This window comes from Mesobacillus persicus, from assembly GCF_900109925.1.
Lineage (GTDB): Bacteria > Bacillota > Bacilli > Bacillales > Cytobacillaceae > Mesobacillus_B > Mesobacillus_B persicus.
In genome coordinates, this window is sequence record NZ_FOBW01000001.1 from 461373 (window position 1) to 505961 (window position 44589).

Annotated in this window: 48 protein-coding genes, 5 tRNA genes, 2 other RNA genes and 1 pseudogene (1 of these 56 cut by a window edge); 12 read left to right on the forward strand and 44 right to left on the reverse strand. The window is 39.7% G+C overall.

The genetic code is table 11. The annotated features are described in order from the left end of the window. Together BMX30_RS02275 and BMX30_RS02280 are read right to left on the reverse strand one after the other, a co-directional pair. Positions 1-1595 carry the beginning of an AfsR/SARP family transcriptional regulator gene (locus tag BMX30_RS02275; RefSeq protein ID WP_090740749.1) on the reverse strand. It extends 1630 nt beyond the left edge of the window, so only the first 1595 of its 3225 coding nucleotides appear in the window; it begins with the start codon at positions 1593-1595; its stop codon lies beyond the left edge, outside the window. 239 nt (positions 1596-1834) lie between these two features. Then, on the reverse strand, positions 1835-2233 hold the full coding sequence (locus BMX30_RS02280) for an HPr family phosphocarrier protein (RefSeq protein ID WP_090740751.1): 399 nt from the start codon (positions 2231-2233) through the stop codon (positions 1835-1837). Positions 2234-2612: 379 nt separating this feature from the next. Here BMX30_RS02280 and BMX30_RS02285 point away from each other — a divergent pair, with 379 nt between their 5' ends. The 3 genes from BMX30_RS02285 to BMX30_RS02295 all read left to right on the forward strand — a co-directional run bounded on the left by BMX30_RS02285 (position 2613) and on the right by BMX30_RS02295 (position 6932). Then, the gene (locus tag BMX30_RS02285) at positions 2613-3740 is read left to right on the forward strand and encodes an iron-containing alcohol dehydrogenase (protein WP_090740901.1); all 1128 of its coding nucleotides are present in this window, start codon (positions 2613-2615) and stop codon (positions 3738-3740) included. An 11-nt stretch (positions 3741-3751) separates the two neighbouring features. Beyond that, positions 3752-5395, forward strand: coding sequence for a GAF domain-containing sensor histidine kinase (locus BMX30_RS02290; protein ID WP_090740752.1), 1644 nt, complete (start codon positions 3752-3754; stop codon positions 5393-5395). A 67-nt stretch (positions 5396-5462) separates the two neighbouring features. Then, complete coding sequence (locus tag BMX30_RS02295; RefSeq protein ID WP_090740754.1) at positions 5463-6932, forward strand: sigma-54-dependent transcriptional regulator; 1470 nt, start codon at positions 5463-5465, stop codon at positions 6930-6932. 60 nt (positions 6933-6992) lie between these two features. Here the strand turns inward: BMX30_RS02295 and adhP are convergent, their stop codons facing one another. The 5 genes from adhP to BMX30_RS02320 all read right to left on the reverse strand — a co-directional run bounded on the left by adhP (position 6993) and on the right by BMX30_RS02320 (position 11643). After that, complete coding sequence (gene adhP, locus BMX30_RS02300; protein WP_090740903.1) at positions 6993-8006, reverse strand: alcohol dehydrogenase AdhP; 1014 nt, start codon at positions 8004-8006, stop codon at positions 6993-6995. 396 nt (positions 8007-8402) lie between these two features. Continuing rightward, positions 8403-9098, reverse strand: a complete 696-nt coding sequence (locus tag BMX30_RS02305) for a Na-translocating system protein MpsC family protein (RefSeq protein ID WP_090740755.1) — start codon at positions 9096-9098, stop codon at positions 8403-8405. A 339-nt stretch (positions 9099-9437) separates the two neighbouring features. Beyond that, positions 9438-9962, reverse strand: a complete 525-nt coding sequence (locus BMX30_RS02310; RefSeq protein WP_090740757.1) for a DUF3231 family protein — start codon at positions 9960-9962, stop codon at positions 9438-9440. 203 nt (positions 9963-10165) lie between these two features. Further along, the gene (locus BMX30_RS02315) at positions 10166-10771 is read right to left on the reverse strand and encodes a fumarylacetoacetate hydrolase family protein (RefSeq protein ID WP_090740759.1); all 606 of its coding nucleotides are present in this window, start codon (positions 10769-10771) and stop codon (positions 10166-10168) included. A 26-nt stretch (positions 10772-10797) separates the two neighbouring features. Next, positions 10798-11643: an alpha/beta fold hydrolase gene (locus BMX30_RS02320; RefSeq protein ID WP_090740761.1), complete on the reverse strand. Its 846-nt coding sequence runs from the start codon at positions 11641-11643 to the stop codon at positions 10798-10800. Between the two features lie 239 nt (positions 11644-11882). Between BMX30_RS02320 and BMX30_RS02325 the strand changes: the two genes are divergently transcribed. Next, positions 11883-12467 carry an HAD-IA family hydrolase gene (locus BMX30_RS02325; RefSeq protein ID WP_090740763.1) on the forward strand — a complete coding sequence of 195 codons (585 nt, stop codon included), beginning with the start codon at positions 11883-11885 and terminating at the stop codon, positions 12465-12467. A gap of 70 nt (positions 12468-12537) precedes the next feature. Here BMX30_RS02325 and BMX30_RS02330 read toward each other — a convergent pair whose 3' ends face one another. The 5 genes from BMX30_RS02330 to BMX30_RS02350 all read right to left on the reverse strand — a co-directional run bounded on the left by BMX30_RS02330 (position 12538) and on the right by BMX30_RS02350 (position 16486). Next, the gene (locus BMX30_RS02330) at positions 12538-13188 is read right to left on the reverse strand and encodes a hypothetical protein (protein WP_090740765.1); all 651 of its coding nucleotides are present in this window, start codon (positions 13186-13188) and stop codon (positions 12538-12540) included. 38 nt (positions 13189-13226) lie between these two features. Next, entirely contained in the window at positions 13227-13442 is a 216-nt protein-coding gene (locus tag BMX30_RS02335; RefSeq protein WP_090740767.1) for a hypothetical protein, read from the reverse strand. Between the two features lie 40 nt (positions 13443-13482). After that, positions 13483-13695, reverse strand: coding sequence for a hypothetical protein (locus BMX30_RS02340; protein ID WP_090740768.1), 213 nt, complete (start codon positions 13693-13695; stop codon positions 13483-13485). 148 nt (positions 13696-13843) lie between these two features. Next, the gene (locus BMX30_RS02345) at positions 13844-15346 is read right to left on the reverse strand and encodes a malate:quinone oxidoreductase (RefSeq protein ID WP_090740770.1); all 1503 of its coding nucleotides are present in this window, start codon (positions 15344-15346) and stop codon (positions 13844-13846) included. Positions 15347-16003: 657 nt separating this feature from the next. Next, positions 16004-16486: a hypothetical protein gene (locus tag BMX30_RS02350; RefSeq protein ID WP_090740772.1), complete on the reverse strand. Its 483-nt coding sequence runs from the start codon at positions 16484-16486 to the stop codon at positions 16004-16006. A 183-nt stretch (positions 16487-16669) separates the two neighbouring features. On the opposite strand from BMX30_RS02350, the gene BMX30_RS02355 reads away from it, so the two are divergent. After that, complete coding sequence (locus BMX30_RS02355; protein WP_090740774.1) at positions 16670-17482, forward strand: carbonic anhydrase; 813 nt, start codon at positions 16670-16672, stop codon at positions 17480-17482. Between the two features lie 116 nt (positions 17483-17598). Here BMX30_RS02355 and BMX30_RS02360 read toward each other — a convergent pair whose 3' ends face one another. The 4 genes from BMX30_RS02360 to BMX30_RS02375 form a co-directional block, all read right to left on the reverse strand. Continuing rightward, positions 17599-18465 carry an alpha/beta hydrolase gene (locus BMX30_RS02360; RefSeq protein WP_090740777.1) on the reverse strand — a complete coding sequence of 289 codons (867 nt, stop codon included), beginning with the start codon at positions 18463-18465 and terminating at the stop codon, positions 17599-17601. Between the two features lie 283 nt (positions 18466-18748). Then, entirely contained in the window at positions 18749-18862 is a 114-nt protein-coding gene (locus tag BMX30_RS02365) for a biofilm-forming protein (RefSeq protein WP_139195373.1), read from the reverse strand. A 54-nt stretch (positions 18863-18916) separates the two neighbouring features. After that, positions 18917-19297 (reverse strand): hypothetical protein, encoded by a 381-nt coding sequence (locus tag BMX30_RS02370; RefSeq protein ID WP_090740781.1) that lies wholly within the window; start codon positions 19295-19297, stop codon positions 18917-18919. A 308-nt stretch (positions 19298-19605) separates the two neighbouring features. Beyond that, positions 19606-20466 carry a manganese catalase gene (locus tag BMX30_RS02375; RefSeq protein WP_090740783.1) on the reverse strand — a complete coding sequence of 287 codons (861 nt, stop codon included), beginning with the start codon at positions 20464-20466 and terminating at the stop codon, positions 19606-19608. Positions 20467-20701: 235 nt separating this feature from the next. Between BMX30_RS02375 and BMX30_RS02380 the strand changes: the two genes are divergently transcribed. Further along, on the forward strand, positions 20702-20920 hold the full coding sequence (locus tag BMX30_RS02380; RefSeq protein ID WP_090740785.1) for a hypothetical protein: 219 nt from the start codon (positions 20702-20704) through the stop codon (positions 20918-20920). Between the two features lie 159 nt (positions 20921-21079). Here BMX30_RS02380 and BMX30_RS02385 read toward each other — a convergent pair whose 3' ends face one another. From BMX30_RS02385 to BMX30_RS02410, 6 genes are all read right to left on the reverse strand, one after another. Further along, positions 21080-21709 (reverse strand): hypothetical protein, encoded by a 630-nt coding sequence (locus BMX30_RS02385; RefSeq protein WP_090740787.1) that lies wholly within the window; start codon positions 21707-21709, stop codon positions 21080-21082. Positions 21710-22236: 527 nt separating this feature from the next. After that, positions 22237-23175 carry a ribose-phosphate diphosphokinase gene (locus BMX30_RS02390; protein ID WP_280139923.1) on the reverse strand — a complete coding sequence of 313 codons (939 nt, stop codon included), beginning with the start codon at positions 23173-23175 and terminating at the stop codon, positions 22237-22239. Positions 23176-23389: 214 nt separating this feature from the next. Continuing rightward, the gene (locus BMX30_RS02395) at positions 23390-23629 is read right to left on the reverse strand and encodes a hypothetical protein (RefSeq protein ID WP_090740789.1); all 240 of its coding nucleotides are present in this window, start codon (positions 23627-23629) and stop codon (positions 23390-23392) included. 27 nt (positions 23630-23656) lie between these two features. Further along, the gene (locus BMX30_RS02400) at positions 23657-24091 is read right to left on the reverse strand and encodes a glycine/sarcosine/betaine reductase selenoprotein B family protein (protein WP_090740791.1); all 435 of its coding nucleotides are present in this window, start codon (positions 24089-24091) and stop codon (positions 23657-23659) included. A gap of 42 nt (positions 24092-24133) precedes the next feature. Then, positions 24134-24634: a redoxin domain-containing protein gene (locus BMX30_RS02405; protein WP_090740793.1), complete on the reverse strand. Its 501-nt coding sequence runs from the start codon at positions 24632-24634 to the stop codon at positions 24134-24136. A 513-nt stretch (positions 24635-25147) separates the two neighbouring features. Continuing rightward, entirely contained in the window at positions 25148-25405 is a 258-nt protein-coding gene (locus tag BMX30_RS02410) for a hypothetical protein (protein WP_090740795.1), read from the reverse strand. A 518-nt stretch (positions 25406-25923) separates the two neighbouring features. Between BMX30_RS02410 and BMX30_RS02415 the strand changes: the two genes are divergently transcribed. Then, the gene (locus tag BMX30_RS02415) at positions 25924-26223 is read left to right on the forward strand and encodes a hypothetical protein (RefSeq protein ID WP_090740797.1); all 300 of its coding nucleotides are present in this window, start codon (positions 25924-25926) and stop codon (positions 26221-26223) included. A 68-nt stretch (positions 26224-26291) separates the two neighbouring features. Here the strand turns inward: BMX30_RS02415 and BMX30_RS02420 are convergent. From BMX30_RS02420 to BMX30_RS02450, 7 genes are all read right to left on the reverse strand, one after another. Further along, positions 26292-26363, reverse strand: a tRNA-Gln gene (locus BMX30_RS02420). Between the two features lie 54 nt (positions 26364-26417). Further along, positions 26418-26506, reverse strand: a tRNA-Ser gene (locus tag BMX30_RS02425). 15 nt (positions 26507-26521) lie between these two features. After that, positions 26522-26597: transfer RNA gene (locus tag BMX30_RS02430), tRNA-Ala, on the reverse strand. 10 nt (positions 26598-26607) lie between these two features. Continuing rightward, a non-coding RNA gene (gene ssrS / locus BMX30_RS02435) (6S RNA) lies at positions 26608-26791 on the reverse strand. A gap of 44 nt (positions 26792-26835) precedes the next feature. After that, positions 26836-27200: a transfer-messenger RNA gene (gene ssrA / locus BMX30_RS02440) on the reverse strand. A 10-nt stretch (positions 27201-27210) separates the two neighbouring features. Further along, a tRNA-Ser gene (locus BMX30_RS02445) sits at positions 27211-27301 on the reverse strand. A 381-nt stretch (positions 27302-27682) separates the two neighbouring features. Further along, the gene (locus BMX30_RS02450) at positions 27683-28117 is read right to left on the reverse strand and encodes a GIY-YIG nuclease family protein (protein WP_244532485.1); all 435 of its coding nucleotides are present in this window, start codon (positions 28115-28117) and stop codon (positions 27683-27685) included. A gap of 198 nt (positions 28118-28315) precedes the next feature. Between BMX30_RS02450 and BMX30_RS24045 the strand changes: the two genes are divergently transcribed. Beyond that, a complete protein-coding gene (locus tag BMX30_RS24045; RefSeq protein WP_090740799.1) occupies positions 28316-28813 on the forward strand; it encodes a CBO0543 family protein in 498 nt (165 codons plus the stop codon). Here BMX30_RS24045 and BMX30_RS02460 read toward each other — a convergent pair. From BMX30_RS02460 to BMX30_RS02505, 11 genes and pseudogenes are all read right to left on the reverse strand, one after another. Further along, positions 28802-29905, reverse strand: coding sequence for a metallophosphoesterase (locus BMX30_RS02460; RefSeq protein WP_090740909.1), 1104 nt, complete (start codon positions 29903-29905; stop codon positions 28802-28804). The two genes, BMX30_RS24045 and BMX30_RS02460, sit on opposite strands and share 12 nt — an antisense overlap. A 178-nt stretch (positions 29906-30083) precedes the next feature. Continuing rightward, complete coding sequence (locus BMX30_RS23375) at positions 30084-30254, reverse strand: hypothetical protein (RefSeq protein WP_170843771.1); 171 nt, start codon at positions 30252-30254, stop codon at positions 30084-30086. Positions 30255-30384: 130 nt separating this feature from the next. Next, positions 30385-31119 (reverse strand): CPBP family intramembrane glutamic endopeptidase, encoded by a 735-nt coding sequence (locus tag BMX30_RS02465; protein ID WP_090740801.1) that lies wholly within the window; start codon positions 31117-31119, stop codon positions 30385-30387. 135 nt (positions 31120-31254) lie between these two features. Then, entirely contained in the window at positions 31255-31815 is a 561-nt protein-coding gene (locus BMX30_RS02470; protein WP_090740803.1) for a hypothetical protein, read from the reverse strand. 71 nt (positions 31816-31886) lie between these two features. Then, a tRNA-Gln gene (locus BMX30_RS02475) sits at positions 31887-31958 on the reverse strand. A gap of 233 nt (positions 31959-32191) precedes the next feature. Continuing rightward, a complete protein-coding gene (locus tag BMX30_RS02480; protein ID WP_090740804.1) occupies positions 32192-32947 on the reverse strand; it encodes an SDR family NAD(P)-dependent oxidoreductase in 756 nt (251 codons plus the stop codon). A gap of 512 nt (positions 32948-33459) precedes the next feature. After that, a complete protein-coding gene (locus tag BMX30_RS02485; RefSeq protein WP_090740806.1) occupies positions 33460-34020 on the reverse strand; it encodes a DUF4256 domain-containing protein in 561 nt (186 codons plus the stop codon). Between the two features lie 92 nt (positions 34021-34112). Then, a pseudogene (locus BMX30_RS23845) lies at positions 34113-34199 on the reverse strand (maltose acetyltransferase domain-containing protein); the annotation flags it as partial. 173 nt (positions 34200-34372) lie between these two features. Beyond that, positions 34373-34567 (reverse strand): hypothetical protein, encoded by a 195-nt coding sequence (locus BMX30_RS02495; protein WP_090740810.1) that lies wholly within the window; start codon positions 34565-34567, stop codon positions 34373-34375. Between the two features lie 70 nt (positions 34568-34637). After that, the gene (locus BMX30_RS23850) at positions 34638-34895 is read right to left on the reverse strand and encodes a hypothetical protein (RefSeq protein ID WP_090740812.1); all 258 of its coding nucleotides are present in this window, start codon (positions 34893-34895) and stop codon (positions 34638-34640) included. 585 nt (positions 34896-35480) lie between these two features. Further along, a complete protein-coding gene (locus BMX30_RS02505; protein ID WP_090740814.1) occupies positions 35481-36011 on the reverse strand; it encodes a GNAT family N-acetyltransferase in 531 nt (176 codons plus the stop codon). A 220-nt stretch (positions 36012-36231) separates the two neighbouring features. Here BMX30_RS02505 and BMX30_RS02510 point away from each other — a divergent pair, with 220 nt between their 5' ends. Beyond that, on the forward strand, positions 36232-37209 hold the full coding sequence (locus BMX30_RS02510; protein WP_090740816.1) for a 3'-5' exoribonuclease YhaM family protein: 978 nt from the start codon (positions 36232-36234) through the stop codon (positions 37207-37209). A gap of 129 nt (positions 37210-37338) precedes the next feature. Here the strand turns inward: BMX30_RS02510 and BMX30_RS02515 are convergent, their stop codons facing one another. Continuing rightward, complete coding sequence (locus BMX30_RS02515) at positions 37339-38412, reverse strand: hypothetical protein (RefSeq protein ID WP_090740818.1); 1074 nt, start codon at positions 38410-38412, stop codon at positions 37339-37341. A 305-nt stretch (positions 38413-38717) separates the two neighbouring features. On the opposite strand from BMX30_RS02515, the gene BMX30_RS02520 reads away from it, so the two are divergent. Then, a complete protein-coding gene (locus BMX30_RS02520) occupies positions 38718-40514 on the forward strand; it encodes a cation:proton antiporter (RefSeq protein ID WP_090740820.1) in 1797 nt (598 codons plus the stop codon). A gap of 128 nt (positions 40515-40642) precedes the next feature. Here the strand turns inward: BMX30_RS02520 and BMX30_RS02525 are convergent, their stop codons facing one another. Further along, entirely contained in the window at positions 40643-40843 is a 201-nt protein-coding gene (locus BMX30_RS02525; RefSeq protein WP_090740822.1) for a hypothetical protein, read from the reverse strand. A gap of 394 nt (positions 40844-41237) precedes the next feature. On the opposite strand from BMX30_RS02525, the gene BMX30_RS02530 reads away from it, so the two are divergent. Next, complete coding sequence (locus BMX30_RS02530; protein ID WP_090740824.1) at positions 41238-41654, forward strand: DUF1284 domain-containing protein; 417 nt, start codon at positions 41238-41240, stop codon at positions 41652-41654. Positions 41655-41918: 264 nt separating this feature from the next. Here the strand turns inward: BMX30_RS02530 and BMX30_RS02535 are convergent, their stop codons facing one another. Together BMX30_RS02535 and glnA are read right to left on the reverse strand one after the other, a co-directional pair. Beyond that, complete coding sequence (locus BMX30_RS02535) at positions 41919-42200, reverse strand: hypothetical protein (RefSeq protein WP_090740826.1); 282 nt, start codon at positions 42198-42200, stop codon at positions 41919-41921. Positions 42201-42459: 259 nt separating this feature from the next. Then, complete coding sequence (gene glnA, locus BMX30_RS02540) at positions 42460-43815, reverse strand: type I glutamate--ammonia ligase (RefSeq protein WP_090740828.1); 1356 nt, start codon at positions 43813-43815, stop codon at positions 42460-42462. A 205-nt stretch (positions 43816-44020) separates the two neighbouring features. Between glnA and BMX30_RS02545 the strand changes: the two genes are divergently transcribed. Then, positions 44021-44413, forward strand: coding sequence for a DUF3021 family protein (locus tag BMX30_RS02545; protein ID WP_090740830.1), 393 nt, complete (start codon positions 44021-44023; stop codon positions 44411-44413). Positions 44414-44589: the final 176 nt, after the last annotated feature.

Sequence of the window (44589 nt, forward strand, 5' to 3'; positions counted from 1 at the left end):
TGATGATTCATCACGGACTGGGCTTGATTCATCCATTTTTCAGCTTTCGACCCTTGCCCTAAGTTAATGAGATTTTCAGCTAGCAAGCGATAAAGCATTCCCCGGTCTTCTTCGGAATGGTAATCGCTATTTTCAAGGAATTCCATCGCTTGATTCAATAATCGTTCTGCATTTTCAGGTTGAATGGTATCTAAATAAATTTTCGCTTTTCCCTCTAACGATTTACTCTTTACGAAGGGGTTTCTTCTTTTATCCGCTTCTACGATGGCTCGGTCATAACAAACTTCCGCCTCATTATATAACGAACGGTAACGAAGAACTTCCCCTTGTAAAAGCCATAAGGTGTAAAACTCATCCTTAACCTGTTCAGGAATCGTCGTCAACCTTTCATAGAGACTTTCAAGCTTGCCGCTTTTCAGCATTGTCGGTCCATATTCATGTAATAGGGCTGCCGAAGCTTGGATCGATTGGATCTTTTGATAATGCGCGAGAGCTAGCTCAAACTGCTGTCTTTTTTCATAAAAGCGTGCACAGCTCTCGTGCAACATCGTATAACTTCGGGGTTGGTTCTTCTTTAATTGTTCCTCTAAAAACTCTTTAAACAAGGCGTGGTATCGATATTGTTGTTCGCCTATTTTTTGAACGAATAAATTATGGTCTGAAATTTGTTGAAGCATCCCCTCTGAATTAGCCATGCCTAAGACAGACTCGCAAATTTCCTTGTCCATCTCATCAAAAACGCTGGTTTGTTCTAGGAACTGCTGGACCATTGGAGGTTGTTGCTCAAAGACCTCTCGCGCTAAATAATGAAACAGGTGATCTAAGGTTTGGATCGAAATATGCGAAAAGGCTTCGAAATCTGTGTTCTCGTTTAGTTGTTGGGCAATCATCCCTAAAGCAATGACCCAGCCTTCCGTGATATTGAATACCGTTTCAAGCTGCTCTTCGTTCAGGTCGATACCATAATAGTCACATAAAAATAATTCAATTTCATCCTTTGTTAACACCAAATCCTCTTTTGTAATTTCAAGCAGTTGGTCGCTAACTTTCATTTTCGATAGCGAATTCCATCTTGGTCGACTTCTACTCGAAACGATGACATGAAAGTTGTCGGGAATATGTTCAATTAATTTCTCCATCCAACTGTTCACATTGTACGAATGTTCCACCTGATGATAATCGTCTAAAATCAAAATGATTTCTTCGTCAACTGCGACAACATCATTAATAAATAACGAACAAAGCGCATCCAAGGTATCTTCACGTAAATATGGATCCATCTGCTCCATATATTCGCTTAATTCCGCGCCAAAGTTCGGGATAACCGTCCGAATCGCTGAAACGATGTACGTTAGAAACGGGATCATGTCATCATCTGCAGCTGAGATCGAATACCAGCAACACGGTACCTGCTCATCACTAACATACAACGCTAAAGCTGTACTCTTCCCGTAACCAGCGCTTGAGTGGACAAGGGTAAGAGGATAGTCAGAAAACGCTTTCATTTTCTTGGTTAATTTAGCTCTTCTAATTGAATCTTCCTTAAATCTCGGAGCCATAAGCTTCGTTTTCATAACCTGAATTTGCTTTTTCATTCTTTCCTCCTTACCCCACTTCTCTTTCGGCTTGTAATATCCTTGGCTTTTACACTTAATATCCCCTTACAAGAGCCTATTTTCTTAATTTTCAATATTTTATCACAAAAAACCTAAAAAAGAACTCGAAATCAATCGAATCCTTTTTCAACAATATATTTGAGGTGGTGAAGCAAAGGGACGGTTCTCTTGCTTCCTTGACAACGAAGTGTCATGGAAGAAGAAGAACCGTCCCCATGTCAACTATTCTTCACAGTTAGGTAGGATTTGGCGATGTTATGGACGGTGGTGGTCCATCGGGATTGGGAGTCTTTTAGGGCGTGATTAACGTTTTCGATGCCTTCTTGATCCCATAGACTTAGGTTTGAGGTTGGTGGGAGTTGTTTTTCGATGAAGTTGGTGATTTGTTTAATGGTTTCTACGGCATCTTCGCCCTTTGCGATGATGGTAAACTTTTTTCCAGCCTTTGAGGGGATTAACAAACTCATTAGTCCTAAAATGCTTTTTGCATTAAAAATTTTCTTATTCTTCTCGATGAAGACCTCACTGGTAAATGTACTATTTAATTGCACAAATTCGACGGTTTTTTGAACAGTGAATCCACCTTCTGGGACACTAAAGATTCGTTTTTTCTCCATGTAAAAATTCCTCCTTCAATCTGTTTTAAACACCATAGTCATATACCAATACTGAAAAAAGAACGAGTTACGTCGATAAGAAGAAATATTGACAAAGTCTTAAAACCTAAATGACTCTTACCCCTTCTGAAAATGGAAAATTTTATAAAATTTGTATTGATTAATTGTAATTTATCACATGGTTTGCTAGCTGCATATCGTTGTGGCATGTATTGTTACATAGTTTTTTTAGTCAGTAATCTTGCGTGATTCCTAGCGATTAGAAAACTTCCATTCAACAAATATATTTTGATTTCAGTCAAAGGAATCTCTTCTGTGACCACGAATTTATTAAAGAGGAACGAGAAGGTTGGTGAGTTAGTTGATTAATAAATTTGTGATGCCGGAAGTAATCTTTGGGAGAGGTTCCCTTCGCCAGGTTGGTGAAAGCTGTCTAAGGCTTGGTGCAAAGAAAGTGCTGATTGTATCTGACCCTGGTGTGATTGAGGCTGGCTGGCTGGAACAAGTGATTGAAAGTTGCCGAGGGACTGGACTTTTGTATGCATGCTTCCAAGAAATTACGACGAATCCTAAGGACTATGAAGCAGAGAAAGGAGCTGCTTTTTATAAAGAACAAGAATGCGATGCAATCATTGGCATCGGGGGAGGCAGTGTCATCGATATTGCCAAAGCCGTAGCGATTCTCGCCACCAATGGCGGTCGCATCTCCGATTACGAAGGAGTTGATCGGATTGAAGTTCCCCTCCCTCCGCTCGTCATGGCCGGAACGACGGCGGGTTCTGGCTCTGAAGTGTCTCAATTTTCCGTTATTGTTAATACAGTAAGTAAAAAGAAAATGACGATTGTCTCCAAATCGCTGGTGCCGGATATTGCGATTATTGATCCAGAGACATTAGCGACGAAAAGTGCACATTTAACCGCCTCCACGGGGCTAGATGTTTTAACCCATGCGATTGAAGCTTTTGTTAGTATTGCGGCGACGCCCATGACGGATGTGCATGCGAAAAATGCCATTAAGCTTGTGGCCGAAAATCTACGCCCTTCTGTTGCTTCCAAATTAAATAGCGAAGCAAAGGAAAATATGGCGATGGCGAGTCTACAAGCAGGACTAGCGTTTTCGAATGCCATCTTAGGAGCCGTCCACGCGATGTCACACTCCATTGGTGGACGCTACCCGATGCTTCATGGAGATGTAAACGCGGTTCTACTTCCTATCGTAATGGAATTCAATCTTTTAGCAGCACCGAGAAAGTTTCAGGAAATTGCTGCGCTACTCGGGGAAAACATCGAGGGTCTCTCTGCCTCGGAAGCAGGAAGAAAAGCGATTGAGTATGTAAAGGAATTGTCACTCGACATCGGTGCCCCGCAGCGACTTTCTGAGATGGGCTTTGAAGAAGAAATGATTGGGGCAATTAGTGAACTGGCTCTGAATGATGCTTGCATGATTACCAATCCCCGTGACATTACGGCTAGCGATGTCGAAGCTTTACTGAGAAAAGCGTTATAGGGAGTGCTTAGATGAGAAACCGCGAAGAAATGATAGAGTATTTGACCGGAGTTCAATCCTCAAAAAGAAACTACTATACTGAATTAAAGAAGACGGTTAGTGAATTGGAAAAGAAAAACATGCAGCTAGAAATCATCAATGACGTCGTAAAGGGCTTCAATGTCGAGATGTCGATGGACGAGATGTTGAAAAATGTCCTCGAAAAGCTGGAAACCATCTTTGCGATTCATCAAATCAGCCTTTCTGTGGTCGAAGGCAGTAAGCTGGTACGCTCAAATGTTTACCCCTCCACCATGATTGACTTTCCTGCAATGGGGGCAATTCCTGAACAAGACTCGTTGTATTGGCATGTCGTCCGTTCAGGAAAACCACTATTTTACCGGACATCTGACAACAACAAATGGCGCGAGGATCAATTCTTATTGAAGCTTGGGATGGCCAGCTTGTTTTTATTCCCATTAGTGAACAAAGGGAAAGTATTCGGCCTGCTTGCGTTAGCGAGCAAAACCATGGAGGACCACCATTCTTCAGATCTAACTTTTTTTCAACAGCTTTCCGACCAAGTCGCTGTTTGTATGCAAAATGCCCGCCTTTATAATGAAGTACTAGACACGAAGAAGCACTGGGAGGAAACGTTTCAAGCCGTATCAGAAGCGATTATTACCGTTGGCATGCATGGAGACATCCTGCAAGCAAATCAAGCAACCTATCAATATTTTCCTGACATAGAGAACCTAACTGGTTTATACGTCGATGACCTTCTATTTTTAAAAACGGAAAATCCCTTTCGGATATCAATGGCAAACGGAGTGCCTTCATCAGCGGAGCTCCATCTTCAAGAAAAGATTTGCGAGTGTTATTGCTACCCTGTATTTGATGATGCGGACCAACTGTACGCAGCGATTATTTATATTAAAGATGTAACGGCTAAAAGAAGAATCGAGGTCCAATTGGTACAATCCGGAAAGCTCGCTGCCATTGGCGAAATGGCCGCAGGTGTTGCTCATGAATTGAACAACCCCCTTACGGCCATTATGGGCAATTCGCAATTGCTTTTAAGGAAATTAGATCTCAACGGTTCCCAATACAAGCTGCTTGAGGACATTTATGAGTGCGGAAAACGGAGCAAAAATATCATTCGCAATCTACTAACCTTTTCTCGCCAGGAGGAATATCTGTTTGATCAATGCTCCGTCAATGAAGCGGTCGAACAAGTCTTAAGCCTTGTCGGAAACCAATTACATAAGCTGATGATTGAAATTGAAACCGAGCTTGACCCGAGTCTCCCTATTATTGAAGGAAGTGGACAGCAGATTGGCCAAATTATCTTGAATTTACTTTTAAACGCCAAGGATGCTCTTGAAGAGAGCGAGCAGGAAAAGAAAAAAATTAAAATACATACGAGTGTGCAGAACGTGGATGAACTTAAATGGATTGTCCTAACTGTTGAGGATAATGGAATTGGTATAGAAGAAGCGGTGGTAGCGGACATTTTCCATCCTTTTTACACTACGAAAAATGCGATTAAAGGGACTGGGCTTGGATTGTCTGTAAGCCTTGGAATTGCCGAGGCACATGGCGGAACGCTTAAAGCTGAAAGTACAGCAACAAAAGGTAGTAGTTTCCACCTGTTTTTACCAGTACCGACCTGCTAGCAACTAACTATCCCCTGCCTAGCAACTCCCTACCCGAGTGTTTAGGTGCAAAGAGAGGAGTGAACTCATGGCAAATGTATTAATTGTTGATGATGAACGTGAGATTGGGAATTTTCTAAGCTATCTTATAAGTGACAAAGGACATCAGACCATCACTTGTACCAGTGGAGCTGAGTTTGACCTACGGATAAGTGAGCAAGAATATCAGCTTGCCTTTCTCGATGTTCGCTTGCCGGATCGTAACGGACTCGAAATTCTACAAAACTTAAAAAAGCTTCAGCCTATGTGCAAAGCGATTGTGATGACCGGTTATGCAAATGTGAAAACCGCCGTAGAAGCGATTAAACTCGGGGCGAACGATTTTATCGAGAAGCCCTTTGATGATATAGAAGAAATTGAAACCCTTGTCGACCATCTTCTTCAAAATAATCCGGCACCGGCTCTTAACCATGCTCGAGAGTTGGCATCGAAGATGGAATGCTTTATTGGAAAGAACAAAAGCATGAATCAGCTTTTTACCCTTGCCTATAAGTTTGCGCAAAAAAATATTAATGTGTTGATTGAGGGTGAAACTGGAACTGGGAAGGATGTCCTTGCCAACTTTATCCATCAGGCGAGCAGGCGCGCGGGTTTTCCTTATGTGGCAGTCAATTGCGGAGCGATTACTGAAAGTCTGCTTGAAAGCGAATTGTTTGGTCATGCCAAAGGTTCATTCACTGGAGCAGCTAAGGATCGCAAAGGCTATTTCGAACTCGCCGGGAAAGGAACGTTATTTTTAGATGAAATTGGCGAAGCCTCCCTTACGACTCAGATCAAGCTATTACGGGTGCTTGAAACTGGTGAATTTATTAAAGTGGGCGGTGAAACGATTCAGCGGAGTCAAGCAAGAGTGATCGCCGCTTCGCACGTCAATCTTCAGGAGGCTGTTGCGAATGGTTCCTTTAGGGAAGATCTTCTTTACCGATTGGATGTGGTGAAGTTGACGATTCCTCCTTTGCGCGAAAGACTTGAGGATATCCCTTCGTTTATTGACTTTTATCTCAATCAGTTAGATCTCGATGTTACGTTTGCCCCGGAAACCGTGAAGTGCCTAAGTCAGTACGAATGGCCCGGAAACGTTCGTGAACTTGTTAATGTCATCAACAGAGCCGTGGCGCTTGCGGAAGGGGAAACGGAGATCATCACTCCTCGTTACTTACCGGCAAAGTTTTTATCGTCCCCCTCCTTCCCCGTAAAAGATAACTGTCTACCAAACGAGGATTCAGCAGCCGATTTTGATACTTACCTCAAGAATTGGCATGAAGTGATCTTGGAGATGTGGAAAACGGACAGCGATGTCCAGCTGCCAGAGCTATTGGACAAAATTAAGGAACTAGAAACCATTACCGCACAAGCCTTTATTCAAAAAGCGTTGGTGAAAAACGTTGGTAATCGGAAAGAAGCCACGAAGGACCTTGGCATTAGTATGCGGAAGCTCCGGTACTATTTGAATGAGAAAAAGACAAGTAGAGAGAATGAGGCGGTAAAAAAAAATTAGAAGTAAAAAGACCAAATCTTAACTGATTTGGCCTTTTTACGGTTTAGCTCGAAGGTTTTATTAGTTCATTTTTAAAACAACACGGCCATTAATTTTCCCTGCTTCCATATTTTCAAATACTTCATTGATGGAATCAAGGTCGACGGCTTCGATTTGGGAACGAACCTTGCCACGGGCGGCAAAATCAAGCGCCTCTTGCATATCCTTCCTCGTTCCAACGATGGATCCTCTTACCGTTACTCCATTGAGTACCGTATCAAAAATAGGAATTGGTAACTCGTCATGAGGCAAACCAACAACGACCAGCGTTCCACCACGTTTAACAGATTGATAGGCTTGTTCAAAGGCTTTTTTCGTTACCGCGACACTAATAGATGCCTGCACGCCACCGACTGCCTCTTGAATTGCTACAGCAGGATCTGTCTCCATTCCATTGATTGTCAAGTCGGCTCCTAATTCTTTCGCTAGTACAAGTTTTTCTTCATGAATATCGACAGCAATGACATTAAAGCCCATCGCTTTAGCGTATTGAAGAGCGATATGGCCAAGGCCACCAATTCCGTAGATTGCTACCCAATCTCCAGGTTTAGCTTCTGATACTTTTAAAGCTTTGTATGTTGTCACACCCGCACAAAGAATTGGCGCGACTTCCACTGGATCCAATCCTTCTGGAATCCGAGCCACATAATCAGCTGGTGCTTTACAATATTCTGCATAACCGCCATCGACGGAATAGCCACCATTTTCTTGATCCGGGCAAAGCGTTTCTCTTCCGCTCAAGCAATATTCACATTCTCCACAAGCAGAGTACAACCAAGGAATCCCAACCCGGTCTCCCACTTTAAGCGATTTCACCCCTTCGCCTATTTCTTCAATAATCCCTACCCCTTCATGTCCTGGGATTAAAGGTAACTTAGGCTTGACCGGCCAATCTCCATGAGCAGCGTGAAGGTCTGTGTGACAGACACCACATGCTTCAATCTTAACAAGGACTTCCCCGTATTCTAATGTTGGTTTTGGAACCTCTTTTACTTCTAGTTTTTGCTTGAATTCATTGACAACCGCTGCTTTCATGCTTCCCGTTTCAACTGCTTGTTTTGCATCCTTTACAACCGTTTCTTTCATCCTACCCATTCCCCCTAAAAGTAAATTCGCTTATATTAATGCAAGTACTGTGCCAACTATTTAAAATTGTAAAACGCTTACAAATAAATGGTTCTTACTACTAATCGGCCGAAAAATCGGCTCGAATGGCCATGAGTACGGCTGCCTTGGCCAAACTTTTACCAGGATACCAGCATTTTAAAGAAATAGATTAAAACAAAAAAGAACTCCATAAAAACTGGAGTTCTTTCATTGGCTTAATTTGTCTTTAGATTTATGCTTTCATGAAGTAAAATGCTAGTATATGTATTCATCTGCTCTTTTGGTTTCGTTAGCTCCTCCAAACTCTACTCTCCCTTCATATTCTTATTTTAGAACAAAGCACATCACACTATTATCCTTATCAACGTTCCAATCAATGAGGATATCAGCGACTTCCTGCTGAAATATCTCATCAAATCGTCCATCTCGATGAAAGTAAGACTTTTCTAATTCATCCTTTGTCACAATTAATTCTTGATCATACCCTTTTTGAATTAACGCTTTTTCAATTTGCACTAATATTCCATCCCGTTTAACGATATAAAGCTTTGGGCTTATTTGAAAAACTTTTGTTTTCTCCGGTTTTTTCTGAACTAAAATACTGATGCGATCCACTTCATCGATTAGTCGGTTAACATCCGCTGAAGATTCACCAGCATGGTTAGTATCTGTCTTTAGTTCTGATTCAAACATCGCAGTAATCATTCCTGTATTTTGCGGGTAATTCCAATCATGATAAAAACATTCAATATCCTGTTTAAATTCGAGCTCAAGAATCCCCTTCAATTGGGCAAGAATGCTTTTCATCACAATGCTTCGCGAAATATCCACTTTATCCGCGCTTCCACTTTTAATCAAGATGGACTCCATTGGTGATAAAAAACCTCTTATGTAAAAGACGAGAAAATGATTACTGGCAAACGCGTAACAAGATTCCGGTCCCCTACCGAAATTCTTTCTTAATAACTTACTTGTTAAGCTACTGATATCCTTTAGCTTTTCATGTGTGGGTGAGGACATATGTATTTTTCCCTCGCTTTCAACAAGCCTTTAATAAAGTATAAAAACTAATATCTCCCAATCGTTAAATTTTATAAAAAAGGCGAATCTAAAAGGTCCTAAATCCTACCAATAGAAAAAGGGGTAACCGAAAAACTGGTTATCCCTTTTAACGGTAGGCTGTTTTGGTAAAGATTGTTGTTAAAATCCTAAAGCCGATTTTAACGAAAGTTAAGCTAATTTGTCCGGTAGAGTATGTTTGCAAGCTCTTTTCTCAAAATTACAATGCTATTTTGCGACGAAACAAGGCTTCCTCCACCATATTTAGTATTCAAACGCAACAATGTTTGAGAAAAGAGCCTAACGGTAATATGGAGGGACGCGTAACCATCCTTTTTCCTCCATGATTGGCTTTAGTGTTAAGGCAAACGTCACCTTCATCATTTGAAATTTAGAAAATAAGTAACTGACATCCGCACGTACAGACTCCGTTAACCCCCGGGCCGCATAGGTAATCCCCATGTTGATATTATTGAAGATAAGGTTGGCAATTTCGTTGTCTGAAAGCTTTGCTCCTTCAGGCACGGTTTGGAACTCCCCTTTACCTATATTACGAAAATTGTCTGGTAATGGGATGCCTTCATTTGTGAGAAAATCCTTTAACTCTTTAATCATCGGTTTATGAACATTATTAATTAAATCATCCAGCTTTTTTCTCAGTTCTTCATCCTGTACAACATTAAACGCAGTTTGTTCCTCACGTAAAAACTGTTCTGCGCCATTTAGATACAACCATAAGTTCATCACTTCCCCAACATGCACCGGCCTTTTTTCCCCATCTAAAAATGGTTGAAACACATCTTTGATCACTTCAATTGGATTCACAAATATCACCTACATTTATTTATTGATTGCTTTATATCACTACTTTATCTTGCCAAAAAGAAAATTTTTCTATCCAGGGACGGTTCTTCTGCTTCCAAGTCACAAAAAAAAGCCGGGGAAAAAACCCCCGCCTCGTACTTTATCCTTATTCTTTCGCCTCTCTTGATTTGGTCTACAATTAGTCGGAAGCACTAGAACCGTCCCTATTCGACCGTAAATCGCCCTTTTTCTTCTTTTCCCCAGTACAGTTGATAAAGGTCGCCGCTATGTAAAGGGCCTACTCCTTCTGGTGTTCCAGTAAAGATGATGTCTCCTTCTCCTAGTCCAAAGCAGTTTTCACACTCATCGATAATGGTTTGTAAATTAAAGATCATATCCTTGATTTGTCCCTTTTGAGCGAGATTTCCGTTTTTCAGAAGCGAAAATTCTGTGTTGTAGGCTTCTTGTTCGCGAATGTCCCAAAAAGGGGTGACGATGGCTGAGTGTTTAAATCCTTTAGCTCTTAGCCATGGGTGGCCTTTCGTTTGTAATTCTTTTTGAACCTCACGTAGCGTTAAATCTAATCCAAGGGCAATTTGACTAACAACATCCCAAACACTTTCCCCTTGTTTCACTTCCCGGTCTATTTTTAAAACAACTTCAATTTCATAGTGAACCTGCCCCAAATGCTGTGGTACGGAGATTGCTTGACCATTCGTTTCAACAAAAGCTCGACTCGGTTTTGAAAATAATACAGGTTGCTGCGGCAAGGCATTTCCTAGTTCTTTTGCATGATTTGCATAATTTCGACCTACACAAAATATATTCATTCCGTTCCTCCCAGCGTTCTTTTAGTCTAAACCGTCTTCTTTACATGTAAAACAGACTGATAATGCTCTTTTACCAGTGGTATAACTTGCTGAGGTGCCTCAATATGGATAAAGTGGCCCGTCTTTGGAATTACATGGATGGTTGCGTGTGGGAATTGTTGCTCCCGAGTTTGATAAGCGTATTCAGGTGAAATATAAGGGTCCTCTTCTCCCCATAAAATCGTAACAGGATTCTTTATCTTACACAGTTCCTGATAAGGTTCAATTAATTGACGGTTAGCCGAACGATACAATTCTAGAACAACGTTTCGAGTTTCTTCCGTCAGAAAGACAGAATAGAAGTCTTCCAAGATTGCCTCTTCAACAGACGGAATTTCGTCTTTCATATTGGTCATCCACTGTTCTTTATTCGCTGCCATGCTTTTCATGACCTCTTCACCAACACCAGGTGTTTGCCATTTTCTTGCAAGAGGGTGCCACTTATAGCCTGGAACTAAAGAGGAATCACTAATGATCAAGCTTTCTACTTTTTCCGGATGATCGCAAGCCCATCTCAAGCCAATGAGTCCACCCCAATCATGGACAACTAGATGAACCTTTTCGATGGCTAACGCTTCCATTAAATCATCAATAAAACGAAGGTAGTTTTCCCAGGAGGACGTATATGGAAAGCGATCACTTTGGCCAAAACCCGGGAGATCGGGTGCAATTGTTCGATACCCTAATGAAGCAATTTCAGGAATCAGGTGCTTCCATAACATACTTGATTCTGGCACCCCGTGGATGAGCAACACCGGCGGATCACTTTGCAAACCCTCGTCAAGATAGGAAATTTTCTGACCGTTAAGCATTAGTGTTTTTTTAGTGAGCATTTCATTTCCTCATTTCTTTTATGTAATCTTTCATATTGTAAATATTCAGTTAAATTATACCATTCTAGTAGTAGAGAGTTAAATGAAAAATTAGATTCATAGACATTGGTAAAAAGCAGCCATATTCATAGGAGCAGCAGATATAAAGATGTTTAATAAGGTTATTGGTTCTGTTGTCTTTTTATTAAAAGTACGCTAACCTCTATAAAACAGAAGTCTTTTTTGAAAAGAGGGATTTGATGAATGCATTATGGGATTTTGATGGAACACTCTTTGATACGTATCCGTCGCTAGTAGAAGGATTTGTTCATTTAAGCGGAAAGGAACTAGACAAGACAGAGGTGCTTAAATGGCTTAAAAAAGATTCGAAAACGGCCTTTAAGCATTATGGGATTGACGAATCACAGAGGGACGAATACACGAGGTTACATGGGTATTATTCAAAAAAAGATAGCCAACCTTTTGATGATTTAGAGAAGGTCCTATCTCGGATGGATAACAATTTTATCGTGACCCATCGAGATAAAGAGTCTACCCTATTTCTCCTTGAGAAATTTAATTTGAGCAAATATTTTACAGAGGTTGTATCAGTAGAAGAACAGGGGTTTACGAGAAAACCTCATAGCGCCTCTTATGAATATGTCCTAGAGAAATATAAGATTGACTTGGTCGTCGGTGATCGTGACTTAGATTTAATCCCCGCTCGAAAGTTAAACATTAAAACCGTTGCTTTTCAAAACGAAAATATTGAAGCGGATTACCATATTGATCGCTATGCAGATTTTATCCCAGTAGTGCTGGAGCCACTTTTAAAATCAAAATAGACCCAAAAAGGACCTTCATTTAGAAGGCCTTGAGGTCTTTTCTTTTAAATTTAACTAGGTTACAGGTAACTTACCAATCAATATACCGAATGTCCGCCCCAAATAATTTATCTGCAACCAGCTTCCCATCCCTATCCAAACCTCTAATCGTCCAAGTTTCCTCTGAATATTCGTCAAGGACAAAGAAGGCGAAGTGATTGATGACCTTTTGGACATGATACTGATCAGGATTTTCCTCGACCGTATTCATTGAGAAATCGTAGGAATCGAATGGCGTTATTCCCTCAAAGTGACCACCCACAACAATTGCTTCTATGTCTGAATTTTCAGCTGTTTTGACACCAACCAGAAAACCATTCTTTTGATCATTCCCCACTCCCGCAACTTCAAAGGGTTTCCCTTCCTCAATAAAATAACCATTCGTGCCACCATCATAATGATATAAGAAGCCGTAGCTTTGTTTTAACTGCGCTAAACCAAATGTATGATTAAAGCTATCTTCATATAGAATCGCTTTCCCATAAACCGTGTCGTACGAATGAATTTCTTTCACTTTTCCTGGGATCGCATCAATTGCTGAAAAGCGAAATCCAAACAATAAAAGAGTAGTAACTAAAAGAATCGGTATAGTTATCACCAATACTTTAGCTTTCTTTATAATTAAGAGGATGAAAGAAACGACAGTGGCTAAAACCAATATAATCATTATCAAAGTCTCCATCAGCTTTCTCCTTCCCTCTTATCCTACCTCATAAAACCTTACTCTTTCTGACTATGTTTACTCTCCAATGATTTTCGATAATTAGCATCAATAACGAGATCGCCAACACCCATGGCAAGAAAACCATTAAGTAGACCAAATATTGGGAGGATCACATCTCCACCGCCGTTAGAAAAAAATGACATGATTAGCACAACGATGCTAAAGGAAACAAACACCAAACCTAGTATGTATAAAACCCGACCGACAAACACATTGATCACTCCCGCTTAATGCTTAAAATGAATCCCTCATTTATCCATCCATTTCACAAGAGAAATAGATAATCTTTACGCCAGATTTCTTTAATTCTGGCATTCCGCCTTTGTCATAACATTCCTCAGCCAAAGTTTTCGTTTCTAGATAACTAAAGTAAAATTGCAAACCGAAAAACAAACCTACTACTAGTAAAATAGCTGAAATCAGGATAGTAAGTCTTCTCGTTGATATCGTCTTGATAAGTTTCATAAAACCTCCCGTAAACTAGTTAATTGGATATAGGATACACAGTCCTTTTTAGGGTGAATTTCACCTCAAAAAGAAGAACCTTAATCCATAGTAGATTAAGGTTCCGTTCGTTCCTTGGTAATCTATTTTTCATCCCTAGAAGATATTGTTAAGAGAAAACTGGTATTTTTTTTTCAGTAAGACCAAGTGTCTCTGCTGTTGAAGTATGAACTTCACGTAACAGCTTCGGATTCTCCATTAATGACAGTCCATATGAAGGAATCATTTCTTTAATTTTCGCATTCCACTCGCCGACATGATCTGGGAAACACTTTTCAATAATCTCCAGCATGACTTGAACGGCAGTAGAAGCACCTGGGGATGCACCAAGCAATCCTGCGATGGTCCCATCTGCTGAGGTAACAATCTCCGTTCCAAATTGAAGTGTTCCTTTCCCGTCTTCGGTATCCTTGATTACTTGCACACGTTGGCCCGCAACAACTAAATCCCAATCTTCACTCTTTGCGTTCGGAATGAACTCGCGCAACTCTTCTAGGCGCTGTTCTTTTGTTAACATCACTTGCTGGATGAGGTATTTTGTCAATGGGATGTTTTTAGCACCTGCTGCCAACATCGTTAACAGATTATCCGGTTTTACCGATGTAACTAAATCGAACATGGACCCCGTTTTTAGGAACTTCGGTGAGAAACCAGCAAATGGTCCAAATAGTAACGATTTTTGGTTATCGATATACCTTGTGTCCAGATGCGGGACAGACATCGGTGGAGCACCAACCTTCGCTTTGCCGTAAACCTTGCCATGGTGCTGGGCAATTACGTCAGGGTTTTTACATACCATAAATAACCCACTTACCGGGAACCCTCCAATATTTTTGCTTTCGGGAATACCGGTTTTTTGCAGTAAATGCAGGCTTCCACCTCCGCCACCGATAAAGACAAACTTTGCCTTATGATGTGTGATATGACCGCTTACTAGGTTGATGACTTTCACTTCCCACATGCCGTCGCTCGTACGTTTAATCCCCTCGACACTGTGTTGATAGTTTACTTGAACATTTTGATTTTCTAGATGTCCAAACAACTTGCGTGTTAAAGCGCCGAAGTTTACATCTGTACCTGAATCGATTTTCGTAGCTGCAATCGGTTCATCTGAGTCACGTTCTTGAATCATAAGCGGAATCCATTTTTTCAGTTTTTCAGGATCCTCGGAAAATTCCATCCCTTTAAATAAAGGATTGTTTGATAGCGCTTTAAAACGATTCCATAAAAACCTTACATTGTCATCCCCTTGAACAAAGCTCATATGGGGAATTGGCATAATAAAGTCTTGTGGGTTTCCGATGAGTTTCTGTTTAACAAGATAAGACCAAAACTGCATGGAAACTTGAAACTGCTCATTAATTTTTATCGCCTTACTGATATCGACCGAACCGTCCGGTTTTTCAACTGTGTAGTTAAGTTCACACAATGCTGCATGGCCTGTTCCTGCATTGTTCCATTCGTTTGAGCTCTCTTCTCCTGTTTTCGATAGCTTCTCAAATACTTTAATGTTCCAGTCTGGTGCTAATTCCTTCAGAAGTGTGCCCAAAGTCGCACTCATGATTCCAGCACCAATTAAGATAACGTCTTGGTTCGTTTCTGTGTTATTCATTTTTACCTTCCTTATACCCTGGATTCGCAGAAAAGATGTAGGCACGAATATTCACCCACCATTCTGTCTCTTATATAGTCATTTAAAGTGTATTACAATCGTGTAAAGATTAGAATATTACTATTATATGATAATTATAAATTATTTAAAAGCGCTTGAAAAGGGAGAAGGTCTAAGAACAGCCAAAAACCTGTGTTACTAACAGCGAAAATCAAAGCCTCCGATTGAAGATGATCCTTTGACTAACGTATATACCCTATTTTCATACCCTCCTATTTTACCATGTAATATCACATCCGCCTAAAATAAATGTAGAAATGAACAAAAGCGCAAGCGCCCAAATCAGCGGCGTATGGCCTGGAGCTCCAACTGAGATAAATTCGGAGGCGCATTCGTGCTATACGTAATTGTTGCGGCGGTAAAATCCAAAATCGATTTTACCCAGAGAGCAAAGGACACTAGCCGCTGGAGCTGGATACTAAAAACGCATACAATTTGCCACATCCCTTCCCTTTTATAATTTTTCCTGACGACGAAAAAAGCCCCTCTCTCAATTGAGTTGGGGCTGAAAATGTTTCATTTACTTAGAGCTTTGAATTTTCTCAAGGAACTGCATTTTCCTATTCACCCGCTAAGTGTTGCTTTCGTAGTCGGCACTTAGACTGTCAGATCACGAGTCGACCCTTTCATTTTCTCGTACAAAAATTGTACTCCATATAACAGATACGCTTTATAGTTTATATAAAAGAAAAACTGAAAACGACTTAGCCGGTTGAGACGAATGATTTTAATTTTTTTCAGGACATCCATGACAACAAAAGCAAAGACTCCATCAACAATTGCATTAAGTAACACAAACTTTTTAAAGTTTCCGAACGAAAGTTTAAGTATCCACATCGTTAAAGGCATATATGGGCCAATACTAAAAGGAAGTTCATCCTTTATAAAAGCTTTTGGCTTATCATAAAATTTCCACCATTTTCGCTTATGCCCATACAGATGATTCACTATCTCAAAAAGAATAATAAACATACCTGTAAAAGAGTAACGTTTTACATCGCGCTTTCCCATAAACAGCAGCGATAGCCATGGAATCACAATGATCGATAGATTAAACCAGAAGTGTTTCTTCGATATCATACGCAAATTTCACCTCAATTTACTTAATTAGACTCTATTATAAAATATCCAATTAGATAAAAAAAAACCGCCTGGTTTAGTCGATTTTCATTAAATTCAATGGGCGCTTTGAATACTTTCAGCTCAACCAAGTCATATTATTTACGATATGTAAATTAATTTTAGTTGGAAGGATGGTTTTCAATGCAAAATCGCGTTTTGTCTTGGCGTTTTTTAAGTATTTCTTGGATATGTTTTGCCATCATTGCATTCGTTTTCCCGTTCGGAAATCCACATGCTGCATCCGCTGCAGAAACGATAGAATGGTCCTATTCAGGTAAAACCGGGCCAGACTATTGGGGTGAGTTGGACCCTGCCTTTGTGAAATGCACGAAGGGCACCACGCAATCGCCGATTAACATTAACCCCTCAGAAAGCAAGGAATCGGATCAAGAAGAGGTTGTTATTCGTTACAACCCTACTAATTACACAGTAATAAATAATACTCATACAATTAAAATCATACCTAGCAACCAAATCAATTCATTAAGAATTGGAGATGAAAGGTATGTGCAACAAGAATTACATTTTCATTATCCAAGTGAACATCAATTAAATAACAAAGAATTTCCACTTGAGCTGCATCTCGTTCATAAGAACGCGAAAGGTGATTTAGCGGTCATCGGGCTTTTTGCTAAGGAAGGAGAGAAAAACGGCTTATTTCAGATCCTTACTAACTATTTCCCTAGCACTACTGGCTCGGAGAAAGAGATTAATGAAACCTTAGATTTAACAAACCTGCTTCCAGATGAAAAAGAGGTCTATACATATGATGGATCATTGACGGTTCCTCCTTGTACAGAGGGGGTAAAATGGATTATTTTTAACAAGCCTATTGAATTGTCTAGACAGCAAATAAAGAAGATCACCGACCTTCACCCTGCAAATAATCGACCTTTGCAACCAATCGGAGAGCGAGAAATAATGAAAAAAAGAGTTAGTGTCGGCGGAAACTAACCCGCTTAACACAAATAAACGCTCAGAAACCTTCATCTGAGCGTTTTTGTGATAATAATAATTAATCGTTGATCTATGATGATTGTCGGCGAATCCCTTTCTACGTCTTCTTCTAGCTATAGCCTTCCCGCTAACGTCCACAACGCCTTCTGTTGTTTCTCAACCTGATGGTCTAACCAGGTGATAAGGTCACTTAAAAACTTTTCCTTACCAGATTCATCAAATGGGCGGTGCTTCGCTGAAGGATATTCCAGAACCTGTTTGTCCTCGGAGGCTACTGTATTAAAAAAGCGCTGCAACTTTGTTGGAGGGGTGATTTTATCCTCCAGTCCATATTGCAATAAAAATGGGCGGTCAATCGACTGTGCACCATCTACTACCCTATTTACCGCTTGGAGCAAACCACGCCCCAAACCTGGTGTTGCTGTATTGTGACGCAAGCCTTCAGGGTTATACTTGGCAAGCAACACTGGATCCTTCGTGTGCAGTTGAAAGTTACCAGACTTTGTAATTCGTAAGTCAGGTTTAATCCGCCCCATTAAGGTAATCCCAACACGTTCAAATGGCTTCACTTCATAGGAGATTCCAGGTGAAATCGCAACAATCCCAGCAATCCCCTCCCCATAATCGATGGAGTAATCCAGTGTAATCACGCCACCCATGCTGTGTCCAATGATGTAAAGGGGCAAACCAGGTTGATCGAGAGCGACGAGCTTGCGAAACGCATGTAAATCTCCTCTAAATTCTCTCCAACTGCGAATATATCCCCTTTTACCAAAGCTTTTACCATGCCCGCGCAAATCAAGTGCATACACGATATAATCCTTTTTAACCAAGCTGGTGCTTAAATTGTTCAGCCCTCCACTATGGTCGCCAAACCCATGAATTAATATAACGGCCGCCTTGGGAGCCACTTTTGGTGGGAGCACTCGAAAAAATAACTCTGCACCACCGACACCATTAAAGGTCCCTTGTATTATCATTTTATGTACTTCCTCCTGTTGTAAGCGACACTAAAATTGTGAAGTGTCCTACTAAATTCATTTTATTATAAAGCAAATATAATAAAATTTCATAAGTTAAATAAAACTGACACAACTTCTTCTTATCTTTCTGTACGTTAACTTACTTCACTGCCTATTCATATTTTATCCAATCAGGGATAGCTAAAACCAAACTAAAGGCGGATTTGCGATAATAAAGAGGCTTCATATATTCTCAAAAAAGACCTTTAAGAAAGAGGAGCCCAATAGGCTCCCCCCAACATTATTTGCTAACCCTTGTTTGACGATTTTTCGAGTTGTCCACTTTAAAAGCTGATTCGGTTTCATGGTCTTTTTTTACTTGCTCGATGCTTGAATTTCGAATCTTCTTATCCATATTCATTCCTACCTCCTCACGAACTATTATCCAAATGGAAAGTATTTCATTTCATTATTGCTGGAAAGTTGAATGCCCACCGTAATGAGATTGTTGAAATTGGTTTTGATTTTGGTTATAGAGTGGCTGATGCATTCCAGATTGATTTCCATAGAATGCATTGTTGGTTGTTAGCTCCTGTTGCATTTGATTACACATGTTAACTACTTCTTGGCAACGCTGAATAGCTACATCATGATTGTGTATACTTTGTTGAATGTATTGAACCGCTTGTTTTTCTCGACGGAGAATTTGTTCTAACATTTGAACATTTTGTTGTTCTTGCTGCATCATCATGCGATATTGTTGGGTGCCTTGTTGTGTTTGTTGAATCAATTGTTGAGCAATTTGACGTGTTTGAGCGATCTGCTGCAATCCATGTTGTGTTGTATGCATTCTTTCATCCCCCTAAATTGTAATAGGTAACACAAGTTATAGTGTGCTCTCTATGCGCCCTCGAATTCGGTTATAGTACCCGAACCTAATACCAAAGAATCCACCAATCCCCTTCTATAAAAAATTAATTTAGGGGAATTAATATAGTAAACCCACCCTTACCAAGATTGGTTGTTCTTGGTGGTTATGCCAAATTAAATCGACCTCTAATACGAATCAATTCAATACCCATCTGAGAAAACATCGATGATAAAAAAAGAAGACTCCGGCGTTGGACCGAAATCTGCTGTCTTTAAACTGTTGCTTTTTTAGTACATACTTGGTGGGATTTTTCCAGATTGACCCTTAATTACAGCTGGCAGAGTATCGTGAATATAAGGCGGCGCTGGTTTTAATTTTGGTTTGTTTCCATATGGAACTGGATTTTCAACAAAATTGAATTGACCTTCCCCATCCATACTCGGACCATTTGCCCATCTTCCTGTAGCACTTTCGTTTCCAGCCGAATAATTGAATAAAGTATAGGAAACTTCTCGTTTTTCCAGATGGTTAGGGAAAGTACTTGGAACCACAACGTTTTCTTTTGCTTCAAGTTCTTTTATGGCGGCGATCCATTGGTTTTGATGCATTGTATCTCGAGCAATCAACCAAGACAACATATCTTTAACCCCGCGGTCATTTGTTGATTCGTATAAACGAACAGCCTGAAGACGACCTTGTGATTCTGAGTTTAGATTTGCACGGAAATCCGCAAGCAAGTTTCCACTTGCAATAATATAATCTGCTGTCCATTTGTTTCCAACACTATCCGCTGGCATCGCACCTAGGCCGGAAACGATGGCATGTTGGGGGTTCATTCCTCCAAGGATTGCACCGATTACCGGATCCTTTGCAGCTGTTTCTAAATCTCCAACTGGTGCACCGTCTAAAAGTCTTGCAATCATCGTCGCGAGCATTTCGATATGAGCTAACTCCTCAGCCCCAGTATCCATCAAAAGATCTTTGTACTTCCCATTCCCACGGACAGCCCATCCCTGGAATAAGTATTGAAGTGCAACTGAAATCTCTCCGAACTGGCCTCCTAAAATTTCTTGAAGCTGTTTCGCGAATATTGGATCTGGCCGTTCTGGTTTTGCATGGTATTGTAATTCTTTCACGTGATAAAACAATTTAACATCCTCCCCAGTTATAAATAGTAATACTTGCAAGCATTCCTCTCGTTATTTTATTTAGTAATGTCTTTTAGGTGTCTGTCCATTAAAGCTCAACATACCATCCGGCATAATTGGGCTTCCGAAATAATAAGGACAAGGTAGACATGATACATCCTTACTGAAGGTACATAGAATGCGAATAGAAATTTATCATCATAAGTTTGTACTTTTATTTCTTGGGAGGAAATCAATGAAAGTTGAAAAATTGATTGCCGACGAGTTACAATGCATGTTCTTAGATGGAAAGCTAGAAGGATTTAAAGAAGAATATATCAATCTTGTTACTAGAAAATTAAGAATAGGAGAACTAGCCTTAAGCGATTTAATACAAAATGATCCAACTCTTAAAGACAAAATAATAGAGGCTGAGGTCCGAATCGTTTCGTACAATATTGAAGGATTTGTATAACTTTTGGTGAATGCTCAATCTACCATTAATGGAGAGTAATTCTAAGTAACATAAAGTAAAAGTGAACAGTGCGGCTTGAGCACTGTTCACTTTTGCCTTATATTGATTTAGGACGTTCGTACATGAATCCTCAGAAATTAGGAAGCAGGAGAACCGTCCCTAGAAATCCAAGTAATAAATGGCGTTAAGGGCGAATTGGAGGATTTCTCGAGATTGAAAGGCGTTTTCTTCTAGTCCAATGGCTTCGGAAAAGGCTTCGTAATAGTCAAAGATATTTCCTTCTTCCCCGTAAGGGAAGGATAAATAGTGGAAACCGTATTTACCCTCGTCTTTTACTACAGAGTAGGCCAACAATGCATTCTGCGGTTCTTTCTGAACATTTAACAAGTAAATTCCTTCAACCTCTAATATTTTACCCGCTTGATCCGTTGCTGTAAGTAAGCCATCATCGATTCTCAAATAAAGACAGAAGTTGGTGGAAGACAAATACTCCACATCAATATAGGGTTCTTCCATACTCAAAATATCTTTGCTCTCTTCTTTACTTAAGATGACGGTTTCCTTTCCTGTTTTATAATAAAAGGCCGTAACAAGAATCGCCGGTAAAACAGAGTCACTCACTTTGCTTTCATTTTCTTCGCCAACCACTTCAATTACCTTTTCCTTAACATGATTTAAATTGGTGGCTTCAACAAAGTCTAATTTCGCTGCTAGCAGTTCATAAAAATCCCCCATCGCCAAACTGTCCCAGTTGCTTTTCATTGCTTCAAATTGATGGTTCTCCGTCATAAGCTACATCCCTCCAACAATTTTTTCGTCTCTCTTATCCGCTTTGAATCGCAACAAAAGGTGAACCACGATCGCCGAAAACTGAAGATGCTAAATAAAACCTACCTAATGTTAAAATCCCTAATATCTTAGTATATTTTCACATATTTTAATTATGACAAAGCGTGGGGACGGTTCTAATGCTTCCTAGGATAACTGAATAGAGGTTGAAGGTCCGGTTGGTGAACTAAGTGGGTGGTAAAAACAGAAGAAAGGTCTCCAATAGGTGGTCTTGGTGACCTAAGTGGGCGGGAAAACTACAAGAAAGGTCACCAATAGGTGTTCTTGGTGACCTAAGTGGGTGCGTAAACTGCAAGAAAGGTCACCAAAAGTGTTCACACCCAGTTTTAAATTGAATGAAACAAAAAAAGGAAGGCTTTCTGCTTTATCGCAGAAGCCTTCCCTTTTCATTCTTACCCCTGTTTATTTCCATCTAATCACTTTCACCATACCATTTGGGTCCCACCAGTAAGGTGAAAACGAATGCCTTATTCAAATAAAGGACTAACTGCCTTTTCATTATGAATGCGATCAATCGCCTCCACAAGCAGCGGAGCCACAGAAATCGTGGTAACTTTCATGCTTGATTTTTCAGTCGGTTGCTCGATGGTATTCGTCACAACTACTTCTTTAATCGGCGAAGATTCGATTTTATAAACGGCATCACCGGTGAATACAGGATGAGTGCAACCAGCATAAACAGCTTTAGCCCCATTTTTTGCCAAGGCCCTCGCAGCTAAGGTTATGGTACCACCTGTATCAATTAAATCATCGATAATAATTGCGTTTTTCCCTTCGACAACCCCAAGCACATTAGTTGTTTCCTCATCGTTTCTTTTATCAATAAGAGCAAGTGGTGCATTCAAGAGATTGGCCACTTTTCTCGCTCTCCCAATACTCCCACTATGCGGAGCGACAACAACGACATCGTCTAACTTTTTATCCATAAAGTACTGCGCAAGAATCGGAACCCCGATGAGGTGTTCAACAGGAATTTCAAAAAAACCTTGGATTGCAGGGGTATGAAGGTCCATGGAAAGAACTCGATGGGCTCCAGCCGCTTCTAAAAGGTTCGCAACTAACTTCGCGGTAATCGGTTCCCTCGAACGCGCTTTTCGATCTTGGCGACCATACCCGTAGTACGGAATCACCACATTGATTTTACCAACGGAAGCTCGTTTTAATGCATCAATCATAATCAAGAGCTCAAGAATTGATTCATTAACAGGGTACGAAGTCGATTGCACAACAAACACTTCATTTCCCCGAACACTTTCTTCTATATGTATTTGGATTTCACCGTCACTAAATTTGGCTACAGAACATTTTCCTAGCTGACAACCCAATAAATCCGCCATTTCTGTTGCTAGCTTTCGATTCGCATTTAATGCAAACATTTTAAAATCACTGTTAAGTTGATAGGTCACCTTAATCCTCCACACAATTTGACTTACTGCTTAGTTACTATTTTTAGCTTATCATTTTTATTTTACTATAATCATTTGAGATATACGAGTAGAAAAAGGAAAAGAGATCAAGTATCATAATAAAAATCTTCTAAAGCAACAAAGATTGAGAAAAGAGCCTTTTAAAAACACAAAAAGGACGAAGCAATAAAATTGCATCGTCCCTTTTCCTATCTTAATAGCTCGGAAAGTTTGATTCGTGAATATGACCCGGCTCCTGCTTTTTCCTTAATTCTTCTAAAGCAGCCAATAATACTTTCGTTTGCGTCTGTTTATCATGTGGTTTTCCTAAGGAATGGCCAAATTCAAAACCGACTGGGTGAATCGCTCGAGGTGGTCTCATTAAGCTTGATTGTTCGACATCAAGCGTGATGAGCGTCGTCGGGATTCCTTGTGCTTCAATTCCACGCTGCACTGTAACTACAGTGCGATGACAAAGAGGTCAGCCAGCTGTTAAAAGAACAGCATCCGCTTTTGACCGCACAACCTCTTTAACCAACGCAGGAATCGTCTCTTTATTAATCTTATTTAATCTCATCGAGTAGCCCATCATTGTGATATGCTTTTCAGCTACTCCACCAAGGTCGCCATCATCGACCATTTCCCTTAAGCGGTCAATCGGAAATACACAATTGATGTCTTCCTTCGGGTAATCGGTATTATAATGGTCCTTTGGTGCGGCATGAGTAACCGTTAAGTCTTTTGGATCAACATCTCCTGGGATGATGCGATAGGTCGCATCCCCTTCAGCCGGATCGGTGTTATATGGTTCCTGATCTTTCAGGTGCACACCAGATGTTGAGACAATCATAATCGTTGTTTCATGCAGCGGCCGAGTAACGGGTGTATATGGGATCGCTTTTCTTGAGAGTTCCATACACAACCTCCCTTTTTCCTTCAGTTTTTTTACAATTGAAATTTAAAGTTTACGTAACACATCGAATAATTCTTCATTATCTGGTTGCTCACCAAGTGGATGAACATCGATGTAACGGACAATCCCTTCCTTATCAATAAGGAACAGAGCACGTTCAGACGCTCCATAAGCTGGTTCATCTGGATTTTTCCGAAGAACACCATACTTTTCTGAAACTTCTCCATGCGGGTAAAAATCAGAACAAAGTGGGTAAGAAATCCCACCAATGGATTTCGCCCATGCATCGTGACTGTGTACACTATCAACGCTGATACCCAAGACCTGGGTATCGAAGTCTTCAAAACGAGGAAGATCATCCTCGTAAGAAGGCATTTGCGCGCCTCAGACTGGGGTCCAATCTAGAGGATAAAAGCATAAAAAGACATTCTTAGACCCGCGGAATTCACTTAAGGAAACTTTGCGGTTACCATGAGCTGGTACTACAAAATCAGGTGCTTGATCACCCAACTTCAACGTACTAGTTTCACTAGCTCCTGCTGGCATACTATCTCCCCTTTCTTAATCATAAATCGTGCTAAACAACTTCAGTATCGACCATTTTCTAGAACATTATCCTCTTTTTCATGAGTAAAGATGAGATTTTTCACATACTCTAATCAGGTATGCCTACGGGTAAAAGCTAAGATGATACAATAGTGGCGCTTAAGAATAGAATCTATTCATCGCATCCTTTAATACAACAGAAAAAAGCCAACTATCAAATGTAGCTGACTACTAATAAAACTTTTGCTTACCACTTCTCAATATGTGTTAACTTATTGCTCACTTCCCAAAGCAGAGACCATGTATTTTGGTCATATGATTTCTTTGACGACTTAACGAAGGAATGATTTTCACCAAAATAGTGACCTGTCACATCTGTACATAGTTGTAGAGGCCCTTTTCCCAATTCAAGCATTGGAGCCGGTAATTAACCAAACTTTTTCACTCATGTCGTAATCAACTTTTTCCCCATGAAAAAAATCAATTCCTTTCTTTAACTCCCGGCAATAGAAATTACGTATCCTTCTTTTTTCCTGCTCTTAGATAAAAATTCGTTGCTAGTAGTATATGAATAACTGGAATGTATTGAACCCAATAGAAGGGAGGATAGCCGCTAAAATACCAAGCATCTGGATAAAGTAAAATGGCGCTTATTATCATTAAAATCCATGAACGTTTAACAAGAGCGTATATTAATGTAAAAACTGAAACGATAAGTAATGGATAGAACAAATCGAAAGAACCCAATAGGAGACCGATTAATTTCTCCAAGTTACACCCTCCCCTAACTACTGTGGATAGCATCACTTAACCCTTTTTCATAGAAATCACTTTTTAATATTTAGCTAATATACTGCTGCTCTAACTGGACTTCCTGTTAGTTTCAAAAAACAATAACCTTCCCACTGTTCTGTTGTAAAAACTCATATGGAATATATATTACATACCATTAAAAGATTATCCTTCGTCAAAATATAAAAAGTGGTATCTTTATCGGAAAAATCCATGAAGAAAGACCCCAGAAAAGAACTTATCAATCTACTCAGAAATAGGTAATACGCACCCACCAAAGGGACGGTTCTTCTGCTTCGGAAGCAGAAGAACCGTCCCTTTGCTGTCCCTGCGGTATAATAAGTAATGGGGCTGATATAAAAAGTTATATAACGCGTTTAATTATTATGAACTAGGTCTTTTGGGCTGTTCACACAAAGGTGCGGACTATAAAATCATAAAAATAATAAGGGTTTAATTAAAATCAATTAGTAACGGTAGGTAGAAAGGAGTTCCATATGAGGAGAATAGACGAATATTTTGAAACAGCTATGGAAGCATGGGGTATGATGCAGAAGACTACTGGAGATGAAGGCGCAGAATGGGCAGAAAGATTTGAGCGCTACTTTTATGAATTCATTCATGAATTAAAAAATTGGTGGGCAACTCTTCATCCTAAACCAACAACGATAGAAGATGCCGAGGAGTTACCTGAAATAAGAAAATGGATGGAACAACTCCCGGCACCTTTACAACTAAATTTCCTTACTGAATTAGAGGATATCGTAGATGGGATTGATACAGAACGGTTTGATTAAGAAAATGAATATCAAACATACAAAAACGCCGACCCTAATCAGAGTTCGGCGTTTATACATTGATGTTACTGGGCTAGCAGGATTCGAACCTGCGAATGACGGAGTCAAAGTCCGGTGCCTTACCGCTTGGCTATAGCCCAATGTAGGGATTAGAGTATGTAGGTAAAACACATTTTATGCAAAAAAAATAAACCTGGCGGAGTTGGAGGGATTCGAACCCTCGCACGCTTGCACGTCTACTGCATTTCCAATGCAGCCCCTTCGGCCACTTGGGTACAACTCCAGTTATGTTATGTTTTGGTGGAGCCTAGCGGGATCGAACCGCTGACCTCCTGCGTGCAAGGCAGGCGCTCTCCCAGCTGAGCTAAGGCCCCATAGTAAATTTGCAATCCCACTTATGCCGTTCTCCCAAGATGTTTTATTAACCCGCGCTTCTCGCAGGTGGGTTTCCGCATCATGATTTCTGCTATCCTAAACAAGTAGGCGCAGCATCCATCAAGCAATATAGGAATCCCGAATAAATAGTACGGTTAAAAACATATAAGGCCAACGAACACGGCAGGACTGACGTGGTGCCGGCTAAAGGACTTTCACCCTCTAGCACGGCCTATTTGGTGGAAATGATGGGAGTCGAACCCATGTGCAGAAATATTGCCACTTATACGTCTACGAGTGTAGTCAGTATCATTTGGTTTCGCCTGCTTCGATAGCCTACTGACAGGCATGGAAGCTGCTAGTCTGATTAGTCTCTTCCTTCTTCCTCAAACGGTGGAATCCGGCGTAGTCCACTACATTTGAGTCCCTTGCCCTACCACATGGACGATGGAGGGAGGAACCGCAATCAGCTGTTTTTAGGCAGCGAAAGCGAAGTTGTTTTGTTGTTTGCCAGTTATAGGCGTTGACGTTTTTAACGTGGACGGGTCCCCACGACTCGCAATATAAGCTCAAACTATCCCTGTCGATACCAGGACATTCCCATAGAAAGAATGGCGGAGAAGGAGGGATTTGAACCCTCGCGCCGGTTGCCCGACCTACACCCTTAGCAGGGGCGCCTCTTCAGCCACTTGAGTACTTCCCCATTTTTCCTAACCACGATCACCCGTATCGGTATCGCGTACAAACAATATAACACGAGAAAAAAACCCTGTGCACCTGTAAATTTTTGTAACTCTGGAAAAGCATGGGGACGGTTCTTCTGCTTCCAACTTTCTCTTCCAAAAACAAAAATCTGGTTTCAGATTGCTTGTCTCTCCATTATGTATTAAGCATTTACCTAGTTAACCCTGTCTCATGGCAATGATTTTAAATGGGGTAAAACGTTGAAAACATAAGGCAACAGCTTAATAGATAACTTGTACACCTGTACTATTTCTTTCAATTAGTGCAGCATGGGGACGGTTCTTCTGCTTCCAACTTTCTCTCACAACCAAAAAATGTCCTATGAAAAGATGCTTACTAATCATTTTTTGTTATTACGACTTATCTCTATATGAGGAATATAGAATAGATGCGAAGCACATTTGCAATCGGAAGAGCCGAACCCGTGAACAGGCACGGACCCGTTATTTTCTTTCATTAACCTACGAAAAAGCTGACATTCCCCTTCCTCCCCAGGGTAGGTTTGGAACTTCTCTATTTTTAGATACGGCCTTAAGTAATCAAAATGCCAACGAAACTTTTTATCTATTCTCAAGTGCCTTGCGATCCTCGATTGAATATTTTTCTTCGCACTCCCAACATAAACATACGTACCTTTTTCAAAAGAAAAAGAACCGAGTTTCCCAATAGCAATTTCTCTGTTCGCTTTTGGCATATACGTCTGAATTGCATAAAGTGTGTCCCCCTGATCATAAATAACCGGCTGTAAAGATGGCAGATCCTTATTTTCAACCAAATCAACATCTCCTTCTGAAAAAAAACCGACAGTTTGATTGTTCTCTCACAAAGTAAAGCCCTAAAATCACCGAAAAGGGAAGCCGAACTGACTTACTCTAAACAATCCATTTCTTTTAAATACCTACAAAATCGTATATATCTTCTAGGAAGTTACAAAATAAGCAATACATACCCCAAAATAAGATAGAGGTAACAAATGAGCATTGATAACAACTACTTGAAATGGATTTTCTTAGTTTTCTCAATTTTAATATTTAATATATTGGTTATTAAAACCCGTAAACGGCTTCCGATTACAGTAATCTATTCAACCACTTTTTTTGCCCTGTGCATTCAACAATATTTCGATACATATGCCACTTACTATTTCAAAGCATGGGGCTTTTTCATGAGAGATCATGCAGACTTTGCATCCCTTTTAGTTAAATGGGGGATCTATCCTGCAGCAAGCATCTTAATTATCAACTGGTATCCTTACCAATCAACAAAGTGGAAGAAATTTGGTTATCTAATGGGCTGGGCCGTCTTTTCAACTGTTTTCGAATGGGCATCTCTTAAATTAGGCATCCATTGGCACAACAATTGGAATTTGTTCTATTCCTTCATGGTTTATCCAGTGATTTATTATGTATTTTTAATTCTACACGTGAAATTTTTCAAATGGTTGAGACAAAAGGAAAGTCTATCTCATTAGGTCCAAGGTATCTTTCGGCACCCACCCAAGAGTCCCTTCCTTTTTAATTAACGAATATCCAGTGCAACGATCATCGATGACGGACACATACTCTCCTTTATGTATGCTCAAGAAACTACAAGGCACGTCATCCGAAGCCGTATATTTTCCATTATCTTCTTTATGGATATATTCATTTTTCACGTACAGCATTTGATTTGTGGACGGATGATGACACAAAGTGAAGTCGCAACCTTTTTCTAACGGGATAATTTCGTAATTAGGAAAGACAATTGAACCACTTCTCTTAGGCTCTGCTTTAAAATCTTTCACCACTTTGCAAACTGGGAACGGGTCAACATATGTATAAGAAAACTCATCTTTCCTACTGGTTCGATGAATAATAAACGCATTTAGCTGGCCTGAGGTTTTTACAACATTTCCGCCATCAATTGATATCATCTTTCTCGTCCTATCGATGATCGGATTGTTGGCTGACACCTCAGAAGAATAATTTACTACCGGGTAATGTCCGACAATGACAAACTTCTCTGTCCGATGTGACTTCTCGAAAAAGGCTGGGAGACTGATTGCCACCTCCCTTTTTGTGTCCTGCCAATTTTCGATATCCTCAACTCCGGCATGAACGAAGAGATAATCGTCCGTTTCAATCAGAGTTGGAAGTTCATGCAGCCAATTGATTTCTTTTGCAAAGTTTCTAGTTAAAATTGTTTTAATCTCCTGGATTTTAGTATTCTCATCCACTCGATGTCCGAGGTGTTCCAACCATTCATGAAATATTGAATGTTTCCTCGCTAGAAGATAATCCACCAACTTCGGGTTTTCCGATAATAGCTCGTCTACCAACGCTTCACAATTGCCCTCAATAACATGCACATTCGGATTATTGGCTGAAAGCTGCATAACGTAGTTTACCGTTCCCATGCTGTTCTGCCCTTTTTCACAAAGGTCTCCATTAATGATCAAATAATCATTTTTGTTGAATTTTACTTTCTTCAATAGCTGTTCAAAAAGTTCTAACTCCCCATGGATGTCCGAAACGACTAGTATTCGACCATTCTCAGGGAGGAATAATTGTTTGATTTTTTTCACTGCAGTTGCTCCTTTATCTCTCTCTTTATGTAAAACAATTCGACAAAACCATTGGTAAACCTGCATTTTCCTCGAGTTAAGCATGTACATGGACAATCCTACCTAGACCAACCGCAATACCGTCCAAATAGATAGTAAAAAATTACAAAAAAAGAAGCAGGAGAACCGTCCCCTTGCTTCATGAATGGCGTAGTCTACCAACTCTTTTGTTTACTTCTACTTTTTGGGTTGGTGCCTCGGTGGTGATGTTTTTTCGGTTGATCTTGTAATTGAGTCCACTGAATAAGGTAGATAATACCGTCGTTCCAAGCATGGCCCAGATGATGGGCTGCAGTTCTTTCCGAGTCATTTCTCCACCTCTTTCTTCTATCTAGTAGTAGAGATAGTATATGATGTGCAAATCTTCATTATGATGGAAGTGGCTACTCTTGGTCTATACGCTGAATCGAGCAAACCTGCAAATAGCTTCCATGGTCTAACTAGTTTTCATCTTCTTCTCCATTTCCGATTTTCCCGATATAATCAACTAAAAAGTGAAAAACGATAAGAGGCAGAATTGAATCTAATCCAATATATAATACAGCAAAAAACAAGCCAAAGATGGTCGTTCGAACGACATTGGAGAATCCTTGGTACGTATGAGCGAGTCCGAATAGAATAGAGGAAAGGATGATGATCACCCACACGGATAAAGTCGGAAATAGATGCGATAAAGCAAAAATTAAAAACCCCCGGTAAATGACCTCCTCAGTGATCCCTGCTGTCCATGAAACAAATGTCCACATTTTGTTATCTTCAATTGTCACAGGCATAATATCTGCAAATTTACTTTTCTCTAATTCTTTCTTTTGAATTTTAGCAATCTCGTTCTTCATTTTCACGCTAACTTTGGCGCCAATTAAATAATATATAAGGCTCAAAGTATACACAATTCCTATTCCAAAAGAAACATAAGTCATCCAGGTTCCTAACGTCTGAGTATCGACCTCTACTCCCTTTAGGCCAATATCCTTAAAACTGAGGGGCCCGATCACAATCAAACATAAAATGAGTAGGGTTGGGATCCACAGGCCTACCATCACCTTTTTATAATATTTGACCCTTTCATTTGGATTGCTACGAACCTTTTTTTTGAATTTTTGATAGTCGAAATACCCATAGATAGGTTCATAGATTAAAATAAATGCAAGAATAAGCCAGTACCAATACTCCATGCATATTCCCCTTAAATTCTTATTTGTTGTTTAAAGTATATTGGGTTTCAAACCCATTATACTCTCAAATTTCCAATTATATATCCTGGTACCGGTTGGATTTTACTCATTTTTTTGAGGAAGTAGATAACCGTCCTATCTATTTTTTCGCCGATAGAGCTTTTCACCTTTTTTATATAAAAACATAAAATTCATTGGATAAACCTCTTTTAAAAGTTGCTCGGTTATTTCTTTATGTACGATGTGATGAATTTCTTCATGATCCAATAACTCAAAAGTAACAAGCAGTGAATCCTTCTCAAAAGACTCTAATAAGTTTCCTTCAACCAATTCAGACTTTTCATTGAGCCACCGTTCAAGGGGCTGCCGGTCTGAGTAAATCAGTTCTGTAAGTACATCCTGTACTTCCCTTACAAGCCAAGAATGAGTTGCCTCATAAAAAAAATCTTCTACACTTTCAGACATCTGCAGAATCATCCGAAATTCCCCTGTGGCTTCCTCGGAATGGTCTGAAATGAATTCAGACAACGTTTGGTCATTCCTCATTTTCAAGGGTATTCCTTCTTCTTCTGCGGACAAGCAAAGGTAGGCAACATTTTGTGCGATATGATCCATATAGGAAAAAAAATGATTCTCCGCTTTCTGTATTAAAGTACGAGTGAATTTCGTTTGGATGTCCCATGTCTCATTCGCCATTAGTTTCTCCCTCTTTTAAAGCGAAAAACGCCGAACTAATACGAGCGTTCAACGTTTTTCATTTATCTTAACTGGGCTAGCAGGATTCGAACCTACGAATGACGGAGTCAAAGTCCGTTGCCTTACCACTTGGCTATAGCCCAATGTAGACATAGACTGTGTGGATTGACTTAAAAATATACATGGGGACGGTTCTCTTGCTTCCAAATGCGCTTATTTCAATAAATAACGTCCTGTGAGTAGTTACCACAAGACGTTTTAGTAGGGCAGGATGTAATCTAACATTCATCAGAGTCACCTACTTCATTTCCTAACTTCTCTTCGCACTTTATCGCAGCTTCAGGGGTTTAATTTCATCGGATGTAGGAAAACCAACCTACATCGCACCCATTCCTCCATCCACCCGATACTGGACCCCAGTAATAAACGCGCTTTCATCTGAAGCAAGGAAAAGAACCAAATTTGCAACATCCTCTGATTCCCCATAACGGCGCAATGGGATGGTTTTCGCTAATTTCTCTTTATCCACATTGAGGCCATTTTCTAAATCACGAGCCATACTCGTATCAACAGGTGATGGATGAACCGAATTCACCCGAACATTCGTTTTCGCTACTTCAACAGCAGCCGCTTTCGTCAACCCGACAACCGCATGTTTCGAAGCGATATAAGGGGATAGTCGATGACTTCCGTCTAAACCGGAAACGGATGAGGTATTGATTACACTCCCGGAACCTTGCTCAATCATGACTGGCAATACATACTTCAAACCTAAAAACACGCCCCGTGCATTCACATTCATGACTTGGTCGAAGTCCTCTACACTCAAATCCACTAACCGTCCCATTTTCCCAACAATACCAGCATTATTAAAAAACACATCAATTTTCCCAAACTTCTCAACCGTTTGATTGACATAGTTTTGGACATCGGCATCCTTTGAAACATCTGCCTGAACGGTAAATACTTCACCCAGCGATGCTAGTTCTTTTTTAACCTCTTGAAGGGATTCTGTAAACAAGTCAACTAAGACAACCTTAGCCCCCTCTTTCAAAAACCTTTCAGCGGTTACTTTCCCGATCCCACCTGCACCACCAGTAATGATGGCCACTTTCCCTGATAATCTCCCCATCTAGTACGTCCCCCGATATTAAAATTTTGTTCCTTGTTCTCTATTTATAGATTTCGACTTAATAGGGGAGATTTCCTCTATGGAGCTAAACCATGGATGGTGTGAGTACATCCTTCGTAATTTCGCTAACGTCATTTACATTGGCGTCCTATTTTAAACAAAAAAGAACAGCCGCTTCATTAGCTGTCCTCTCAAAAACCTACTACAAACAACGTTATTAACCCATCCATCAACTAGAACTTTTATTGGTATATACCTTTTTAGCATAATAAAAGGTATAAAACGTGGTCAACACTGATAGGACGAACACTAACAGATATCCAATCAAACTAATTAGATGGTTATCTACTGGTACTCGAAAAAAGTACAAATGTCCAAGTATGTTATAAAAAATCATATAATTACCGATAAAGTTAAAAATCTGTAACCCTTTTAAAATAAATCCACCTCATTCACCATTTTCCCAATGGGTCTTGCTCTCTCTCTTATATTTATTCAGTTGCTCTCTATGTTTATACCCTTAGCGAACCACGGAACCCCCTTACTCCATAATAGGAATCCGCTCCATTATGGTACACAAAGACCGTGTCGTAGCGACGATCACAGAAAAGGGCCCCACCGAGTTTTCTAATAGCAGCAGGTGTTTTCACCCAACTTGAGGTTTTTAAATCGAATTCCCCTAGTTTCTGCAATGCCCGGTATTGTTCTTCTGTTAAAAGTTCAATCCCCATGGCATTCGCCATATCCATTGCGCTATTTTCTGGTTTGTGTTTCTTCCTAGATTCTAGCGCTTCTCGGTCGTAACAAATACTTCTTCGCCCTTTTGGTGTTTCTTTTGAACAGTCATAAAATAGGTATTCGTCGTTCTCATGACCGACAACATCCGGTTCCCCACCGGTTCTCTCCATTTCAAATAGCGACCCTAACTTTTCAGGATTACCTTCTAGTTTGGTTTGAACTTTCTCCCAATCCATCCCCTCATGGCGGTTCCTATTTTTCTCAAAACGAGCTTTCAATGTTTCAAGTAATTCTTCCCGTTGTTCTAGCGTCAACTCAATGGTTCCCTTTTCCATAAAAGATACGTTCCTCCTGACAGCTCTATTTTAACACCTTACATATTTGCGTTTGAAACCAAGACGATCTTTATCGACCACTTTTGCTTGCGTCTTGCTTCTTCACGTTCCTTCAATAAAACAGGGTCAGCAGGATTGTACATTTCTCCAGCCAACATCTTTTCTTTTTCTGTTTTCAATGGATAGCCTTCTTCCTATGTATTACAAAAAATCCTATATCGTCCATTCAACCATAATTACTACCCAACTTCCACTACCATCGGTGATTTTTTGTTGCCCTAGAACCATTCACAACAGTAAACACCATGGCTGCTTGCGAATGAGATAAGGACCAAATCCTTTGAATCAATTCCTATTCATTATGACCCTTCTTCCAGTTGTAAGGGACATTGGTCCAATGGTAAAAGAATAAAATAAGGAACGTCAGCAAACAGATTCCTATACTATCGACCCAACTAACCTCTCTATAGACAACCAATTGCCAAACAATTGATACCGCAAAGTAGATGATAGGAAACTTAATACTTTTCTTGAATAACGTTAACAAAACCAAGACCCCTTTCCCACTGTGGTATTCCAAGAGACCCCGTTCCCTTGATAACCCTACCGTTTTACAATCATTTTTCAGTTAAAGGCATATATTTTGTAAAATAAGCGCCTAAAATCAACAAAGTCACAGAAATAAACCAATTCATTATCCCCATGAAATGAAACCAGTACGCTAAAAGATTGGTTATTCCTATAAGAAAAAAACATATCGGTGTTAACGCACTTTTCATTCCTGTGATGCCAGCCTTTTTTCTTCTTTGAATCACGAGAATGATGGAAAAAACAAGTACGAACACCAATAACACTGATAATAGGATTGGTACCATTTCAACCCTCTCTCCTGTAAAATATCATGTTCTTAGTAAATATACGTTTTTAACGACATTTAGTTTCACCTATTATATTGAAAATTCCCACAATAAGTATATTAATGTATTCAATACAAAAAAAAAGACAAGATATCATAATCCTGCCTCAAGTTTGGAGCTGTTCTTACTTAAAGTTATCCAATAAAAAAGCTTTCGCCTTTCGACTAGGTACTGAACAGCATATAGAAGTAGTGCTTTGAAATACAGATAAACAAAAAACATTGGGTAACTAATGTTCATCTTAATGATTTTAATTGTTTGATATCCTGCTTGCACATGAAAAACAGTGTTGACCAAGGAATGACAATTTGGGCAACATTAAACAGCAAATGCGTTTTGGACATTTTATTTCTTCTCAAACGACTTCACCCAATCCTTTTTTATACAGTTTTCGTATTTAAGATATCCAAGTGATTGATTTTTGTTATTTTTCTTGGATGAACAAATGCTATGAGGATTTCTTTAAATTAAATTACTCTGTTAACCGTCTACGTTGACTTCGGGCAACCAATCAACTTCTAAAAAAACAGTGATAATATATAATTAACAAGATTGGTTAAAGTGAACATCGGATAAATTGCATTCCATTACGTTTGTTTTATTGTTCATTTCTATAGTCTTCTTAAAACCACATTTTTCGTAGCTCTTAATGGCCCTAATATTATGTTTACTTACCTCTAAAACAACTCTTGAGGCACCTTTTCTTCTAAGAAAATTCAACATCATTATAATCATAGTTGTTCCTATCCCCATGCCCCATAATTTAGTTTCTCCAATAAATTGATCTATGCCATAGTATTTTTGGTTTGAAGTAAATCCGTAAATTTTCAATTCAGCTTCCTGAATTTCATAATATTGTATATAGCCTATGGGTTGATTTTTATATTCAACAATACAAGGGGTTACATAATGCTTTCCCTCAGTTCTAGGACCGTATTTTTCCTTTACCATTTCAAGGTTTGAAGGTGGCTCGTCATAAAATTCCAACACCTTTTGGTCATTTAGCCATTTAACCATCACTTCAAAATCATTACGGTTCATACATCTAATTAGCAGGTTGTCCTTCTCAATCATGCTTTAGTTTCACCTTTAATTTTTCGACTTTTTGAATTTCACCATCTGATTTTATCATAGGAAGAATCCATTAAGTTCCATCATCTTGTTTTTATTATTATACACCTGGACATCCCACCTTTAAGCCATCATTGATTCATGCTATAATTAAGGAACGTACGTTCTTTGGACAAATAAACGATTTTCTAACATATAAGTTGTACTAATTGGAGGTTAAACAATGGCGGTTACGTGTTTATTAGAATTAGCACCAGGTAATTCTTTCGAAGGTTTTTGCCTTGTGAAAGAAGTGAAACAGGATAAAACGAAGAAAGGCGATCCGTATTTAAACATTACTGTGGCGAAAAAACACAAAATGGTTGCCTGCAAGCTGTGGAATAACGGGTTTGGAGGTAGAAGTGTTGAGGAGCTATTAACGATTTTCTCAACTGGTTCCGTGGTTCATATGACTGGAGATGCTTCCGAATATAATGGACAAGTTCAAATGACGATTAGCGGGTACCGCTTGGCTGAAAACGGCGAAGTGGATCACGGGGAATTTATTGAAACAGCCCCAGAACCAATTGAAAGCATGGAAGAAGAAATTCGTTCGTATATTGATGAAATCAAAATTCCGATCTTACATCAAATCACCTCAGAATTATTTGAGGATCATAGAAAGTTGTTTATGAACCATGTCGCTGCTGTGAAAATGCACCATAATTTTAAAAGTGGCCTTGCCTATCACACATTATCCTTACTAAGAATCGCAAAGAATATTTGCGACCAATATGGTGAGGCGGTCAATCGCAGCAAAATGTATGCGGCCCTAACGCTTCATGACATGGGAAAAATCATCGAAATGTCAAAGGACTTTACCGCACCGGAATATACGCTGTTTGGCCAATTTTTAGGGCATATTCAGATTGTCAACCAGATGATTGACCGAAAGCTTGTAGCAATTCGCAATGAGCGTACCGTTTCCTTAGAAGAAATCACCGTGGTTTATGAGTTAATGAACATCATATCTAGCCACCATGGTCCGCTTAGCAACGGCTGGGGAAGCACCGCCGAACCCATCACACTCGAAGCGCATCTATGCCATATGATTGACAACATCGATGCCAAAATCAACATGATCTCAAAAGCAACCATGGACATGCAAGAAGGCGAAGTTCATAAAGTATGGGGACTTGGGAAAATTTATAAGCCACAATAGGGACGGTTCTCTTGCTTCCGTCTAGCATAGAGATAACAAGAAAAGGCCAATGTACTGACCTTTTCTTTGTTTCCTTTTTAGCATGTTATGAGTTAATCCTGCTTCTAATAGTTAGCTGCAACCCCAATCCTAGAACCCAGGCACAAAGGATTCCGATATATGAGTCGTAATCGGCCCATAAAGATCCTGTTTGCTTGCAGGATACGTAATCAAAAAGGTATTAAAGGCATTTTCACTGAAAAAGAATTTTTTATAATTTATCAGTTCCCCCTCCTTATAGGACAAAACGTACCAGTTATCCTTAAGGCGATTGTAACTAATCGGTACAGAGATTTGTGCAAGGTCTTCCTCATAATAGGTGTTAACGGTCTCTCCATCACGAAGAATATTCGTATGACCCCCATAGGCCAACAGTTTGAAGTCCTCGTTATGAATGGTCACGCCGTCCCCATTGGTTGGTGGTGGGTCCACTGTATACTCTTGTGGATATTCAAAAGTAAAGCCAAAACGGCTGTTTCCATACGGAGCATAGGATACCTGATCCTGATCTGCTGAGGATGAATCCACACTATTAACGTTCTTAATCCATCCTGTTTCCAGGTTGTGCTGAAAATTCCCGTCTGCATAATCGAAGAAAATCATAAATTCATCATTTTCACCCAATTTAGCGTAGATGAGTTGTTCTGTTTCCTCTTTGTATAAATAGTACATAGAACCATCTTCACTAATATACTTTTCAGCTGGATTTGGATAGTCATCATAAAAGACCCGATTAAAGTAGCCCTGATTCGTACTAATAAACATACGAACGACTTGATTATCTGTTATATAAATTTCTAGATTATCAAAAGACAGAACGTAATCAGCAGGGTTTAACTCGGAGGAATCTTCCTTTTCTTCGTCTGGCTCCCCTAACTTCTCTAAGACTACGTCTTTATCATCTCCTAGAGTAATGCCATGAATATAATATTTTTCATTCCTCAATTGGAAAACTTCAGGTTGAGCATTTTCTTTCTCCTGCTTATTTGCATCACTCTCAGGTTGAGTGTATTCTTCCTCCACCTTATTTTCACCGCTCTCAGTTTGCTTTTCATCAACATCTGATGAAGCTTCGTTTTTATCTTCTTGGTTTTGACAAGCAGACAGAATCAGAAACAAAAGAATCATCAAAAAAATGGAAGCAAATTTCATCAGTCTAGACATAGACAACCCTCCTGTGGTGGATTTTATTAGAAATTGAAACTAATAGCCATCTTACTCTCAAAATCTAGTAAATGCTTCTAGCCTTATTACTATCATTAACCGATTACCCAAACTTCAAACTAAGCCTTTAAGTTTACCCACCCCTTAGTTTGGGAAAAATAAAGCATGGGGACGGTTCTTTTGCTTCCAAATTTGCCGCCCGGTTTTAATAATCCGATTCAAAAATGGGAGCTATTTACATCCATTCTATCATGCTTCAAAAAACACATAAATAGTTACAACTAGTTGATAAGGGGGGAGAATACATGGTGGAAACAGCCTTGTTCAGCATCGTAACCGTTATTGCACTCGGGATCTTTTCACAGTGGTTCGCGTGGCGGATTCAGTGGCCCTCCATCGTCATCATGTCCATTGCCGGCCTGTTGATTGGTCCTGTTTTCGGACTTATAAATCCACAAGACATACTCGGAGAGCTATATAGCCCTGTTATCTCCCTTGCTGTTGCCCTTGTGTTATTTGAAGGTAGTACGAGCTTAGACTTGCGAGAAGTGAAGGGGATTTCCAAGTCTGTGTTTAGAATCGTGACCTTAGGTACCTTCCTTGCTTGGATGGGCGGTTCATTGGCCGCCCATTTTATCGCTGGTCTACGTATCGAAATTGCTTTTATTATCGGCGGGCTCCTTGTGGTGACTGGCCCTACTGTCATTATCCCACTTCTCAGGCAGGCGAAATTAGAACCAAGAACGACAGCCGTCTTAAAATGGGAAGGAATTATTGTTGATCCGATTGGTCCTCTTCTTGCGCTCTTCGCCTATGAGATTTTCAAAATCACCGCCAACTCTTCCTTTCATGTGATGGATTTGTTCGATTTTCTAATCTTAGCGCTCCTTGCTACGCTCGTTGGTTATGTGATGGGTTTGCTTGTAAGCTATCTTGCCAGCAGAGGACTGTTTCCGGAATATTTAAAATCACCAATAATTCTTTCGTTCGTTCTCCTCTGCTTCACAATCGGTGAAGTGATTATGCATGAAACTGGCATGCTTGCGGTAACCGTCATGGGACTTACCTTAGGGCATGCTAGGAAACACGTTTTATCGATTGGCAGCATTGGCCATTTTGTAGAGGATATTTCCGTGATTCTTACATCGACTGTGTTTATTTTACTAACAGCCTCGCTCACAAGAGAAACGATCATGGAGATTTTCACTTGGCCGATCATTAGTTTTGTAGTAGCGATGCTGTTCGTCGTCCGACCATTGTCGATTTGGATTTCTACGATTAAAACTGAACTTACCATACAAGAAAGAACGCTGATTGGTTGGATTGCGCCAAGAGGAATTGTTGCGCTAACGGTTTCGGGCTATTTCGCTGAATCGCTCTTAAAGGAGGGATATAGTGATGCTTCGATTTTGACCACTTTAACATTTGCCCTTGTTTTTATTACCGTGTGTGTGCACGGGTTTACGGTCGGACCGATTTCTAAGCGGCTAAACCTATCAGGTACCGAATCACCTGGCGTTTTAATGGTTGGCGCAAGCAGTTTTGCGATTGCGTTTGCTAATCAACTTAAAAATTTAGGGACACCGGTGCTCCTGACGGATACCTCTAGTGATAGTCTGTACCTAGCAAAAAAATTGGGAATCAAAACCTATCACGGGGAAATTCTTGCTGAACATAGTGAGTATGAAGTCGACTTAACACCCTATGAAACCATTTTGGCGATGAAAGGCGATGCTGCCTACAACGCACTTGTCTGCCAATCCTATATTCCCGAATTTGGCTATCACAACACCTTTTCGCTGCCAGTGGGAACAGATCTTGCCGACAGGGAGGAACTTCCTCCCTCAATCAAAGCAAATCTCCTCTTCGGGAAAGAGGAAACGTTTAAAGACCTCAATAGGAAAGTGAATATCGGATATCAATTTGAAATCATTGAAATTCACGAAAAGAAAACCGTAAGCAAGAACGAATTACCTGGTGAAGGGACTCCTTTATGTATTCGTAAAAAGAATGGGACGGTGGTCTTTGTCACCTTTACTGGGAAACTGACCCTAGATGAGGGAGACAAGCTGGTGGTTTTAAAAGAATCTAACTATGGCTAGGGATAATAAAAGGTTCGTCTTGAAAATAAGACGAGCCTTCATTAACTGAGGAAACTTTCACAATCCATTTATACTTTCCACTTTGATTCTTGTGAACATTAGACTACTTCACTGTTCTAGTTTGTAAGTTACAATTTATTACTACTAGTCTTTTTCTGAGCCTTCCAAGTGTTTATCATACTCGGTACTCCTGCGATCATACTCACCATAAAACTCCACATGACATAACGCCAATCTCCTGTGAAAATCGATACACCAATGAAAAACACTAACTGGCCTACAAGTGCAAACCACGAAGCTATCCAGGCAAACCTCAAATTTTCTTTCATTTGCATCACTCCTTACCTAAAATAACAAAAGATGATTTCTAAACAATCCAGTTGGTATATCTATTCAGAAAATTCCAGCATCATAATTCTATTATAAGTAGCACCCGTTGAGATCAGACTCCTTTAACGGCGATTTTGAAAACCATGGTAGTAGAATTACGTTACCTTACTTGGGTTTATACTTTACTAACTTCTCCTGAGGAGACCTTTTTACAAATGTAAAAAACGATCTAAAAGCCTGTTTGCCAAGCGGATTAATAAAACTCATACTATTTAAAAAAGAAAAAAAACCAACTCAACAGGTGGAATATGGTAAAATAACCATGTAAGTTAACCATATGATTATTTAGTTAACATATAAACACAATCACTTGTCCTACTGAGGGGGAACAGTATGTATAAATTACGTGGGCACCATCTATTTTGCCTTCTCGGCTATCGTGGAATGGGATATTCCGAAGAATATGTTGAAAATATGACACGTTTGCATCAAACCTTGAGACAAAACCCTAAAACATTAATTCAACTTGTGAATGGGCCTGATCAGTTGTGTGAAAAATACCCAAACACGGGTGAATACCACTGCCAAGACAACAATATTTATGAAAGAGATGCAGTTATTTTAGAAAAAATAGGACTCAAAATTGGACAAATTCTCCATTGGGAAGACATTGAATTTCACATTCGTAAAAATGTTGTACCCACCGATATCCAAACAGTCTGCGAAACTTGTTCTTGGCGTTCTTATGGAGTTTGCGAAGAAGGTGTTCAGGACATTCTTGATTGGAAAGGGTTAAGGGCAGTGAAATAAGTTAAACCTTTATGGAAACCGCCCTTTTACCAGCTATCCTTTTGACTTTTTATGGTAGTATAAAGATAAAGGTTATCTAACAGGAGGAATGAATCTGATGCAAGCTATTTTTGCATTGATTGGTGACTTATTTGCTGCAATAGCGACTGCGCGTATGGGCAAGAAGGACAAAACCAAATAGAAGGTTGATTTAGCCATAAAAATAGAACGTCTCAATCACTGGACGTTCTATTTTTATTTTATGAAGCCTTTAAACGAATTACGCTATAAGTCGATTGTTGCTACGTTGGAGAGTCTTTTTCTTATAACAAAATATGCTAATAAACCTATACCGATGTATATGATCAACATACCAACACCCATCACTGCTGAATAGTCAAATCCAACCGTTAGAGTATATATATTTAGCAATATATAAATCGCTAAAAATACAAAACCTTTTTTTCTGCTTTTTACAAAAATAGAAATGAAAATACCCATTGCTAAACTGACGCTTACCAAATGTCCTAGAAACATTAGGGTATACATTAAAAGGTCAATTCCCAACAAACCCCTCCTCTTCCATTTACAATCATATGCCCTAATACAATTACTTGTCTCACCCTGGAAAAATGCACATTTTATATAGATAACCCAAGTCTATCATAGGTTTCCGTACCGGCTGCAACCATTTAGCATGTTGCGGGTATGAATAGATAAAATGTAGGAACGGCCTTGTATCGAAACTTCTTCTCTTCAGGAAGCACCTAATAAAAAAAACCCAGAAAGTCACTTTCGCTGTGACTTTCTGAAGTCTTTTTCTCTACTAGAATTTAGACTGATAGTTTTCGATTTCCCATGCGTGAACAGCTGTGCGGTAGCTGTCCCATTCTGCTCTTTTCATCGAAACATATTCGTTATAGACGTGATTACCTAATGCATTGTAAGTAAATTCGTTTGATTCCATTTCAGTGACTGCTTCTTTTAAACTACCAGGTAGATTGTCAATTCCTAAACCCGCTCTTCTCTCTTCGGTCATATGAAAGATATCTTCATTGATAGGGGCTGGTGCTTCTAGTCCTTTTTCAATTCCATCCAACCCAGCGGCAGCAATCACCGCGAAAGTTAAGTAAGGGTTTGAAGATGGATCTGGACAACGTAATTCTACACGGGTTGCTAGGCCTTTTTTAGCCGGAATCCGAATTAAAGCAGAACGGTTCGAAGCAGACCAAGCAAGATAACATGGTGCTTCATATCCAGGAACTAATCGCTTATAAGAGTTGACAAGTGGATTTGTTACTGCCGCAAAGCTCTTCACGTTTTCAAGTACCCCTGCAATAAAGTGATAAGCTATTTCAGATAGCTCTAACTCATCAGATGGATCAAAGAAGGCATTTTCACTTCCTTCAAAGAAGGACATATTGACGTGCATTCCAGAACCGTTGATTCCGAAAACCGGCTTTGGCATAAACGTCGCATGCAAGCCAAACTTCTGTGCAACCGTCTTTACAACCCACTTATACGTAGTCGACAAATCCGCTGCCGTTAGGGCGTCTGCATATTTAAAATTGATTTCATGCTGCCCTTCTGCTACTTCATGATGAGACGCTTCGATGGTAAAACCCATTGCCTTTAGGGCACGGTAGATTTCTAAGCGGACACGTTCCCCAAGGTCATGAGGAGATGGTTCAAAATAACCAGCTTTATCGCCAAGTTCTTGAGTGGCATATCCTTTTTCATCATTTTTAAATAAGAAGAACTCTAACTCAGGTCCTACTGAAATCGTGTAGCCTTGATCCGCTGCCCTCTTCATAGTCTTCTTCAGGACATTTCTTGTATCTCCCTCAAATAGAGTGCCATCTGGATTTTTTACAGAACATAAGAATCGCGCTTCTGAATAGCCTTCTTCTACTGACCAAGGTAATACCGCGAATGTAGTTAAGTCAGGTTGTAAGTATAGGTCGGATTTATTGATTGGGGAAAAACCTTTGATTGAAGAGCCGTCAAACATCATCTTCCCTTCAACAACATCTTCTAATTGTTCAACAGTTACTGTCACATGCTTTAGGATTCCTTCAATATCTACAAATTGTAAGTGTAGGAGTTCTACACTTTTCCTTTTAATTGTCTCTTTTATTTCATCTAGAATAGAAGTTTCATTTAATACTAACGTTTCAGTCATGTAACATTACCCCTCACTATTATGTTATGTTTCCTTACATTTATTTTGATTAAATTGATTATATTTCAAAAGACTAAGTTTGACAACTATTTTTTAGAATATTTATGTTCCTTTATTTCGTTGAAGTAAGAACCTGACAAACCTTATGAATAATGGTAAACTATTACAAATAAAATAGATTAAGTAATTAAGGACGGATAATATAATGCATTTATTTTTCAAGGGATTAATTAGAGGTTTTATTCCATTGTTTTTCTTTCTAATGATTTCACTGTGGAATAAGGTCCAAGGGTTGACAGAGACTTCAAACCTTTTCTTTTTTTATGGTCTAATAGCTTTTTTCCTAGGAGTGGCCAGTGTAATCTATCAAGTTAGCAAATGGAGTTTTAAAAAGCAAATTTTTATCCATTATATAGTCATGCTAATTACAGTTTTTCCAACATTGCTTCTGAGTGGTTTTTATCCAGTCACTTCTGTTGGAGATGTATTAAAGGTTTATTTACAATTCAATCAGGTCGGGCTCATCTTATTTCTGTTGACCTATTTCTTATCTAAATCACGTAGAAAGTATACCAACGGGAACACTAGAATCATTTGATAATGGAACTAAGGGATTTAGCCGAGTAACGATAACAACCACTTCCAATCTGTCGAGGTGGTTGTTATTCTAGCTCACGCAAAAAAAAGAACAGCTGTCAAATCAGCTGTTCTTTCATTTTGCCTGGCAACGTCCTACTCTCACAGGGGGAAACCCCCAACTACCATCGGCGCTGA

Bases quoted from the DNA above. Each gene is read 5' to 3' on its own strand.
- BMX30_RS02280 (WP_090740751.1), bottom strand. From the start codon at position 2,233: ATGGAGAAAAAACGAATCTTTAGTGTCCCAGAAGGTGGATTCACTGTT.
- BMX30_RS02285 (WP_090740901.1), top strand. From the start codon at position 2,613: ATGCCGGAAGTAATCTTTGGGAGAGGTTCCCTTCGCCAGGTTGGTGAA.
- BMX30_RS02290 (WP_090740752.1), top strand. From the start codon at position 3,752: ATGAGAAACCGCGAAGAAATGATAGAGTATTTGACCGGAGTTCAATCC.
- BMX30_RS02295 (WP_090740754.1), top strand. From the start codon at position 5,463: ATGGCAAATGTATTAATTGTTGATGATGAACGTGAGATTGGGAATTTT.
- adhP (WP_090740903.1), bottom strand. From the start codon at position 8,006: ATGAAAGCAGCGGTTGTCAATGAATTCAAGCAAAAACTAGAAGTAAAA.
- BMX30_RS02305 (WP_090740755.1), bottom strand. From the start codon at position 9,098: ATGTCCTCACCCACACATGAAAAGCTAAAGGATATCAGTAGCTTAACA.
- BMX30_RS02315 (WP_090740759.1), bottom strand. From the start codon at position 10,771: ATGAATATATTTTGTGTAGGTCGAAATTATGCAAATCATGCAAAAGAA.
- BMX30_RS02320 (WP_090740761.1), bottom strand. From the start codon at position 11,643: ATGCTCACTAAAAAAACACTAATGCTTAACGGTCAGAAAATTTCCTAT.
- BMX30_RS02325 (WP_090740763.1), top strand. From the start codon at position 11,883: ATGAATGCATTATGGGATTTTGATGGAACACTCTTTGATACGTATCCG.
- BMX30_RS02330 (WP_090740765.1), bottom strand. From the start codon at position 13,188: ATGGAGACTTTGATAATGATTATATTGGTTTTAGCCACTGTCGTTTCT.
- BMX30_RS02340 (WP_090740768.1), bottom strand. From the start codon at position 13,695: ATGAAACTTATCAAGACGATATCAACGAGAAGACTTACTATCCTGATT.
- BMX30_RS02345 (WP_090740770.1), bottom strand. From the start codon at position 15,346: ATGAATAACACAGAAACGAACCAAGACGTTATCTTAATTGGTGCTGGA.
- BMX30_RS02350 (WP_090740772.1), bottom strand. From the start codon at position 16,486: ATGATATCGAAGAAACACTTCTGGTTTAATCTATCGATCATTGTGATT.
- BMX30_RS02355 (WP_090740774.1), top strand. From the start codon at position 16,670: ATGCAAAATCGCGTTTTGTCTTGGCGTTTTTTAAGTATTTCTTGGATA.
- BMX30_RS02360 (WP_090740777.1), bottom strand. From the start codon at position 18,465: ATGATAATACAAGGGACCTTTAATGGTGTCGGTGGTGCAGAGTTATTT.
- BMX30_RS02365 (WP_139195373.1), bottom strand. From the start codon at position 18,862: ATGGATAAGAAGATTCGAAATTCAAGCATCGAGCAAGTAAAAAAAGAC.
- BMX30_RS02370 (WP_090740781.1), bottom strand. From the start codon at position 19,297: ATGCATACAACACAACATGGATTGCAGCAGATCGCTCAAACACGTCAA.
- BMX30_RS02380 (WP_090740785.1), top strand. From the start codon at position 20,702: ATGAAAGTTGAAAAATTGATTGCCGACGAGTTACAATGCATGTTCTTA.
- BMX30_RS02385 (WP_090740787.1), bottom strand. From the start codon at position 21,709: ATGACGGAGAACCATCAATTTGAAGCAATGAAAAGCAACTGGGACAGT.
- BMX30_RS02400 (WP_090740791.1), bottom strand. From the start codon at position 24,091: ATGGAACTCTCAAGAAAAGCGATCCCATATACACCCGTTACTCGGCCG.
- BMX30_RS02415 (WP_090740797.1), top strand. From the start codon at position 25,924: ATGAGGAGAATAGACGAATATTTTGAAACAGCTATGGAAGCATGGGGT.
- BMX30_RS24045 (WP_090740799.1), top strand. From the start codon at position 28,316: ATGAGCATTGATAACAACTACTTGAAATGGATTTTCTTAGTTTTCTCA.
- BMX30_RS23375 (WP_170843771.1), bottom strand. From the start codon at position 30,254: ATGACTCGGAAAGAACTGCAGCCCATCATCTGGGCCATGCTTGGAACG.
- BMX30_RS02465 (WP_090740801.1), bottom strand. From the start codon at position 31,119: ATGGAGTATTGGTACTGGCTTATTCTTGCATTTATTTTAATCTATGAA.
- BMX30_RS02470 (WP_090740803.1), bottom strand. From the start codon at position 31,815: ATGGCGAATGAGACATGGGACATCCAAACGAAATTCACTCGTACTTTA.
- BMX30_RS02480 (WP_090740804.1), bottom strand. From the start codon at position 32,947: ATGGGGAGATTATCAGGGAAAGTGGCCATCATTACTGGTGGTGCAGGT.
- BMX30_RS02485 (WP_090740806.1), bottom strand. From the start codon at position 34,020: ATGGAAAAGGGAACCATTGAGTTGACGCTAGAACAACGGGAAGAATTA.
- BMX30_RS23850 (WP_090740812.1), bottom strand. From the start codon at position 34,895: ATGGTACCAATCCTATTATCAGTGTTATTGGTGTTCGTACTTGTTTTT.
- BMX30_RS02505 (WP_090740814.1), bottom strand. From the start codon at position 36,011: ATGATTGAGAAGGACAACCTGCTAATTAGATGTATGAACCGTAATGAT.
- BMX30_RS02510 (WP_090740816.1), top strand. From the start codon at position 36,232: ATGGCGGTTACGTGTTTATTAGAATTAGCACCAGGTAATTCTTTCGAA.
- BMX30_RS02515 (WP_090740818.1), bottom strand. From the start codon at position 38,412: ATGTCTAGACTGATGAAATTTGCTTCCATTTTTTTGATGATTCTTTTG.
- BMX30_RS02520 (WP_090740820.1), top strand. From the start codon at position 38,718: ATGGTGGAAACAGCCTTGTTCAGCATCGTAACCGTTATTGCACTCGGG.
- BMX30_RS02525 (WP_090740822.1), bottom strand. From the start codon at position 40,843: ATGAAAGAAAATTTGAGGTTTGCCTGGATAGCTTCGTGGTTTGCACTT.
- BMX30_RS02530 (WP_090740824.1), top strand. From the start codon at position 41,238: ATGTATAAATTACGTGGGCACCATCTATTTTGCCTTCTCGGCTATCGT.
- glnA (WP_090740828.1), bottom strand. From the start codon at position 43,815: ATGACTGAAACGTTAGTATTAAATGAAACTTCTATTCTAGATGAAATA.
- BMX30_RS02545 (WP_090740830.1), top strand. From the start codon at position 44,021: ATGCATTTATTTTTCAAGGGATTAATTAGAGGTTTTATTCCATTGTTT.